Source organism: Butyrivibrio sp. AE3004 (assembly GCF_000703165.1).
GTDB lineage: Bacteria > Bacillota > Clostridia > Lachnospirales > Lachnospiraceae > Butyrivibrio.
In genome coordinates this window covers 56,096-113,148 of sequence record NZ_JNLQ01000002.1, presented here as the reverse complement: position 1 = coordinate 113,148, position 57,053 = coordinate 56,096, and the positions used below count along the sequence as shown (strand labels likewise).

Below are 57,053 nucleotides of genomic sequence, written 5' to 3'. Positions count from 1 at the left end.
TCCTTTTTCCCTGTCCTGAACTTGGAAGCTGCATACTGCGATGCCTTGGAATTGTTCTTGAGTTTATCAGCGTTTTTTGTGGCGGACTTCTTTTGCTTTGTTCTGTCTTCATTCATTGGCCTGCTCCTTTGCCTCCTGGATTTCCTGAGGTTTCGTGGTCATGATGGAATAGAGTTCAAGATCCTTAGGGAATCTGTCTACGAAAGGCAGGATGACATTTCCATAAAACAAAAGCCCTTCACCTTCTCCGCTATGGGTCACATAAGAGAGCTGATGAGGGCTTATGTTGAGCTGTTTTGCAAGAATCTGTCTGTCGCCAACCGCCTGATTTAGCATGTACACGAAGTCAGAGTTTTCAAAGATATTCTCTACTTCTTTGGACGACAACAGATCTTTTACGTTCTGAGTTATACCTGTGGGAATACCTCCCCACTTACGGAATCTCTTCCAGATTTCAACTGTGTACGCAGCTGTCTGCTCCTCTTTAAGGAGCAGATGCATTTCATCCAAGTAGTATCTGGTGGATTTCCCATCTTCTCTGTTGGAAGAAACTCTTCCCCAGACCTGATCCTGAATTACAAGCATTCCAATCTTTTTGAGTTGTTTACCAAGATCCTTGATGTCATAGCACACGATTCTGTTTGTGATATTCACATTGGTCCTGTGGTTAAAAACATTAAGTGAACCTGATACATAGATTTCAAGAGCAGTAGCAACGTGCTTGGCCTCTGCCTCGTCCTGCTTTAATAGCTCGTTATACAGGTCCTCTAAAATTGGCATATTCTCCGGCGTGGGATTCTCAAAGTATCTCTGATAGATCTGATGGATGCATCTGTCGATTACCGTCTTTTCTACTGGAAGAAGTCCCTCTTTTCCACCAACAATAAGTTCACACAGCGAAAGGATAAAGTCGGCCTTTAGCATGACCGGATTATCATCATCTGAGTAATTATTGTTGATATCCATGGGATTTATATACTGATCTGAGGTTGGACTTATCTTTATTACCTGTCCTCCGAAATGCTCAACCAGTGGACTGTACTCTCGCTCAGGATCCGAAATGATTATGTCGTCATCCGTCACCAAAAAGGCGTTTGCGATTTCTCTTTTAGCTGCAAAAGACTTACCTGAACCTGGAGTACCAAGGATCAGTCCGTTTGGATTCTTAAGCAGCTTTCTGTCCACCATGATAAGGTTATTGGAAAGTGCATTTAGGCCGTAGTACAAAGACTCTTTTCCAGTCTGAAAGAGCTCCTGTGTAGTAAATGGCACAAAGATCGCAGTCGAGGAAGTTGTCATTCCTCTCTTGATATCTATGAGACTATTTGCCAGTGGCAGCATACTCATCAGTCCCTGTTCCTGCTGAAAATCAAGACGTACCAGGTTACAGTTATGCTTCTGCGCAATACTGTTTGCCTGGAAGAAATTATTCTCAAGTTCCTGCTTGGTAGCTCCGGTATTCATGATGAGAAATGTCATAATGAACATTCTCTCATTCTGTGACTGCAGTTCCTTCAGAAGTGCCTTTGCATCTTTGCCGTAAGTGGCCAGATCTGAAGGAATTATGTCCATATCATATCCGGAACGAACGGCCTTTTTCTGTTCTTCAATCTTGGACCTGTCCAGCTCTGTGATAGTGTGCTTGATGGTCTTGATTGCTTCATTCTGATTTACAGACTGCAAATGCATCGTGATTATCTGGCTTGATTCCATAGACAGGAAGTCTGCCAGCATCCTGTCACTAATGTCTGATGCTGTGATCTGCAAAAAACTCATGCAGCCATAGGTATCTCCCATCTTGAAGAGTCTTCCGTTCTTGAAATAGAAGCTGCTTGGAGCAATTGCATCTTTTACAGAAGCACCGGCTTTAATGCTGTCTTCCCAGTTAAAAAAGAACTTGGCATCGTCTCCCATATGGAACTGAGCGTGCATAAGTTCAAGGCGCTCCACTCCATTTAAGGTTATTGCTGCTACTCCAAGTCTTTTGAAATTGTTGAGAAGATCCATTTCGATGTGGATAAGTCTTGGCTTTGCCTCCTTCATACCGGATGCAAAGATTCCGAAAGTGAGATACTTGGTCTTGGTAAGACCGTTATTACCTGCCTGCATCTGGTGAAACAGCATAAAGCTGTACTCATCACGAACTCTGTCATAGCCATCATTCCTGTGTCTGATAGCTATCTTTTTCTCAAACTTCTCAGCATCTGTAGTCTGATTCAGGAATGTGAGCTGAAAGTGGACTGAGCTGTCAAAGAAATTGAGAAAACTGCACCACTCTTCAAATATCTCAGTCTGATCTTCCTGCTGAGCCAGCTGATAATTTATGTCCTGAAACTGAATTGTCTTGGTGTAGTAGTTCTTTCCCACTCTGCATATCCCATCAGGGAACATTCTGTCAAAGGGGATGCTTTTCTGTGCACTGTCCGGCACTTCGCTCTTTTTCTTTCCCTTCTGAAATAGTTTTATCATTCATCTCCCTTTCCTGCCCTGCTAATATTTCAAGCAGTGCATAATAGTTTTCTGATTTATACGGGCGTATCTTTGGTCTTTTAAAAGTCGCCTCAATAAAATGTTCTATGTACACCTCAAGTGGCTGCTCATTCTTTTCATACATAGCAAGAAAAAACAGTGGCATCATGGAGATCATCATCCCCAGAGTTGCCACTGTTACATTTCCAAACCGTTTTATGAGAAAGAAGGTAGGAACACCTATCATTGCTCCAAGTGAAAAGCATATGATCTGCCTTTTGGTCAGGTTAAAGAATACCTTGGATTTCACTTTGGAAAAATCACGAGGTGCACTGATATAATTCGCCATGTAGCCTCCTTACGTTGCGTGAAGAATAGCCTTTGCTATGGTTCCTGACTTAAGCAGCGTAAATCCTAGAAGGACTGTGAAACCAAATACTTTCCACATAGATCCCATAATGTCAGTACTAAATACCACTGACTGGATCATAACCGCATATATTCCAACGCACACCATGATAAGGAATCCCTGAAGTCCCAGGGCCCAGAGTGCTTTGAAATAGTTCTGCCCCATCTGAGACTGCTCGGCATTTCCAAAGGTGGCAAAAGGTATTGGCGCCATGGAAATGTACAAATAAATCTCGATCATTCTTCCATTTACCACGATAAAGATAAACACCGCTGCCAGCTTGATAAGGAACTGCAATGCAAAGGTCTGCATGAAAATACTAAAGAGCTCTCCTGTTTCCATGCCTTCCAGGATGGCCTGGAACGAAGCAAGGGCAGAAGCATCAACCGCAGTACTGGCTGCAATTATTCCTCCGCTTTGCGTTATTACCCATTTGGCTACATCAAATATCGCCATGGTTATGGTAAAAGTATTGGTTATAAGTGTTACTGCTACAAAAGTCTTGAATACCCATTTGAAAAATATAAAGGTCTCGAAGTTAGCCAGGTTATTGTGGCTTATTACAAGCTGGATAAGCTCATAACATGCAATAAACGTCAGGATTATTCCTGCAATCGGCATGATCAGATTCTCTGACAGGTTTCTTATCAGGTTGTAAACTGATGGCAGAAACTCTGCGGGAGTCTGACCTACTGTGGTTGCTATCTCTCCAACCTCTGTATTTAGCGAGTCAAAGGTATTGGTCAGATGTTCCATTATTCCTTCGATGAGCATGTTTCTAAACCATTCTTCAATTTGTTCTAATACGGCTTCCATTCATGCCCTCCGTTGTTTCTAAATAAGGCCCGGGACCGCTTTTAATACAAGCCCCGGGTCAGTTTCTTCATGTTTGAGGCTGAGTGTCACTCCCCAGCCTCGTCTCGTTCCTTCCCAGGATCAAAAAAGACCTGAAAGAAGTGGAACAAGTGTGGTGCCGATGAGGGCGATTCCGCCGCCCGCCATGAGCTGCTTCATGCCCTGTGACTTAGCACCAGGGTTATCACCGCCGTAACCTTCCATGAGGTTTACGCCTCCCCAGATGCCAAGACCTGCGCCAAGTGCGATTACGAGTGACTGAAGTACTGTTACTGAACTCTGAAAAAATGCCATAATTTGATTTGAAACTGACACTCATGTCAGTTTCTTCCTCCCTTCCAATAATTGTTTTTGGTTAGCGACACTACTCGTATTCCGCAGTGCCGGTTGTTGTTAGTTACTCCTGAACCCGTCGACTGATTCAGGATATGTGGCCACATCTATATAAAGAACGCCATTTGCAGATCTTTTATTGATCTGCCTGTGCGCTCTCCATATCTGTTGCTTCGATGACTTCATATGTGTCATCAGGTTTCAATATTAAGTTGTCTCCGCGCTTTATATACTTCTCAATGTCGAAGTAGTTCTTTGCGCTAAAATCTGCAGTCAGGTGATATTTAGGGTGCTTTGTAACATCATATTTCTTTGACATGAATGGTCTTACACCTCTCACCTGGACTATACATTTGCCGCCATCCATTACGGCAAGTTCATCCATACTCATAAGGTCATGGCCTGTTTTCTGATAGTTTGTTGCTACAGAAGGCTGCATGCCCTTTGTATCCTGGATGGTAAAAAAATCAATGGTTTCCTTTCCAAGAACTGCGCTCAGGTCCTTCAAGGTTTCTGTCTCATTTCCACCAAGAAAGATCTGCGAATCCATGTTACCGATGATGGTCTCACAATGATCTTTGTACAGAGCTTTAAGCTGCGATTTAGCCTGAAGAATCAGACATGCTGATATTTCCCTGCTTCGTATAGTTGCTACAAGCTTCTCCAAATTTGGAATTGTTCCACAGTTGGCGCACTCATCAATGAGGCACCTGACATGAACAGGAAGTCTTCCACCATACTCATCATCAGCTTTCTCACACAAAAGGTTAAAAAGCTGAGTGTAGATCATGCTGATAAGGAATGAAAATGTACCATCTGTATCTGACATGATCAGGAAAAGAGCAGTCTTTTCATCACCAAGAGTATCAAGCTCAAAATCATCATAGGCTGTAAGTTCTCTAAGCTCTGCAATATCAAAAGGCGCTAGCCTTGCCCCGGCTGATACAAGAATTGACTTGGCTGTCTTGCCTGCTGCAAGTTTGAATTTCTTGTACTGCCTTACAGCAAAGTGATCAGGCTTTTCTTTTTCCAGATCTTCAAAGATAAGGTCGATAGCGTTCTTAAAGTTTTCATCATCTTCCCTTACTTCCATGGAATTGATCATCTCAAGAAGCATCTTGAAGTTCTGCTCATGCTCAGGCGCTTCATAGTGAATATATCCTATGAGAGCTGCGTAAAGCATGGATTCCGCTTTGTCCCAAAATGGGTCATTGCTCTTTCCTTCGCCCTTTGTGTTCAACATGAGCACGTTCACTATCTTCAGAATGTCTTTTTCTGAATGTATGTAGTGAAAGGGGTTGTAGTGCTGGCTCTTGGCAAAGTTTATGGTGTTGAACACCTTTATCTTGTAGCCATTTTTAAGTAGAGCCATGCCTGTCTCGGGAAGAAGCTGTCCCTTAGGATCAGTAACCACATAGCTGGAATGCATCTGCAAAAGATTAGGCTTCACAAAAAAGCGCGTCTTACCTGAACCGGACCCACCTATAACCAGGACATTTTTGTTCCTGGCATATTTAGGATTAGCAGGTCTGCTGTTCATAGTAAGCATCTCTGTCTCTGACAGGATAACGTTATTCTCAAACACCGGGTCAATGTACGGCTCTATATCTTTCTTATTGCCCCACCGGGCTGAACCGAATTCCACTCGATGTTTGTAGTTCTTTCTATTTTCTTTCCTATCCCAGATGAAAAGAACCAGCAGCATGATTGCAAGTCCAATGATTCCGATCATGGCTCTTGGATTGTGGAGAATGGTTTCATAAGTAATCATCTCGTTCTCTCCTTTACTTTGTTCAGCACTTTCTTTGGACCCTCTGCTATCTTCTGCTTGTAATGATCAATCTTTTCCTTTAGAGACGGTTTCTGCTCCTTCATGAGCTTCTTTTCCGTGTAATACCTGATAACATCAGTAATTGCATCCTGATCTCTGGCCTTAAAGAAAATGGAGTAGGTCTGCGGATCACTGTTCTTGTGATTAACAACCGCAAAATCTACTCCATACCTTTTGGCAACCTTTTGAAAATCCCTAAGTTCTGTCTTGGAAATGTCCACACAGGTAGCGCCTTCATCCTTGCGAATGAGTTTTTTAACAGACATTTTGCCGTGGCAGTCCTGGGGATCTTTGAAAATACGATCCTTTGCAGGCTTTATCGTCGCATTGTACAGCTTCATGATATATACCATGGACTTCTCTGAAAGATGAATGACTTCTTTAGATCCTCGGTAACAGAATCTTATTGCTTCCTGTGTTAATTGTTCATTAACCAAGTATTAGCCTCCTTTCATGAGATTCTATAAGCCAGGAACTCAAAAGGTCCAACCTGGTAGCGGCCTGTCTGCTTCTTAAATGCATTTCTGGCTGCATCAATCTCATCTGCAGGAATAGCCTTAAGGCCTTTTTCTGTGGACTTCATAATAAGGCAGTCGTAAAAGAGATACTTATGACCCGCAAGAACCACTGTATTAGCCTCATCAAATATCATGATGAAGTCAGTACCAGGAATCATTATGGTCTCAATATTTCCCTCATAAGACTCAACCATTGCAATTGCCAGATCTTCCCCAAGTCCCCAGACATAGCGATTTTTGTCTATAAAAACAGCCATGTCCAGATTACAGCTCATGTCCTTTTCACCAACACAAAAGCTCTGGCCACGACATTCAATTACCTTGTGCATACGCTCACCTCCTTTCCTCCTGATTTCATAGGACAGCCAAAACTTACCAAAGGCATATCTTCGGGTGCTTCTCCTTCCATTCTTTTATTCCGGTCTGTCCCAGAAGGTTCTTGTAACATGGAAAACATATCCTGTGCTCTCTGCCATAAGGGCAGCCATGGCACGGATAGTCGCTACCCAGGCAGGCTTCCAGGAACTTTTGTCGGTAAACACATTCTCTTTTTATGCCATTACAGATGTCTTTGTACGCACATCCACGGCAGTTCTTTGGCTTGTCCTTAGAAAAAATCATGTCACTTCACTTTTCCTTCCTTTGCCTTTGGCTCCAACGCAGCTGCTTCCTTCTTAGGAGCATTGGCAATCTGCTCTTTCTTTGCCTTGATCTCGGCGGAGAGAGATTTCTTTTCACCTGCCTCAATACCCTTGGATTCCTTCGAGTTCTGACGTTCTACGAATTTCTCTCCAAGCTCAAATACCTTGTCCTTGGCATCGTAGTGATAAACGTTGTCAGTAAGCTTGTCAGCAGGATCTACGGTAGTAGCATTAACCTCTCTGACCATGCTCTCAAGGTGCTGAAGATCCATAAGCCCATTGTCAGGTACAATCAAAATTTCATGGATGCTGCTGGGTAAAATGAAGAACGACTCACCACCAACCCTCTCAGAAGCCTTTTCCATGAAATCCTGATAAGCAATTACTCCTGCTCCGTGGACATTTCCCTCTACAGAAGCAACAAAGATCTGTTCCTGCTCAGGTGGAATATTAAGACCAAGCATTTCAAGATCCTCGACTCCCATCTGCTTGGCAAGGACCTGTGCCATTCCCTCGATCACAATAGGCTTGACCTCCGGAGCATGAATCAACGCGTCAGCATGAAGCTGCTCAGCTGTGATTCCGTACTGGTCCAGCATCTGGTTTGTTACCAGGATTGAACCTCTTTCCGTAGTAGTTGTGTTCACCTCAAATCGGTAAACAACAGCCATATCCTCCATAATCCTGTGAGGCACAGTCTCAAGAAGTGCAGCATTTCTCTCAGCAGAAACAACTTCCATCGTCAGTGTTTCCTTCATCTTGCTGTAATCCTTAAAAGAGTCGATATCAAAATCAGGTCTGCTGTTAAGTGCACTCTCTGCAAGCTCAGCAGCCTTGGAAGTAATGACATCAATATCGATTCCCTTTTCGTACTGCTGGTAAAGTGCTGTGGCATTGAGGTTAACACCGATGATGCTGTCCTCAGGCTTAACAGTAAGTGCCTCATAGGAGGAGTTCATCTTCTCCATCGTTCTGGCCTCAATCTCAACCTCCATTCCATACTTGGAATACATGATCTCCTTCACGCTGGAAGCAAGTTCCTCTTTGAATTGTTCAAAATCCATACATTTCCCTTTCTTTTTTGGACAAAATAAAAGCGCCACCCCGGCAGGAATACCGGAAGCAGCGCTTCACAACAGTTATTCTTTTGCAAAAGAAAAACCAAAGAATGAATCGATTTTGTTCTCTCGTTCATTCCTTGGCTCATTATAATAATATCATGCCCAAAACCGCATGGAAACTACCATTTGGGTGTCATTTGGGTGCCACTTGGGTGACATTTGGGTGACATTTGGGGACGCTTTTTCAATTGGTAAATTATGCGCCAACCACATTAGTCATTTCTTCATTTGCATTTCTATCTTCAAAAAGCTTCCTGATCCGTTCTTCCTGCTCTTTTTCAGACTGCTTTTCTTCTTTCTCAAGAAGTGCTTCGTGAATAGTCTCAAGCTCTTTATCAATGCTGTCCATGAGCTTATCCCATTCCTTTATGCTCATCTCCTGGCTGCCTATCCGAATCTTGATCTCAGTTTCATTATTGATATGTAACCCCCCAGGGGGCTTGAAAGTCCCGGTCCTAACATGATAACCTTGGCTCTGAAGTGAGGTTTAAAAACTATGGAGAAAATAAATATAGCCGGACACGAACTTACCTCCGGCAAGACGATAAAAGATCATATACATGTCGGTGGAACTGAGATACACATTCCCCACATCATCATCTGCGGAGAAAAGCCGGGCAAAACCGTTCTTGTCACAGCCGGCATTCACAACGCAGAATATGTCGGCATTCAGGCAGCTATTGAGCTCTCTAATGAGATTTCTCCCAAAGACCTTTCAGGAAATCTTATCATCATCCCATTAGCCAACAGGTCAGGTTTTGAAAACAGAACCATGTCCCTTGTTTATGAGGATGGCAAGAATCTCAACAGAGTCTTCCCGGGAGACAAGGATGGTTCAGCCGCGGATCGCCTGGCAAGCCTCTTGTTTGATGTTTTTATCAAAAACGCTGATGCTTACATTGACCTGCATAGCGGAGACGGATACGAGACTCTTATCCCCTACGCATACTACGTGGGAGCTTCTCCTGCCAGCGATATTGCAAAAAAGATGGTAGACTGCGTCAACGCCTCCTACTGCGTAAAGAGTACCTGCACCACCGAAGGTGCCTACAACACAGCCTCCATGGCCGGAATCCCCAGTGTTCTAATAGAGCGTGGTCAGTTAAGCCTGCTTCCAAAGGATGAGGTACAGGCAGACAAAGAGGATGTGCTGAACATTTTGAAATTCCTTGGTCTTATTGAAGGAGAATACAAGACATATCCCAAGACAGAACTCAGAGAATTCAGTGATGACGCACCATTCACCGGCTGCTGGTATCCTGAGAAAAAGGTGGGAGAGAGATTTTCAAAAGGTGATAAATTTGGTGAGATAAGGGATTACTTTGGAAGACCCCTTCACACAGCCATTGCCGATACTGACGGAGTTCTGATCCACCAGTGCTCATCTCTTAGCATAATCAAGAATGGTCCCATGGTGACCTACGGAGTAATACAAAAACAGGATGCATGTTGAATGCATCCTGTTTTCGTATTACCTTTTAACGTATGTGAATGTTGAAGCTATCTCTTTGCTGTCATAGATTCCGGGAATTCCTTCTGCCAGCGGAGTTCTTGTAACGGCCATATACACACCCTTTTTCTCTACTGAGAAGAATATCCTGCCTTCCTCATCTGTGTTCAGAATTCTCTCAAAATACTCTTTTCCATCATAGAACACAACAACCACCGTGGATCCCTTAAGCGGGAATTTGTCGTGAATAAGCTTTAAATGAAGCACGTCGGTGTATGCTTCCCAGGGATCGGGAACGAAGCTTACTCTGGACTCATGGATAAATTCGGGAGTCCCCTTCTTATCTCCAACAGTTATGTTTGTCACATATATCTGAGGATAGTTCTTGGCGTCAAGAATATCAGGATATGTCCTTCTGTCGCCCTCATAATACACGTCTTTTTCATCTCTTACATAATTGTTGTCATAGATACACATAAGGGTGTAAATGCCCTCAGAAACTGGCGTAAAGCGAAGCTCATAGTAGTCTCCCTGCTCATCGCTCGGGCCCTTTACCGGTGTTATTGCTATTCTGTTTCCTTTTTCATCTGTGGCAAAGGCTCTTATCTCATCAAGGCGAAAGAATCCGTCAGGTCTCATGTGATGTCCCCATCTCATTATTCCGCAGACTTCTTCCCCCGGCTCATATACACTCTTGTCAGTGATTATCCAGGCTTCGTGGCCATATACCAACATATCTGTAGTATCAATTCCTCTTCTCATCTCAAACTCCATTCATATTATTAGACTATTGCTTTCTGAGCCTTTACCAGAAACATCCTATCAGGCATATAAAACTGGTCTTTCTCGCCATAGAGTCTGTCTCCCGCCCCAAGATCAGTAACTATATTTTCAAACCCGATTTTTTCTAGCGCAGCTTTATCCCACTCCGGTCTGTCCAAAGTGCTGATAGATAACATGTGGTAAATATCATGGCACTCCTCTACCATGGCGTCGGTCACATTTTTGTGGGCAAGGTTCTGCATCTGATCATAGTGATGAAATCCCTTTGCATACTCCGCATCATACACAAGCAGCATTCCTCCCGGCTTTAACACTCTGTGCCACTCCATGTAGGCTTCCACCGGATGCGGAAGTGTCCAGACAAGATTTCTATTTATCACCAGGTCAAAAGAGCTATCGGCAAAATCCAGTTTCTCGGCGTCCATAACCATAAGGCGCGCCTTTGCTCCATGGCGCGAAAGCAGCTCTTTTCCCTTCTCTATCATCTCAGGCGTAAGATCCACGCCCGTCACCTCAAACCCGAAATCCGACAACACCATTTCAAAAAAGCCGGCTCCGCATCCAACGTCCAGAACAGACAGCTTATCATCAGCTGAAAAGTGTCTTAAAAACTCCGCCTGCCACAGCTGTTTTTTCCTGCTGTGTATCTCCTCGTGTTTGTGCTCACTAAAGCTCTCCGCTCTCTTGGACCAGTAGGTCACAACTTTATCTTTGATATCTTCAGCTTCCTCCTCAAAAGGAATCTGCATAAGTTTAGTCATATTACTACGTATACCTCAATTATTTTTCTAAAAGTTTGTTACTCAATAAGATTATCAAGCAGTTCTTTCGTGTACTCATGTTGTGGATTTCCAAGAACTTTACCGGTCTCGCCCTCTTCCACACACTCGCCGTTTTTCATTACCATTATCCTGTCGCACAGCATGCTCACCAGAGCAATGTCATGGGAGACAAATATGATCGACACCCCTTCTTTTTCCCTCAGCTGCTGCAAAAGAGCTACTACCTGGGCCTGAGTTGTAACATCCAGCGCACTTGTTGCCTCGTCGCACAAAAGAATCCCGGCATCAGAACACAGCGCCCTTGCAATTGACATTCGCTGGCACTGTCCTCCGGACATGCTTCCTGCCTTTTTCTCCAAAAGACTCTCATCAAGCCCAACGGCCTCAAGGATTCGTGACAGTTTTTCATGGCCACAGCCCTTTGCAGCTTCCACAACGGCTTTTTTCATCTTCATTCTTGGGTCAAAAGACATCTGGGCATCCTGAAATATCATCTGCAGAAAAGTTCCGGCAAAGGCCGGCGACTTACCTGTATACTCTGTTCCCTTATAATAAAGATTTCCACTGTCAGGCTTTTCCAGGCAGCTGACATGACGAAGAAGGGTGCTCTTTCCACTTCCGCTCTCGCCGACGATTCCAAGGATCTCTCCATTTTTCAAGAAGAAACTCACATCCTTTAAAGCCTGCAATTTTTTGCCTTTATCAACGTAACTTTTATTTAGATTTTTTCCTTCTAAAATTATATCTGAATCCGGCATATCAGCTCACCTTCAGTCTTGGTACGGCCTTCAAGAGATTTTTTGTGTACTCGTTTTGTGGATTCTCCAGGATCTCTTTTGCAGGGCCATACTCAAGCATCCTGCCACTTTTCATGATTCCAATGTAATCAGCCATTTTAGATGCAATACCCAAATGGTGGGTAACCATCAAAATAGTAGTACCCTTTAGTTTGTTGATCTCAAGAAGCTGCTCCACAACCATCCCTGCAGTTTTAACATCCAGGGCGCTTGTAACTTCATCGCATAATAAAATCCCCGGCTCCAAGAGCATTGTTGTGGCAATGGCCATACGCTGGTTCATGCCTCCTGACAGCTCATAAGGCCTTGATGCAAGCGCTCTTTTAGCATCATTAAGTCCCAGGATTTGGAGTGTCTTCTCAACTTCATCTATTTTAAAGTCGATGTTATTACTTTTTAGCGCCTCCATTATCTGTGCCTTGTAAGTCCTTATGGGATTAAAAGATCCGCCGGGATTCTGAGGCACAATGCCAAGTAAAATGTCTTTTGGAGTCTCTATACTTCCGCATGTTTTAGTCACGCCTCCAAAGCCATGAATAGCCTTAAGAAGCGTAGATTTACCACTTCCGCTCTCACCGACGATACAGACTCTTTTACCTGCTTCCACTTCAAAAGAGATATCATTTATAACACTCTCATCACCATAGCCGGCAGAGAGATTGTTTATCCTAAGTATTGTATCCATGCTTAATCCTCATCTCTATATTCCATGACGCAGTCCCCAAGATAGTTAAATACTATGATGGTGACTATGGTAGCAATTGCCGGATACAGCACAGCCCAGGGAGCTATCTGTATATATGCCCTGGACTCATTGATCATTGACCCCCACTCAGCAGTGGGTGGCACAACTCCAAGCCCCAAAAAAGACAGGCCCGAGATACCTATCATGGTGGTTCCTATCTGTGTAAGGGCATTTGTAAGAAGTGGTGCTATTATATTAGGAAGTATGTGGGCCATCATTATAGCCGGCCCACTCTTTCCTGCCAGTTTTGCAGCTTGCACGTAGGGGCAATTCTTTATGGCAAAAGTATGACTCCGTGCAAGTCTGGCAAACCCGGTCCACATAGTTATTCCCAGCGCAATCATGGCACTTGAAAGGCCTCCTCCAAGAATGCCCGCAACCGCGATGGCTACTACCATCTGAGGAAATGCCAGCATAATATCGGCAATCCTCATCATAATTTCATCCAATATTCCGCCATAATATCCGCTAAGGATTCCAATAATGCTTCCCAAGATAAAAGAAATCGCAACCAGTATAAATGTAGCTGCTATAGTTGTCCTTGCTCCGTATAAAACCCTTGAAAACACGCATCTTCCCAGGTTGTCTGTTCCAAACAGAAATTCCCCGGACGGAGCTGACCTTATTGCTGATGCGCTTGTAGCATATGGGTCATTAGGTGCGATAACACTTGCAAAAAGAGCTATAAGCACCAAAAGAAGTACAACACCTGCAGATATTATTACTTTTATTCTGTTAATCTTTTTCCGTTTATGGTTCATTAAAAAGACCTCGGATCCAAAAGCCTGTAGGTAATATCAACTATCAGATTTATAACAACATAGATTGTTCCCATAATGAGCACAAAGCCCATGATCACAGGGTAGTCCCTGGCTGTTATGGAATCCATCACAAGTTTGCCGATACCCGGCCATCTGAAAATATTCTCAATAACAACGCTGCCTCCCATCAGGGTTCCTATCTGAAGGCCGATTATTGTAAGTATGTGTCCAAGGCTGTTTCTAAGGACATTGTTGATAAGAATAAATCTGCCCTTTACCTTTCTGGACTTCATTCCCACAACATACTCTTCTCCAAGCTGATCCAGGAGTTCGCTCCTAATCTGTCTTGTAAACCTTCCTGCCATGGGTATTGCCAGAGAAAGTGCAGGCAGCATAAGTCCTTTGATGCTTCCATCTGCAATTACAGGAAAGACCTTGATATGTATGCAAAACAGATACATCAAAAGTACTGAAATAAGGAAATTCGGAAGGGAATTACCTATAAATGAAAAGAGCCTGACTATATGGTCTACCAATTTCCCCTTTTTGACCGCTGACCATATTCCCAGTGGAAAAGAGATTATAAGCGCCAAAAGCAGACTGGTTAAAGCCAGTCCACATGTGTTCTTAAGCCCTTTTATCAGTTTTGGCGCAACAGGAAGATCATCCTTAAAGGAAACTCCAAAATCTCCTCTAAGAACATTCGAAAGCCACTCCGCGTACCTAACGATAAAGGGGCGGAGGAGGCCAAGCCTCTCCCGCTCCGCTTGCAGTATTTCTTTTGTGACCACCACACCCTGGGAGGTGAGTCTCTTTTCCGCAGGGTCACCGGGAGCCAGATACATTATGCCAAACACAAGAAAGCTCAGCACTAAAAGTATCAGGGCAAGTCCCAGGATCCTTTTAAGTATTTGTTTAGCCATTAATGTCAGTCTCTGCGTCTACTCCATAGAAATCGAAAGGAACATACTCTGCAAATCCGCTTACGCCCTTACGAAGAACTGTAGTGTTATTGAAAAGTCCAACATATCCAAATGCATTGTCATCTATAGCAATCTGAACGATCTTGTTGGCAAGCTCTGCTCTCTTTGCAGTATCTGTCTCAGTTCTGAGCTGCTCAATCATGCTCTGGCATTCAGCACTCTCAAATCCACCTACATTGTAGTAAGCTCCGTCTGCAAGAGTTGAGTCGATGAAATAAAGAGGATCACCTGACTTATCAGCGATCATGCAGTAAAGAGCAAGATCAAAGTCTGCGTTAGCAATGTAAGTAGCATCAGGATCTTCCTCAACTCTAAGTGTTGAATCAATACCAACAGCCTTAAGCTGCTCCTGGATCAGGATTGCAAGAGTATCAAGAGATCTTGCTGCATAGTATGCAATGCTGATGCTGAGCTTATTACCATCCTTCTCGTAAATGCCGTCAGCTCCAAGTGTGTAACCATCGGCCTCCAAAAGCTCTTTTGCCTTGGCTGTATCTACTGCAGGAACACTCACCTTGCCATAAGCAGCTGATGTTGAGAATGGTCCAACTGCTGCAGATACTGTACCTGAAAGGTACTCTGCAATCTTGTCCTTATCAACAGTGAGATTGATTGCTTCTCTCACAGAATCATCAAGTGTATTCTCATTGAGAATGTAGAACTGAAGACGTGCACCTGGAATTGAAACTACATCGTACAGATCAGGGCTCTGGTTATAAACCTCAAGAGCTGCTGATGAAACGCTGTTGTAGCAGTCGATCTCGCCGCTCTGCATAGCAAGGAGCTTGGGATCATCCTCCTGCATGTAGTAGAATACAGCGCCGTCGAGCTTAACATCGCCGCCCCAGTAGTTTTCGTTCTTTGCTACTGTTACGTCTCCCTCAGGGATAAACTCTGTAATAACAAATGGTCCTGTGCATACAGGTGCGTTGTCAAAATCTGTTGTTGCATCAAGATCGATCATTCCGCACTCAGGACTTGCAAGGTCGTTCTTAAGAGTAGGATAAACTTCCTTTGTATCGATAACGATTGTCTTGTCATCTGTAGCAGTCATTTCAAAATCGCCGAGATAAGCAAATCTGCTGTTCTCTGCAGCAAGACGCTGAAGGTTTCTAATTACCATATCAGCTGTAAGAGGGTTTCCGTTTGAGAACTGAACTCCATCATTAAGTGTAACAGTCCATGTGCTGCCATCTGCAACTGCGTCCTTAGCAAGGCATGGAACAGCACTCATGGTCTCGTCGAGCTTAAACAGTGCCTCTGAAACTCCATAAATTGATGTGTACCATCCATAGTATTCCTTGTGTACATCAAGACTTGGATAAGCAAAAGATGCTGCAGTGTGAAGAATCTTTTCACCTGTAGCTGTAGCCTGACTTGCGTCAGCTGTCTGATCATCAGATGTTGTCGCCTGTGTATCAGCAGATGCCTCAGATTCTGTTGTCTGAGTTTCTGTTGTCTGAGTTCCTGCACCGGAACCACAGGCTGCCATTGATAATGTCATGGTTGCAGCAAGAAGTGCTGCTAGAAATTTTTTCTTCATAATATAGTATCCTCCACTGTGCTTAAATTACCTCACACAATGGAAAGGATAGCATTGTGAAATCCACTCCACAAGCCCCCTGGGGGGTTATTACTACGTTGGTTATAGTTTTTTTCAATGCCTTAAATTATGCGCCAACCACATTAGTCATTTCTTCATTTGCGTTTCTATCTTCAAAAAGCTTTCTGATCCGTTCTTCCTGCTCTTTTTCAGACTGCTTCTCTTCTTTCTCCAGAAGTGCTTCGTGAATAGTCTCAAGTTCTTTATCAATGCTGTCCATGAGCTTATCCCATTCCTTTATGCTCATCTCCTGGCTACCTATCTGTATCTTGATCTCAGTTTCGTTATTGATGAGCTTGTAGAACAGTTCTTTCCTGAATGCATTTATCTGCTCTGTCAGTGAAGCATTATCTACCTCCGGCTCTTTCTCAGCATCAGGAGTTTCTGATTCTGCAGCAGCTTCCTCTGCAGTCTCAGCTTTCTGTTCTTCAATCTCCATGCGTTTTCTGGTGCAATGATTATACTCATGGATAGCACGCATTATGGCGTTGAGATCCTCAGGTGTGAACATACTCGCTGCCTTGGAGAGAGTATCAATGTTGTACACGTTAACATGAAGGCTTCCACCACTAGGAAGGGCAATCTTAAGGACCTTATCCTTTTCATACATATTTCCGAGCGTTATGGCATTTTGCTTGTAATCACAGACAAAAGTAACTCCTTTGTACTGTATGACTCCATCCTTCGCCAGAAAGCTATATGGACATTTTTTCTCAGTTTCAGCCTGTAGCTTCTGTCCAAAGCTTTCAGTCTCACTTATGACGGGAGTTGTCTCTTTTCCAGCTGCAGATCTTAATGGTCTTGTTAAATAATCATTCGCTATCGCTGCTATACCCATGTTTGCCTCCAGATAACAAAAAACGTGCCCTTTCAAGGATGTTCATTCCATTGAAAAGACACGCATTTCCGTTGCTATCTTTTATATCGGCAATATTCTTTAAATGTTTATGGGTATGATTAGATTAACTTCCGGTATAATGCTCATTCCAGCAAACTGGAATTGTTAGCACTCTGTCGTATTGCACCGGAGGCATAAAGCATAAAATGCAATCGCCAGAAACTGTGATACCACAGACACAGTGACAAGATACACAGGATTCAAATCATACAGGGCACCGAGAAGCCAACTGCCCAGAAACCATGCAATACCAAATCCTGTCTCAAATATTCCGAAACCGGTGCTTCGCATGGAACGCGGGACGATTCCACTGACAGCTGCTTTCATAATACTTTCCTGCGCACCCATTCCAATCCCCCACAGAATTATCCCAGCTCCGATCAACCAGGCATTTCCAGTCATAAAAACAAAATATGAGAAGAATGTGCTGCATAGTGTGGAAATGATCAGAGCCTTCAGCCCGACCTTATCATAAAGCCAGCCAAAGAATAGTGCAGCAAAGGCATCCACAGCCATTGCCCCAGCATATAGCAGGCTGAGCATGGATTCATTAAATGCTCCGGTATTAGCCGAATGAAGTGTGATCAGGGTGAAGTCTGCAAAGCCAAAAGCAAAAAAGCAGATGGCCGCCATGAACAGAACAAATGACTTCCTGAATTCAAAGCTTGCCGGTTTATCTTCCTGCTTTTCAAAGATCTCCGGATCAGGGTATCTTATCTTTGCTGTCAAAACAAGAGCTATGGTGATCATTGCAGGAACAAGCAGTATCGCAAAAGAGATTCTATATGTTGTAAAAAGGTCGTCTGTACCTTTTACAAGAGCTGTTACAAAAAGCAGTACCGGTCCGAGAAACGCGCCAAGCTGATCCAGAAACTCCTGATAGGCAAAGCCTTTTCCAGTTCCGATCTCGCTTGCCGCAAAGCTTACCAATGTGTTTTTGGCAGGCTTTTTTATCGCTTTTCCGATACGCTCCAGGATCACAAGACCGCAGGCCCAAATCCAGCCATGTTCAGGTACGAGTGCCAGTGCAGGAATCGCCAGAGCCTGTATTACATAGCCTGTGATAACAAATGTCCAGTATTTCTTCGTTTTATCTGCTATAAATCCGGATATGAGCCTTAGTGAATACCCGCACAATTCTCCTATACCGGACACAAATCCGATGGTTGCAGCGGATGCCCCTGCGAGGTTCAGATATTCGCCCAATATGCTTCTGGCGCCTTCATGAGTCATGTCCGAAAACAGACTTACGATTCCCATCAGGGTTATAAATATTATGGCGCCAGACAAAGCCCTTTTTTTATCCATGTTCTACTCCACTAATCCCGATTTGCTTATTTCATTATCCTGAAATTCAAAGTTCCATAATTTCTAAATCGTCCGAAACCAAAAGCTTTCCATTATCCAAAGAAAGGGCATCTTTCTTTGATGCACTGCTGGTTCTGCGATGAGAACTCACAGTGTTGCTTCTCATATTCGATCTGCACTCCGTAGTGCTGTCTTACGTACTCTATTCCATGCTTGAACGCAATCATAGCATCTCTTTTACAACATCTTGGACCATTTATCTGGCCAAGTTCTCCTATGGCGCTTGATGTAAATGCCATGTGATCTCCCCATGAGCCATCCTCAGAAAGTGGTCCTGTACCATCAATAATAGAAAGAGCTGCTCCTATAGATGTTATCGCTCCGCATATTCCCCACAGTCCGCACATCGCTCCAGGCATCCGAAGTCCTTCTTTCAAAAGCTTCTCCAAGGCATAGTCTATATCTATTTTGCCACCAGCATTATGATAAGCCATTAAAAGACATGCCCCATCTAATATATGATGCTCTGGCCCATGTATGCTTATATACGCTTTCTTTGCCATTGACTTAAACATCTTGATAGGATTTACGCCTTTTTCATTACGTATATCTTCAATAATCCTGTTTGCTTTTTCTTCAATAGTCATAAGTAGCTTCTCCTTTAAACTAATTATGAAGCTCTGTACTCCATAAGAGTTGTGTTCTGCCATTTTCCGAATCGATCTTTAGCTATTCTTTCTCTATAGCCAATTTCCCTGAAACCACATTTTTTGTGTAAGGCTATACTTGCTTTATTAATTGAAAATATTGCAGAATATATGCTCCAATATCCATCTTTCTCAGCTTCTCGGATAATCGTATTTACCAAAGCTGTTCCTATCCCATGACCTCTATAGTTTCTATCAACATATACACTCATTTCAACGCAGCCTTTATATGCGCACCTACTCGAAGAAGGACTTAACGCTATCCAGCCTACAACCTTCCCTTCTTCCTCAAAAACAAACCTACAATTCTTTACGTGACCTTCATTCCACTCAGTAAAACTAGGACACTCTGTATTAAAAGTTGATGTTCCCTCTTCTAATCCCTGCTTGTAAATCTCTGATACTGTCCCCCAGTCTTCATCTCTCATTTCTCTAATCACAGCATTCCACCTCCGATTTTTTTATCGCATCATTATAGATATTTAATGCCTCTAAAACCTGACTCTGTTTTTCCTTTGGAATCATCGAAAAAACTCTCTCAAACTTCAAATTCATATCTTTTTCTATTGTATTGAATCTTGCCATTCCTTCATCAGTCAGATTAAGCACTACACATCTACGGTCCCTTTTTGAAGGTTCTCGCAAAACATATCCTTTTTGGACAAGTTCTTCTACAGATCTGCTTACAGCACTTTTATCCATCTTAAGAAGTTCAGCAAGTTCCTTTACACATATTCCAGGTTTTCTGCCTATCTCAACAACCAGAAAGCATTGAGATGTATTAACGTTACATTGACAGCAATCAGAACTGTTTAGCTTCTCAAGATTACGTTCTAATTCTCTGGTACTTTCTCGAAATAGTTTTACCTTATCCATCGAATGCCCTCCTATGAATTTAAATGATAAAATCATTAGTTGTATTTGTCAACTAATTTATGATATAAAAAAGCCACATAGCTGTTTTAAACAACTACATGGCAAAGGAATCGTTTAACTCGATTTTGCTTCCACCGGCTCTAATTCCATACTCTTTGCTTTTCCTCGCAAATCCCGATTGGGAGCTTAATTATTTATCTTATCCAAAATCTGATATTAAGCAAAATAGTTATAACTGTTCCAACACAGGTAATTATAAGCCGAGTGTTCATTGGTGTCACATCACTAAGTTCATAGCATAGAAAAGCGACAACCAAGCATCCTATAATACTTCCCAGAATCTTGGCAATAGTAAAACAATGTTCAAGAATAAGCGTAACAATAACAGTTACCACATATATAATCAGGCACGTTTTTGAATCCAATCCCATGTTACGAGTAAGGAATAATGGAATAAAGCCAGCACTGGCTGCATTGAGGATATCAATCCTCATAATGAGAATACCAACAGCTGAAAGGACCAAGGCTATCGGAATAGCAGCAATACCTCCCAGAGCGCCGGCAGCACTGCTTGAAACACTATCTGATACGCTATCGTGTCTATTAAAGAAAAACTTATCTTCATCCCACATTATTTGTCACCCTTTTTAATCTGATTCAATTTGTTGACATACACTGCAGCCCTGCAATAGAACTTGAGCTGCTCTTCGCCATCTTTTATTGTTGTGGCTCTCTCGACTCCTTTTGCTGTACCCTTCTTGACTGCCTCATTAAACATCTTGCCAAGACGGGCTCTTATCTGAGCCGGTGATTCCTTGATCTTGTACTCTACAAGTACCTCATTCACATCTGCAAAAGTAGGAAGATCTGCCAGAGTGAACTCTTTATCCATCTTCTTGGCTTCCTTGATCATCTCGCCAACGGCCACTGTATAGTCGTAGGTAGTTCTTTTACCAAAGCGCTCTTCCAGCATCTCGCAGATATAATAATTGACTGTGATGTTCTGCTTCTTGGCTTCCTTCTCGATACGATCATACATATCCTGTGTAAGTGATAGATTTACTCTTGGCATATCTTCATCCTCCTATGAGTGTTGAACAGTTATGTTATATTTTGATTATATGAGTGTCGAACACATATGTCAAATGCTTTTACATGGCTCTGTATGCCTGATCATGGCTGACCTCTGACTGGTAATAGCTACCCATAGTCGTAGGTGCGTTGAAAAGAGCTGATAAAAGATAGTTCTTTATGTTCCGCACCTTGGTGGTATTATCCTTCATGCATCCCATAACATACTCAAGATGCATATGGTTAAGCTTCAGGAACTTGGACTTAACAAGGTTTGTAGGATACTCATTCTTGGAGATCCAAATGCTTGGATTCTGGCAAAGCACTGTCTCAAGCACCAAGTCATAAATGCCTTCAATAATGTCTGTGTCATGAGGATATCTTTCCAGCATGGTATCAATGCACAGATTTTCCCTGACTATTTCTGCATAGGCATTATACTCATCATTCAAATCGGTTTTCATCGAAGAGATATGATTAGTATTTATAACTCTTTTAGTATTATTAATATTATTATAATTAGGGTCGGATTCTCCGTGGTCTAGAACCGGATTTTCACTTGGTCTAGAACCCGAATTTTCCGTGGTCTTGACCCCGATATTTCCGGGGTCTGAAATTACCATATTTGTTCCAGAACTTTGTTTTTCCAAGGTCTGAACTTCTTCATTTTCTCTTGACGCAAAGTTCTTGAGATAGATCTTGGTAGGCTTCCCCTGGCCCTGTTTTTTGCGCTCTATGAGTCCATATTCCTCAAGACTCTTAAAAAGACATCTGATCTTATCTTCCCCACAGCCCAGCATTTCTGCGGCTTCCTGCTGTGCAAAGTATATATAAGCCCTCTGAAGCTCATCAAACCACTTATTTTTGAGGGATAATGACATTCTATCAAGCATAAGACCGTAAAGAGTCTTAGCAAGAGCGTCAAGCCCGCTAAAATAGGCGTTTGTGAACAAAAGCTTTGGTATTCTGTAAAAGGCAAGCATTTCTGATTCCTGACCGCTGAAATAGTCAAAAATGATTCTTTCGCTCACTCTTTTTTCCTCCCTTCGATGATTTTATGTGACGTTCCATGGATTTAAGTGGTGCAATTTCTGCACTACCCAATCAGTTGAAATCTGCATCTACGATTGAAATTTTTAACGTAGATCTTGCTTGGCTTACCTTTTGCCTGTAACTTATATATAAGACCAAATTCTTCAAGTTCATTCATACAATCAATTATTGTGTGCTTGGAGAAATTGATATCTTCCTGAATCTTGCTTAACGGATAAATGATGTAGACTCTGTTATCATCATCAAACCAATTATGTTTCTTAGCTTCGCCCATGCGGTCCAAAAGAACTGCATAAAGCATTTTGGCCGAAGCCGACAGGGAAGAAAAGCTCTTCCCTGTAAGCAGCTCTCTTGGTATCTCTACAGAAGCAAATTGCTGTGCCTGGGTGTTGTAAAAATAGTCCATCATATTATTGTTCCTCACTTTCCTGCGATGCCTTCCATTGCTCCAAGAGACTTACGATAACTCTTTCAATCTCAGACTGTGAATAATAAGCAGGGAAGTACTTGTTGAGCTTACGTTCTGTGATAAGGATCTTCTTCCTGGTCTGTGGCGTGGATCTCTTTTGGATAAGGATGTCTATCATCTGTTCCTGTGTAAGAGAGTCATCATCACGATATTGACGAAGATCCATAAGCTGTTCCTGCTTGATCATGCCGTTTTCGTGAATATACTCCCATATCCACTGTTGATAGGTTGGGTTAAAATAGGAGATTTCTACAGCTACTGCAATAGCTAATCTTCCTTCATCAACCATTGTTAATAACTTGGGAATTAGATATGTGAGTCGCATATATCTATGTATTTGTGCTCTTTTCATTCCCACTGATTCGCCAACTTCTGTTGCCGAATGCAACTTTGTCTCTTCAAGAGACAAAGTTAAATCAGAACGCTTACCTTGATGATTCAAGGCATCCATCTTCATTTTTAAGGCAAAGGCTCTTTCACTCGGAAGTATCTCTTCCCTCTGCATATTGGCATTAACCATGGCGATTGTCGCATCATCATTGGTCATTTCCTTGATGATTGCCGGTATCTTTCGAAGCCCAGCTCGTTTAGCCGCGTGAAGTCTTCTATGCCCTGAAATCATCTCGTAAGTTCCTTCATCATCCGGTCTTACTAGAACAGGTGTAAGCACTCCACTTTCCTTGATGCTTTCTACAAGCTCTTCCATCTTTTCATCATCAACTACCCTGAAAGGATGATTCTCAAAAGGATAGATAGTCATTACATCGAGATCCACAGTCCCCTCGGTGCTTGGAACACCGAGGAGCTCATCTATACTAGATAGCTTTACTTTCTGACCAACTCTTTGTGCCATTGTTCATAACCTCCCTGATAAATGATGTGTAAGCAAATGCTGCTTTTCCTTTTGGATCATATTGATACAAGCTGCTTCCTGAAGCACTTATTTCTGCAGCTCTTACCGAAAGAGGAATCTCTGTTTCAAAAACATTTATGCTGGATGAATAAGCTTCGTAAATCTGAGCCGCTATATCTTTTGCATAATTGGTTCTGTTATCCACCATAGTGATGAGAATCCCCTCTATTTCGAGCTTTGGATTGAGCTGACGTTTTACTCTTCCAATTGTCTTTATAAGCTGCTGAAGGCCCTTTACAGGAAGATATGCTGCCTGGCACGGAATAATTACCGAATCCGCACAGGCAAGTGCGTTAATCGTCATCATTCCAAGGGATGGCATACAGTCAATAATCACAAAATCATAAGTATTTCTTGCGTTATCCACATATTCTCTGAGAATTGTTTCCCTGCTGATAACTCCGGTCATGCTTATTTCCAAGCTTGAGAGCTCAATATTTCCCGGCATCAGATCAACACCTTCTGCATGGTGGATAATTCCTTTTGATACATCCACGGGCTCATCATTGATAATATTTACAAGTGCTGTAGCAAGAGAATAATCAAGTCTGTCCGGTTCATCACATCCAAGACTTATTGACATGCTCCCTTGAGGATCCGCATCTATCATGAGTACCTTGTAACCTTCCCTGGCAAGCCCAATACCAAGATTCACGCTCGTTACTGTCTTCCCTACCCCGCCTTTTTGGTTTGCTACTGCTATAACTTTAGACATCTCTTTTCCTCCTCATTCATCAAATGACTCAATAAACGCATCAATCTTTTCTGTGTTGCAGAGAACCACTCCCTTTACCTTTCTTGTGGCCTTGGCTTCCTTTGCAAGGCTTTCAAATGTATGAAGCCCCATTGAATAGAGCTCTGCTCCCTCCGCGTACCTGACATATTTCTTTTTGCCTTCCTTAACGATTTCTGCTAAATCTTCGATTTTCTTTCTTCTAGCCATGAATACTTCCTCACTTTCGTTTCCTTCTTCACAAAATTGTTCAATGTACTGTTCGATCAAATCCAGATCAACAAGGGCAGTTTTCCGAAGCTTTATATTGGCTTTAGCTTCTTTTGCCAGAGTCACAAATGACCAATATGCCATGCTGTAAAGTCTGGCTCCGTCCTGGTAGGTGCAATATCGATGTTCTTTTCCGACAAGATACTTATCTAAGTCAACTGGTGGGGATTTTCCACGATTCATCTGTAACCTCCGTTTCTGGTGTTACGAGATGCAATTAAGAAGATCAGAATTTAGGGTACAAAAAAACCACATCTTCTCTTCCTTCGAGAAATGTGGTCAAATGTGTGATGTGTCAGAACCGATTATTCCTTTGACAATTACCCTGGGATAGAAACTTTTAAAGTTCCTATCCCAAAATGCGATTTTTAAGCAAGTAGAAATTGTCTTTTGACACACCACTGATGTCCTATTAATTTTGGATAAAAACTACATACACGTCCAAATAGCTCCGTACTTGTCCAATGAATTCGTTGTAAAAATGTTGCATTTTTGGACAACATAGTACGTCTATGGATTTCAGTGATTCCTAATGAGTCCGTGTGTTACTTCTGTGATTTCAAGGTCGGGATCTCATTTAAAATTCCTCCACCACCTGGAATGTCTTGGAAATACCTGATTTCCGGCTCTCCAAAACCATGACCGGTTCAGCCTATACTTGACATGTTTGACCGTCTATTTGTTGTCAAAGTGTTGTCAGATCTATTTTATTGTTGTCAAAAATGATCAGAGACAGTGTCGCTCTTTAAAAAGCATCATTCCATCTGTCTACTAACTTGTTGAAGGACACCTCGTTTCTTCTGTCGGATGAGTCAGCATAGACATCAAATGTTGTCACCACGCTCTTGTGACCCATGATCGACTGGATTACTTTGGGGTTGTCCTCAACTTCACAGAGTCTTGTAGCAAAAGTATGTCTGCAGATATGACATGTGAAATGAGGGATGATTATCGGTTCTCTCTTTTCTTTCTTTGCCTTAAGAATTTCCTCTGCGTTGTGATCCGTGTAAATTCTCTTGATCGCCCGATTGATATCTGCTGCAGTAAGGCAGCCTCCGTCTCTGTTCTGGAAGATGAAACCACTCATTCCATCTATCACAGTAGCGTTGAGACCATTGCCATCCAGCTGTAACTCTTTTTCGACCTCGAAAGCATCCTTGACAGAGCTCATCATCGGAATAGTTCTGATACCCGCCTTGGTCTTGGGAGTCGATACTCTCAGTCTGCACTCACCTGTCTTCCTGTCAGTATAATATGAAAGACTGTGATTAACGCTGATTCTTCTCTTCTCAAGATCAATGTCTTCCCATCTTAGGCCGATGCATTCGCCGATTCTCATTCCGGTACCAAAAAGCACCGTGAAGATTGGCCACCAATGATAGTATATAGGACTGTTTGCAACGTACTCCTTAAATGCTCTCTGCTCTTCAACTGTCAGAGCTTTTTTGGGTACAATCTCCACTCCTTCTCTTTTTGCAATCTTACCCATGATCTTATCGGAAGGATTCCTTCTTATTATATCATCCATCACCGCAAGATCGAAAATCGGATGAATGATACCATGCACTGATTCCAGTGTGTTATACGAAAGATTTCTCTCCTTCATAAGGAAATAATAAAACTGGAGAATGTCTGAGTGTTTCAGGTCAACAACTCTCTTGGATCCGAGGTTATCCTTGATATAGCGATCATACGTATACCAGTAATTGGCCTGTGTTGAACCCTTGAGATCACTTCTCGTTGACATGTACCTGTTAAAAGTAAAATCGATAGTAGCTCTTCCAGCAGCATAGATGTCTAACCCGTCTAGCTGGTCTCTCTTTAGTTCATCCTCCTTGCGCCTCAGTTCCATCAGATCTTTGGAATATATGTATTTCCTATTACCATAAGGATCTGTGTAGGTGTACTGATATCGCAGGTCAGATTTGCGTTGCAGCTCTCCTTTTCTCAGAGGCCGACCTCTAAAGTCTCTCTTTGTGTCAGATTTAGCCATGTTACCTCCAATTAATAAGGCTGGCTTAATCCGCATAGATTCTCCCTGGCACAATTCTATTATGACTCTATGAAAAGCGCACCGCAAGAACTAAATCGTATTAACCAACCCTTATTCTACCTATATGATTATCTTCTGAATGTCAGTAAATATTCCTCCAGCACCGGTCCGTCAATTCGGATCATAGTTGTGCTGTACTCAAGGTATGCACCACATTCTTTCGCAAGTCTCCTTATGGTCTTACGCTCCATACCGAAGTACTCCTCTGCCTCCGGATACTTGAAAAAGCGCTTGCAGGCGTTCCTTGTCTCCTCTACTTTACTTCTCTGATTCATCATAAAAGCTTCTCCCTTCTTTAGAAATATTTCTTCTTTATAGAAAATAGGGTTGGCTTTATCCATAAGACTCTCTGGCACGAGTCTATCATGACTCCGATTCGAGATTCATGCAACAGCTTTTTCCAGTACTGCGAAGTCTATTCCATTTCTCATTTCCCTTCCCGCACATGATCGTACTGTTTTTCTAGCTTCTTTTATTCTGGTCTTTACAGAATCATGTGTGAGTTTTTCAACCTCCGCCAGTGTCTCCACTGAAGCTTCCTTTGAAATATACTTTCGAAAAATCCTTCTGTTCTGCGGATCTAAGCAGTTTACCACATTGCTGACTCTGAAATAATCATTTCTCATTTTCTGCAATGTGATGATCTGCGTCCTGTGCTTCTCGAAATCATCTGTCCATCTGAGTATTCTGTAATACTCACCATTATGGATTGCCTTTTCAATTTCTTCCCTGTTTGCTGCATCACTTAGTGTGGGATTACTGATGTTTGAAGTCTGAACTCTTACACCGAGATTTCCCAGCTCCTCGCGTCTGTTGTAATCAATTTCTTCCTTAATAGTGACGCTCAAGTTTTTCTCGCAGCAGTCAACGATTGCTTCAAAGTTTGAGAAATTCCGCAATATCATGTCTACCCGTTTTTCGATGGAAGCTTCATGATAGTCTTCCACAATGTTTTCAAGATCTAGCATCTTGCCCCTCCTACAAATAACTTCTGTTTCCCCAGTTTTTGGCTACATATATAATTTTAGCTAAAAACTACTGGCGGAAGGTTCACTGATATGCGGAATATCTCTTCTTTTTGCCGTATTTCTCTGCACTATGCAGTATTCTTACAGCTCGTACTATCTCGCCCTGTCAGTATCCAGTCCGTTGAAATATCAAACTCACCGGAATATTTGACCACCAGATCCAGCGGAACAAGCCTTGTCCCGGTTTCATATGCCGAGATTATCCTGCCACTGGACAGATTGAACAGTTTTGCCACCGCCTCTTGCGTTAGGCCTTCACTCATCCTGAGCACCCTGAGTCTCTCCCCGACTTTCCTATCAGGCATTTCCTTCATAAGCCATGTCTCCTCCTTTCTCAACAAAACACGGACATATTAGCACATAAATACCGGGATTTAGTCTCACTGAAATCTCAAATAAATCTCAATTAAGTCTCACGAAAATCTCACAAAAATCTCACGATAGTCTCATGAAAGTCTCACGATAGTCTCATGAAAGTCTCACATAAATTGGCATAGTTAAAGCCCGGTCCATTACGAACCGGGCTTTTCTGCTCTATACAAATACAAACTCTTCACTTATAGGCATATCTATAATATCTTCTTCAGGCCTGTCAACAATTCCTGCCTCGATATCTTCCTCTTCTCTCCTCTTGGCATATATCCACATGAGAATTCCAAATAGTACAATTCCGTCAGGGCGTCTCCTAAAATATGTTGCCCTGGATATTCCCATTCCTACGTAGATAGCCTTGCCGTCCTTCACATTGTTTTCGCCTCTTAGAAATAGATCCTTCAATATCCGTCTTATCTGTTTCCCCTGGTTACGGGCATCAAAATCTACATCATAGTCTGTTCCAGAGACACTACCATCAACAAGAAGCTCTATAAGGTCCAGTATCATAGTTGCTTTTTCCATAAACCATCTTGATGTGACCACATCCCAAACAAAGTCCTCATATTCTTCATCAGTATATGGTTTTTTCCCTTTGATGATTTCGATGTACCTTCTTCTGATGTTCTGCTTTTCCTGCTGAATAGAGCCAAAAGTCTTTTTCCTGAACTTGTTTCCTCTCAGCGGATCACTCTGTCCCTTCGCGTACCTCTCTAGAAGTTTACAAGAATGCTCATGAACTTTATTATATGACATGTTCTCCCTTCTGCAAAGTTCAATTGCCAGTGCATGCGCTGATATACGTTTCCTCCTCATTTTTTCATATCCCTCCATTGAAAAAACAACAGTTACATCCCCTCTAAAAAATCTATCAAAAAACCGGGGACAGCAGTTGTTTCCTGCTATCTCCGGTCTTATGATGTCTTAAAAACTAGTTGCTGCTAACTCCAAAATCTCCAAAAAACAAGCTTCTTAACTATATCTGCTCTGAATCATCTGCGCTGTCTTCTTTATTTTTCCTTCTTGCCAGTCGTTGCTTCTCTTTCTCATACGATGTACAGGCGTCGATAATATACTTCACAGCACTCTTCCCATACTCATCAAGTCTTCTATACTTTCTGACATAAAAATCTTCCGTAGGGTTGTCTGTTTCTATAAGAATGGTTGTCGCTTCAAAAACCTTTGAAATGTCAAGATCAGCTGCATCGATCATACGGATTACTGTCCTGAAATCGGGATCTTTCTTCCCGTTAAGAAAATCCTTGGCAGTGTTGTAACTCACTTCTGCTTTTTCGGCAAGTTCTGCCGCAGGAATATCCTCTTTTTTGATCGTATTCCTAATCCTGTTAACAAGTTCCTTAACATCGTTGTCATTCATAATGAATCCTCTCTTACACTAATGTATTTTAACAACGGCGTCAGGAATTGAGAATTACCATTCTAATGAGATTTAAGTATCATTACAGTGATACACGTTTGTTGAACATCACGTGGATATAGCAGAATATACACAAAAAACGGAAACACAATATATGTCATTGGTTCCCGTTGCAATTTCACAATCTCACTTTGATTCACATTCTTCTAATTACGCTGCCCCAATAAAACCATTCACCTTCCTCTCGAAATTTACCGTACCACCTCCTGTTCCAAATGAAGTAATCAATCCCCATTTCCGTAAGCGCCGGTGTCAACAAGTGAAGGCGGATAATGCTCTTACCCATAATAAGCTTATCAAACAACGTGGGTTATAACTTGTACTTGTCTAATAGATGCACAATAAAAAATACTGCAACACATTGTGTCACAGTATTTTCATCCAACTTTTTAATTACAACAACGGTAATTCACCCAGGCTAACTCTCAAGCGTTCTTTAACAGGCCTTAAATTTGAGACAGGTACCTCATCAGTACAATAGCATTTATTATCCCTTTGTTTGGCTTTTTCCAACTCAAATTGAAGGTAATCATTTAAGCGACCATCTACAAAATTCTGTGATGAGAATTCTTCAATAAGCTCTGTATAACATTTGGCGCGTCTCATAATGTCTGCTTTTAACAGTCTTAAGCTATCCTTATTTGTAATCGATAACGTATCTGAATAATCATCATCGCCTTCAATCATTGCAGTTATCAGCGGTAAGGCAAAATATCTTCTACTCCGCGTGCCTCGTATGTATGAACTTGGGGCTTATAATAAGGCTCAAGTTCTGCCAGTGAAACTATTTCTATTTTTTTTAACTAAAAAAAGGAGCAACCATCGACGATTGCTCCCGCTACTCTTCCCATTTAGTTCACATCCCATCCATTCATCTTTTTAAACATGTTAGTGAACTCGCCCGGCAGCTTGGATCTCATGCTGCCTTCCAAAACCATCATCCTTTTCTGCTGTCTTAATGGCACAGGCCCGTTCTCTGGAGTAGCAACAACAATATCCACAACCTCAACGTTATAATATCGCTCGCCTTTCCTAAATGGAGCAAGGAACTGATCTCCGATATTTATATTGTTGCCCTCATAGAAATACCAGTAAGGTTCCTCGTCCGGATCAATTATGGATTTTACCGCAACAAATATCTTCTCTTCAGGTCTTACTGTTATGGCAAATCTTGCCTCTCCATCAAATGCAAGAATAGTGTCTGTACCCAGCACATTTCTGAGCCAATCGGACATATCATGCAATGCCTTATCTGTTGTTGGCATCAAACCTCTATACCTGTATGTATCATCTTTTTCATTAGTGAGTTCCAGATCCCAGTATGATTCATTAGGGCCTGGCCAGTCTACTTCAGCCTGCGACAGTTCATATCCTATGCAGGCAAGGAAATAGTTTGCAGCCTCAGGTGAAATCTTTTCCTGGAACTGACGAAGCTTCTCCTGCTTATTATTTTCATCCCGGTATCCCGAAAACCAGATCCTGCCATCTCTTGTTAATGTGAAATGTTGCTCTGTTTCCTCTATTGCTCTTGTTGGCTTGCCTTCTATCCTGTTATGGGAAACAAGCTTCATCTTTGTAGCAAATCCCTCAAAACGGCATGTGCCTAGATTCATACAGTACGTCCTCCGCTTTTAATCCTTTGGATAACATTGGTTCCTATCACATCAGTAACGCTTTAAAACCATACTCTGGATTCTATTATTCTTCCCTCTGCTCCGCCATATATATTCCCCAGTCCTTAAACTCTTCAGGGATATCAAATACTGACTTGCCCTCTTCTTCGTACCGGCTGCAGATTCCGGGATTATCTTTGGAAATCACATCCCATCCCGTGACAAGGTTATCAACCCGCTCTATCTTGTGTTCTTCCAAAAATCCATCAAAACTGCTTATGTCCCTGCTGTATATCTGCAGAACATTATATTTACCAAACATGATCTCATCTGAGCTCTTATGACCTCCAAAGCCAAATGAGGAGAGTCCGTCATTGTAAAGAAGGCTACCTATCCCCTCAAGAATGGCTACCGCTTCTTCTCTGGAGCAGCCATCAATGTAATAAACATCTCTGTGCAGCGACTCTACAACGCCTGGCTTTACTTCCTGTTCATCATCTGCTTTGGCAGGGAGTTCCAGTATAAAGAAAAGAGGTTCATCATGCATCGCTATAAAATGGATCAGTACATCCTCTATTTTCCCAATGCTCACATTTGCAGTTATGGAATTACCTGAGATCTCATAGCCTTCATGTAAAATCGTATCTAATGAAATCCTGCAGCCTTCTTTTAGTCTTAGTATCTCCGCCATAATCCTACCTTCCACAACATTGCTTCCAAGCTATAGAACACTATCTTCTACTATTCCTTTAGTAATTTCCTAAGAACATCCTCATCCATCTTTGGTAATGCTTTTCTGATATGTTTTATTATCCTGTCCAAAGATTCCTCCGGACTCCTCTTATAAGCTGATCTGCAAGGCTTGTCGCCCCAGTAGTTTTCAGCTATATCATATCGGCAGTTGCCCCAGCCGTATTCATCGCCATTCTTACGCTTACTGTATTCATAATTTACCGGCACAACATATGTCTGCATCTGAAGCCTGGTGATCACTGTCTCAAATCCCTTGTTTCCACCCTTTTTATAATTCAAGCTGTCCTTAATCTCCCGAGTCAGTATTGCTCCTTGTCCAGAAATAAGATCCACAACATCTTTATCCTTATATGGTGCAAGCCCGTCATCAAATCTGGCATCAAAGTCATAACCATCCCTGCGGTAATTACAGAAGTCCGGCCATAGTTTCAAACTGATAAATCCAGCTTTTTTCTCAAAGAACTTGCCATAAACAAGCTCTTTGTTCTGAAGAACCTGTCCTTTCCAGTCCCAGGCATCCCAATGGATTTTCCCACTCCAGCGTCCCTGATACCATGCATCATATGAAATATTCTCTTCCAGCGAGAAGCCTTCAATCCTTCCTGAAAAGAATGGCAGAAAACCTATCTCATTGACAAGTTCCACCAGATCCTCTCTACTTCTGATCTCATCTATCATAGCGGTCACCTACTGCTCTATCAGATACTATTCTATTACTAAAGTCCCTGGCCTATTCATATATAACCAAAGCGTATTCATTCAACTATTTCGTAGTCCTCGCTGTCATCTGCTTCCCCTGTTGTGCAGGTAAAGCACATATAACTTCCTGTAATGCCGCTGCCTGCTGCCCAAATAGGATTTCCGCATATAGGACATTTTGCTCCGGCTTTCTTTGCATCAAGCGCCTCCTTCAAAGACTCTGTTACGGTCTTAAGGTCCTCTCCGGGATTGTTCTTAACTACTGACTTTGCAAATTTTTCTATGCTTATCTCAACCATTTTACTATTCTTCCTTGTCATCAGGGTATTCAAAAACGTAATCTCTGGGATCCAACTCTTCCTCTGTCCCAAAGATTGTTAGCTGTTTTGCCCCTTCTATCATTTCATTATAGGCTACTCTTTCAGCCTCCGTTAGTTCCCTTGCCACAGATAATCTCCAAACTTATATAATTCGAACATTCACTCTTTTTCACCAAGATACTTCATGAGCGTTTCAAGCCCCTCTATCGGAACACAGAACGTGCCGTCCCTGTGGATGCAGCCCTCATGAACTTCATTTATGTCAAACCATCTGACTTCATCAACCTCTTCCTTCTGAAGAGTGAGGCTATCTATATCTACCGGCTTTTCATATACATAGACAAAAGCCACTTCATTATCCTTGAAGAGCTTTCCATGGAACTCCATCTCATATTTAATGTGGAATTTTCCTGCAAAGGTAAGGTCGCCCTCATTTGCTCTTATTCCCAATTCCTCATGAAGTTCTCTTTGTGCTGATTCGAGCGGATCATCACCTGCCTGGATGTGACCTGCAGAAGAGGTATCATACATCCCAGGGAAGGACTCTTTTTCTGCGCTTCTCTTCTGAAGAAGAACCCGATAGTCATCATCCTCTTTTTTTACTATCCATATATGAGCTGTTCTGTGAGGGATGCCCTTTTCATGGGCTTCGCTCCTGCTTACTGTTTTCCCTGTGGGTATTCCATTATCGTCTGTTATATCAAAAAATTCCATTTTACTACGTGTTTCCTATTCTGTCATTGACCGTCAATTGACTAATTACTGCTTTTAATATAGGAAAGGAATACATTGATTATTCTTCAGCATCCGCTAAACTTAATAATCAAATATTTCTTTTCTAAGTTCAAGATATCTGTCAGCGGAAATCTCTTCATCACCAAAATGGCAGACTGCTGAATCCGCATCGAACTCGACATAATCCCAATACTCTGCGGTCAATGACGTGGATTCTACTATGTTTCCGCTCCCATCATACTGATCCATTAAAAATGTTTCCCTGCCACCATGTGAATTATCTACATGACAGATATAAGTCTTACCATTATATTCCGCGTGGCACAGCCAACCTGCGGTACCTTCTCCTTCTGCAAGCTGGAAGACTTCTCCATCCCTTGCATCCAGGTACTTCCCACCATATGGGCCATTTATTATGAGCTCCTTGACACCATCATTATCAAGGTCCACCCTTTCTCCAACCTCATAACATTCGAAATCATCAGGGGCATGTGGCAGCTCAGGGATCCAGAAAGAACAATCCGTACTGTCTTCATAATAAGCTTTTACAATGATTTCACCCGCAATTGCTTTTTCAAACAGTTCGTCAGCTTCCTCTTGTGTTGCAGTTACGGATTTCTTATCAGTATCAGAAATATTTACAGTCCCTTCATAAGTTTTTCCGTATGCATACTCACTCCACTCACTAAATTCCCTGCTGTCACCTTCTCCACGGTAAGATCTTATCTTTATTCTGAAATCAAAATCATCCTGAGCACTTGCGACATATGTTGTCTGTGAAGTATAAGATGTCAGATCATAATCTGGCTCGCGGAATGCTTCCTCTGTACAGAATTTGTTCTCTTCAAGCACCTCATATCCATCAGCTCCTTCAACAGCATCCCATGTAAAGACAACGTTTACTGCATCTTCACCCTGTTCAGTAACACCATCTTTTACCACCGGAGTCTTAAGTTCTACTATAGTCACGGTATCTTCATCAGCCTGCTCCACAGTGGTAACAGTGTCTTCATCTATCTGCTCCACAATTGATTCCGTATCATCTGCATTGTATGATCTGCTCCCACAGCCTGCCACCAGGACAACTGCTAAGCATGCAGTCATGCACATTATCTGCTTTCTCATACCATTTTCTCCATCCTTTATTATTTCACTTTTCCTTCACAATCGTTTTAGGTTTCCTTAAGGCTAAAACATTATCATAAACATATCAAGAGGAACACAAACCCACTTGATACCCCTCATAAGAACACTTTTTTCATAACATGACTATCGGAATCCCCATTCCGATAGTCCCCCTCCAAAAAACAACGCCGCAGTATTCATTGAATGCTACGGCTTTATATATCTGATTGCCTTTTATCATCTGCTGATAATTCTTTCTTTATCTCAATTCAAATTCTGTCGGAATCTTTCATATTGTGCCGCTAACTTTTCAGCTTCTTTACGGGCAGCTTCCTTCTTTTCAAAAAAGTATTCATCAAATATTCTTAATGCATCTTCGTAACTGGGATTAAATGTAAAAATTTTTCCATGATAAATCCTGTCAAAATCATTTTCAAACGTACTGTGCTCTTTTCTTTTCCCATTATAAAAGTCACATTTGTAGATAAATACGCGCCCCCTGATGTCTGATGCTTTCCCCCTGGTTTTGTATTCAGATATTTCGTGTTTGGTAAATAACAATCACAAAGAACATTTTTTCCTTGGTCGTCTTATTACTTTCCATTATCTCCTTCATACCTGACCTCATCGGGGCTTCCCAAAATCACATATGAACATTATAAACCATTGCCCTGCTATTCCTACAAAAATAGAGCTGGGATTTTTATATTTCCCAGCTCAGAAAGAACTCATTGCTTTTCATCAATTACACTGTATCAAGCAGGTCTACTCGCAACAGTCTGCCTTCTCCAGGCAATTGCTCCGCACCTTGTACACCGGTAATTCCTGTAATACCTGGTAAACTTACTCATACGTTTCCTGTAGATTGTTGCGCCACAGCCCCCGCAGGTAAATACATACTTAACGGACATTCTCTTAGGCTTATAGTTCTCGACACCTTTTTCATTACCACTTGTTGTTCGCTTAATGTTATAACCATACTCCTCATTCATCTCCTGAGCATAAGCCTTCCATTTTCCAGTGTGCTTCATACAATCCTTACATGTATGCAAAAGCTCATGAATAATAGTCTCCTTACATGCCTTTTCAGATATACGATTATCTGCAAGAAGGCGGTCAGCTATCTGTATAGAATATGTTCCATCCTTATTCTTTTTGCACTGCCCCCACCTGCTCCTTGCCTGGGTATTTATCGTCCATTCTTTTATCTGTCCTGTCTCGATGCCCAAATCTGCAATCTCATCCAAGCATTCCTTCTTAAGTCTTTCAAAATCCTTCATTGTTACAAAATCCCCAACATTATTTTATTCGCCAGTATTTAAATATTCTGCATTTTTCCATATTCTTTGGCATACTCAATCTCTGAGCGGATACTTTCCGCAGAGTTGTTATTACCCTGAGTTCTCTAAGTAAACCTTACTCTCCTCTTAGCAATCTCTGCTTAGGGTTTGCGGCTAATATCAGCATTGCATCTACATCTGAAGTCAGCTCTATTATTCTCTTTACCCCCTCTTCAACAACAGGCGGTCTATGGTCAAGTCTATGTGCATCACTTCCTACAAAATCCACCATTCCATATTTTACAAGTTCAGTAGTAAGTTTTCTCTTTGCTGACGATGCACCATTTGTAAGACTGTATGCGTTTACCTGAATCTGAACACCTTTATCTCTTAGAAATGCAATACTTTTAATATCAGAAAACTCATATCTTTCAACATGTGATAAAACCGGAACATATCCTGCATCAATTATCTTATCCAGACATATCATAACATCATTTATACTTATACCATATGTAGGCAGCTCCGTAAGAACATATTGTGACAGAGTGGGATAAACACCATCTTTTATTTTCTTTATGCATTCAGTAATATTCCCAGGATGGCAAAAAACTTCACATCCAAGCCCCATAAGTTGAATATTAATCCTTGCTCCTTCAATCGCTCTTTTAAGTTCCTCGTATTTCTTCTGCACAAATTCTGCGTTATGGTCAAATGCCAAACTATGAGGAGTCGCATAAACACAGTCCACACCTTGTCTATACTCCATTCTCAGCATTTCAATAGCTTCTTCTGTAGTCCTAGCTCCATCATCAACTCCTGGAATTATATGAATATGTGTATCCCAAACAGCGTATCCTCCGATCATAGATAAATCCTCCTATCCCAATGGTTATAGAACACCCCATTCTTATATGCTTTCTTATACTTCTCCATATTCATGTTTCCTTGCATTAAGCAGCATTACATCTTTAACATATTGTTCTCGCCTGCCTTGTGGGAGCACATTAAACTGATATATAAATAATTTTTCCATTATTTCTCTGCTACTTTTAGCACCGCAGTTTCTTATCTTATTGAGATCGATACCATCGGCTATTGCCTCGGCTAATTCTCCGATATTTGTATAACCGGCTCTTTTCAATGAGTTATATGACCGGACTCCAAGCTCCAGAGCCTCTATTGGCGCTTCACTCATACTATTACTCAGATACAGGTTGAAATAAAATTTTCCTCCTTTTTTCTCGTGAACTCTATAGCCTGCCATTGTTTCCATTATCTGCGCTAGTGTTCGACACTGATCCTGGTTCATATTTAATTCCTCCATAAACGTCCTTGATGACCTCCTGGACCTGGCGAACATGTAGCTCTTTAATATCATCTCCGCAGTCCTTGTCAATCATCTTGGCCAAATACTTGAGATTTTTAGAAGAATCTGATACTGCCACCATATGAATATGATTTTCTTTATGAGTAGTAACAATCTGACGCACATAAGCTGTCCGCGTTGCTACATATTCCAAGACTCTTTCAAAGGCTCCCTCTGCAGTGATGATATCAAATAACATGGTTATCTCATCATCTCTCTTGATATAGGTATTATAGCCGCGAATAATTCCTGCCTTCTCGAGCTTATCAACCCTTTTCTTTGCAGCCACCCGGGAAATACCCAGCTGATTACCAATCTCCTGGAAACTCATGCGGGCATTACCCTTGATCATATCCAAGATTTTCTTATCAGTTTCATCCATAATCTCTGCTCCTATCAGTGTCGACTCTGATTAAGCTGATTATATTAAGCAGAAAAAATAAACGCAATAGAAAAGGTTACGAAACGCAACCAGTCGGTTGCATTCCGTAACCCTTATATACCCTTATCCTTAATTTAAATTAGTGTGCTACTCGGTTCTCTAATTTCCCATTATTCACATAATGCTGATAGTATTTTGCAAGATCATCACCAAATGCCGCATCAAGGTCTGCATTTTTGGCTCTATAAATGCTTACATTAAATTCTGCATTTCCAGCACGTCCCTCCTTGATTCCATACTTAAGAAAATGCTGTAAAGTTGCTGCAGAATCACCACCGGTTGACTGTGCAACATCAGGATTATTGCTTAAATAATAATTTTCATCATACACAGCAATAATCTGAGCTTTGTCAGTCACTTTTGTAATATCTGAAATATTAGGACTCACATAATTAGAAACAGTACTCGTTGAAGCCTGCCCAACCGTAGTATTACTACTACCACTTACATATGCGCTTCCTGTTCCATCATGATAATATTGGTATACTTTCTCATAATTTGCTATACCTCTATCATGAACAGCCTCGTAGTCTGCTCTTCTTTCAGAGTAGCTCTTACCACGATTACGTTGATAGCTTTCTTCCTTCTCTTTTTGATACTGCTGGTAGGCCTTTTCTTTTGCCTGCTTATATTCACTATAAGAATGTTTATATGCATGGCTATCAAAGCTAACAAAGCACAACATACAAACCGCAACAACCATTACTCTAGTAACAATTCGCTTCATATTCACACCTCTGCTACAAAAATATGTGAATAAATTATATCTCCTTCAAAACACGAGGTGCAACTATATACTTACTTAAATCCCCGACATTTGAACTATTCTATCAGAAATATCATAAAGGAATAATATAACAAATCATTCATTACCAGAAACAAGTCTAAAACACAGTCTCCATTTTCAGTGCAACCCTGCTGCTTTTCCTATCAAATCTGCCAATACAAAGCCTATAATAGAAGCATAATGTATTTCATTATGTTCTAAAATTCCTATTAAGCATATAGCGATCACTGCCGTTTCTCCGGTCATGATGGCCCAGTTATCCTTTTTACCTTTTCGAACCCGAAACGCAAAATACTGAATCACAAGTGTCGCAATAAAGAATCCTATTCCATAAATCCAATAGTCTTTCATAGGTATCCTTCTACCATTCTGGTAATTAAAACTCTTCAACTGTTAACATAACCGTTCGCATTTTCTCATTAGAAACAGTAAATATTTTAGCTTTTGTTCCTTTTTGCATGATATAACCAGCTACAGATTCTTGAATATCATTCGCTACTCTTACCATATCATCTACATAATCCAGCATAAAATATGCGCGATTGGATCCAGAAGCCAGTTTGTTTTTGATAAAAACATCCATATCGTCATTGTTTTTAATTATCGCCCCATTTTTATAAAACATGTTTTCTTCTAGGCTATCACAAATGGGCATACCTTTGTAATTTGAATGATCTCTATTTATCAGCTCATCATTTAGACAATAATAATCCTGACATATAAACCCACTTTCAGTGCTATTTGTATCATTTGTAACATCAATATGGTAACTATGTTCGCCTATCTTTACTATATTCCACGCATGGTCTTCATTATTATACATATCATTATCAGCGTTCCCGGTGACCACTATGCATCTAATTCCTATAGCATTTAAAAGATATTTAAAAGATTTTGCTATACCATCACACACTGCCTTTTTTCTTAAAATAACACCCAATATTGTATGCGAAAAATGTATATCTTCCACAGCTGCTCGTTCTTCAGCAACATCATGATCATATACAACATTCGAAGCTAGCAAATCATGGACTGCATGTATTTGCTCAGACACATCTTTACCTGTAAAATCAATTTTTTGTAAAATGGTTTTGGCATATTTCTCAAGTAATCCATCTAGTTTTTTGCACTGTTCCTCTGAATATACCTGTCTTATTTGCGCCCGTATCATTCCATTAGAATCTTTTGATACCATAATATTTCCATAGTCGATATAGTACAAATGTGGATTATCTAATATAATTGCTTTATAGATATTGAAAACATCTTCCATCGAGAGATTCGGAGAACAAAAAATGGCCTCTTTCTCACGTTGCGTTATCGCCTTATATATGACCTTATACGCTTCCTGTTCAATGCCATTCAGTTTATGATAATAATAATGATCATTAATCATATACCCTCCAACACATAAGAAGACCCTATATGAATTCAAATTTGCAGACTGCATTAAATATAATAAAAAGATACAATAATCCATCCGTCAGCCTTCTTCAGGTTGAGATGAAAATATCTCAGTCTGAGGCTGAATCTATTATTGCCCAATTACGCTCTGATGGTTTACTACCCACCACGTCAAATCTGCCGCTCTCTTCCTCATCAACGATGACCGCTAAATCCTCTTTTTCTACTAAATTCGATATAGACTCTATTGAAGGTCATAGCTTTGAATACTATTGTGCTGACTTACTTAGATACAATGGTTTCAGTAATATACAGGTTACTTCTGGTAGCGGAGACTTTGGTGTTGACATATTATGTCAAAAAAGTAGCCTCTCCTACGCAATTCAATGTAAAAAATATTCTGGAAATGTTGGGAATCACGCTGTTCAAGAAGTTGTGTCCGGGAAGATTTTCTATAAATGTAATAAGGCAATTGTCATGACAAACAGTTACTTTACCAAAGCAGCTTATGAAACAGCACGAATGACCGATGTCAATCTTTGGGATAGAGGTAGATTGCGTGAAATGCATATTATTGCCCTTGAAAATGGTTTTGTACCCGGCAAATACTAAAGCACCTCAAAACAAATGCTAAATGTCCGCATCATCACCATTATCCGTTGCACTTACATCGCCTTCATCATCAGTTTCGTTATCATCTTCATCCTCTATTCCACCTACAGCTACTAGTGTTATGTCATCTCCGCACCCTTCTTCGCTAGTCTGTGATAACCATTCTTCCAAATTAGTCTGTACAGCCTTCTGACCATATTTGCATATGGTATTAAAATAATCGACGCAAGATATTTGATACTGCTCATCATCCTTAAAACTGTTTGCAAATCCATCCGTGGTCAGAATATACATAAATGGTATATTTGAATCAAATTCAACTTCCTGTAAATATGACTTTGCATGTCTCCATGGCTCATCTTCAGACATTGAATATGTCTCAACTCCCAGAAATTTATCAGGTCTAATAACCACCTGATATCCTCTCTTGTCCACAAAAGCCATATCACCATCCCCAATCTGAAGACCATAAACAAAATCAGAAGCAATAATCATTCCAATAAAAGTTGTTCCGTATAATTCCGGATTAACTTCCTTGATTTGACTCAAATCAGTATATGCTTTACGAATCTGATCATAAGAATTCTTTATTTTCCGCTTCCATATGGTATGAAAGAGCTGCACAAACTTTGTCGTCTCACTTTTTTTCAAATGCTGCATCATACTATCATGATTTCCATCAGCATTAGAATAATATTTCCTTACCAACTCATAGAATGCTTCTACAGCAAAACGCGCTCCTCTATCGCTAAAGCGACATTTCTCACTTCCGTGTCCGTCTGCAATACAAGCAACAATAGTATGGTCAGGAAGAGTCTTTACAAGATTCGCGTCCTGACATTTTGGATTCTTACTACGCTTATGAGATGCTCCCATAGCAGAAGCATTTACTTTAACAACCCTCATAGGCACACCTCACAATTACCACACATCATCCCCAAAATCATCCGGTACTGCCAAATCTATTGTTACTGGTCCAGTTTGCACGCTTGAAGGTGCCCCAGATGGTGTAGAAGTTTCAACATTCGCCCTTCTGCTTGCAGGTGTGGAAACCTGTTTTGCTACTGTAGATGCCCATTTAATCATAGCAACCAACGCCTGCGGATTATTTGCATCTAAAACGAGTTCCTTATTTCCAGTAAATTCCTCTAATACCGATCTGTCAGCATCTCTTCCAATGGCAATGGCAATCCTAACCGCCTTCTTTCCCCATGGCATATTCAAAAGTTGATCCAGCTGACTTCGGTAGGAGTCAGTAGGTTGTCCATCAGAAAGTAAAACAATAACTGGTGGTAATGCCCTATCAGACATAGGAGGAATACTTAACTGACCACATAATAATTCAAATGCTTTTCCCAAATCAGTAACACCACTAGCAGTCATATCTCGCCATTGGTATGTCTCTATTTCTTCAGGTTGCGTTGTGAGCCAAGTTGCCCCAGTAGAAAACTGCATCGCTTGCACATATAACTGTGCATTTGTATTGTCTTTAGCAGCTTCTCTCATATCAGGAATAGTAGACTGAATGGCATAATTAACCTGCTGCATTTTGTTTTCTACGCTCATAGAACCAGAGCAATCCACTACCCAAAAGAAATTCAAAGGGCGTTTAGCCATTTCACCACCGGGTCGACGTATCATTTCACTCATTTTTTACACCTCCTTGAACGTTTATAACCCTCAATTTCATTAAAATTGTTTATTATTTCTTTTAAATGGTTCCTTCTATCTGACCAAAGTTGATTTTTGTTCCAGAAACCAACGCTGCACTTTGCCCTGGCGCTACGATAACCTGAGAACCATCATTTCTTATATAAGTCCACGGCGCATCACTTTCGTTCTTCAGTCCCCATTGACTCGGATTCTTGGGGTTTTGAGATATGCTGGCTACCGTTTTGGAAATATTGTAATTGTTTTTAATATGATGCTCATTTATCTTTGTGGTAAGATTCAAAAGTATTCTATGTTTTCCGATTCTAATCTGCGGAGGTGCAGTAATCGTATTTCCACATCCCCAACATATATGCGGCTGCCCATGTACATCTTTTTCCTCATCGAAGAAAACTTCCGCTCCACACACCGGGCATATCATTATGCTATCCAGCAATCTTATACTTGTATCGCGCCATTCTTTCTCAACAATTCTAGCGTTAGGATCAGTCAAGCCATCTGTAAATGCAGTGATGAATTTGTCCTTAAGAAATTGTGGATAAAGGTTCCAATAAATATTTGCATTATCATGAATTCCCGGAACAGGCCTATTCTCATCATTATTAGGATCAAAAATAAAAACTGGATGTTTTCCAAATAATCCTTTTAATGCATTTTCATCCAATGCGTGAATACTCGCCTCATTCTTCCCTTCCAAAGGATGACTTATAAACAGCATACAAAAAATAAGTACTGCAAGTGAATATAAATCTGTATTCCTATTAGGAGATGCCTCGCCTCTTACAATTTCAGGTGCCATATATCTCATAGTTCCATACACTCCACTATCATCTAGTCCATCACCTGAAACATTATCATTGTCACAAACCAATACATCCCCAGTATCCGGTTTAAAGAAAATATTTTGTTCCGATATATCTTTATAACTATAGCCCTTTTTGTGAAGCTCTTCATACTCTTTTGCCATATTATAAATTGCAAGAATAAGCTTCTCAAAAGTCGGATCAGGTTCGATTCTTCTATTTAATAAATCTGGGATATTTCTATATTCTTTAGGCCTTAATTCCATGATATAGCCAAACGTACCATCATTACTGACAATGAAATCTTCTGGCCAAAGAAAATTTTTACTTGGGCTTCCATCTTGAACCAAATTCATTATGGTATTCTTTTGCTCAGCAGTACTTGTAGCTTTAAAATACCACTTCAAAGCCTTTTTCCCCGTAGGAGAATCCACAACGTAAACCTCACCTTGTCCGCCAGCGCCTAAACAATCGCCTACAACATAAACTATGTTGTTATTACTATAGCTCTGTAGTTGCTGCCCTTTTTTTAATAATCCTTCCACTTAGATACCTCCTACTACTGAAGCATTTGAATTACGCGATATACTACATTACCGTCAGGGACAAACAACCTATAGATTGTTGCTCCATATTGAAGTTCTATTCCGTTAGCATAAGGATTGAACGCAGACAAATATTGAAACTGCTTATCAAACCCCATGCCTTTTGAATTAAATACAATCCGCTTATTAGTTATATATAAAATCCCCTTATACTCGTTGACTTCTACAGCCTCGTCTATAGATGAAACCGTTCTTCCCATATTCCATCTATTTCCTTTTAAAAGCCCCGGAACGCTATGTCCTACGTGTCTCGAATTTATAGTCTTTTTAGTTTTAGTAACCTCCAACATTGCTTTATCCGCATAATGACATATCTCGCCTCTTTTCAAAAACAATTTGTCAGGATTAATATGTGGAAGCCTTCCATTCATTATTTCATTCTTCGCAATGTCCGGTAAAATCGACTGCACATTCGGCGTTGCAGGTTTGGGTGTGCCAAAAAGCCAATCAAAAAAGCCCATCTCTATTACCTCTCTATCATTTTCCTATAATGATTTGCTTTTTCTTCATCACGCTCAACTTCATACCCTGTTGTATATAAATAAACTAATTTACTGATTGCATCCTTATCGCCTCCGTCTGCGCTTGTTTGTAAAAATCTTATAGCAGACTCAATGTCCTTTTCAACTTCGTCTCCATATAGCAAATGCATAGCATACTCATACATGGCAGGCGGGTAATTTTGGAATGCCGCTTTTTTTAAGTATCCAATTGCCTCTATCTTTGATTTATCATCCTTATACAAAGTACTATAAAGTCTACACTGCGCTTGTATATGGTCCTTATCGGAAGCTCTTTTTAGATAGCTGATACAATCATCTAGTTCGACCTCATTGCAATCCTCACTTATAACCCCGAGTCGATATTCAGCTTCGACATTCCCTTTATCCGCAGATAGTTTGTATAGTGATACTGCTTTTTTTAAATTCTTCTCGTAATACTCCCCTTCTAAGTACATTGTTGCTATCTTATAAAGTGCATCTGGATTACCCTTTGATGCCAATTCTTCTAATTTTTCTGCAGCTCGCTTAATATCTCCACTGTTTAACTCTAATTCAATGATTTTCTCCGATATAGTTGAATCATCAGATAGCTCAGATGCATGCTTTAATACTGTTGATTTATACTCATCACTTGATAACTGATTCAAAACATTCATCCAATACTTCGGATCATTGAAATCTGTTCCATTAGACTCAACCACACTTAAGGAAAAAAGAATTGCATCAACAAAAGCATCATCGTTAGAATTAGATTGCACAAAATCAGATATGTCTTTGTTTTGCAAAGAACCAGAAAAGTATTGCGATACTGTATCAGCAAAACCTTTATCATACAGTGCAAGATACTGATTTCGAAATCCCTCATTCATTGGAAAATAATCGTTTAAAAAAGCAAATACCCTCTTAGGTTCAGAAACGATAGTCTTTCCTTCCTCTTTTCTTAGTACATAGATAAGTTCACCCTCTGATGAAAAGACTCTTTGCCCTCTATTTTTATCAAAATCGTTTCCACACACCGGACATTTTTTCATTGGAGGATGCATATTACTAGATTTCCATTCAGCACCACACCTTATACATTTCATCGCACACCCTCTATACCACTATCTTTTGTGTCATATGGTTAGATATAAGATATCTGTTTATTTCTCTCTCCCAACCCGAATTATGTGCACGCCTGAGCACACATAAATCCTGGTTATTAAATAGCAGCGATCTCACTTCAGAATTATTGTTATATACAAACCATTTTCTTACTTGACTGTCAAATACCTCTTTCTTATAGATGTATATCGGCCCCATAGCTTTCCCAAGGAATTCTACTGCATAGTATTTTTCCATTTCCATCACAACAGAATTACTTCTATAATATTTTCTGACTGACAAGTATTCATATTGTTTCCAAAATCTACTTCTCTCATCATAGCCAAATACTTCATTAATAATCTTTATGTTTATCCAGTTTATATACTTTTTGACTATCGAATAATCTACACCCTCGAAGAAGTTTTTAAACTTATCCGTATTTACTTCACCCGTCTGTGTAACAAGAAATGACGCTAACTCTGGGTAATTCTCTAATTCACGATGTTCAAATTTTGATATAAAATTAATTAAGAACTTCTTTAATACCTCCTGATCCTTTTCAGCATATCTTCTTACTGTAGAAAGAAGTTCTCCTTTAGTTATTGCAAGATAATCCTCTTTCTCACAAAAGGTATAAAACAAGAATTTAATAGCTCGAAACAATTTACTATCTGTCCTTATGCCCCAGTACTGAAGTTTTTCTCCAAGCTCCGTTCCGACAGGGAATGGTGTTGATTTCAACTTCTTTATCAAAAGAAGTATAATATGATTCCCTTCCAGTGCCTTAGAGAATTCATCCTCTTTATAATGACATCCTCGAATCATCATTATAAATTTCTCATCCATATTGAGCAGCTCAGTAATAAAAGCATTACAATCGCGATTATAAAAAGAATCCTGCCATTGATTAAACAATATCTTGCATAATCTATCATTTGACCGATAGTTAAAAATCAAAAATAGATTTTTCATATTAACATTGTAATAATTAAATGGTAGATATCCAGCAACCCTAGCAGCATCTAAATCCGATAATGCAATGGCATTTACCTTTACTTGATACAATTCCAATTTAGCAAGCCTAGTTATTAGTTCAAAGAGACTTTGATCCTGAGAAATTTGGGGAATCTCTTGCTCTAATGGATGCTGTATTTTAATATCTTCCACCGCCTGAAGCAGTCTTTTAGGGGTATAAGTATATTCCATAAATGTCCTTATTAATTTGAAGATAATAGCTCCATCATCTCTGTTACCATCTCTTCATCTGTAAGTCTAAATTTAAACTCAACTCTTCGTGATGCTGCTAAATCCACATTACCATCAGCCCCATAAACTGGATCACTAAAAGATCTTCCATTGGCTGTCAAGATTGGCCTTAATTCTTCTATTTCACGGGCATTAAGAACAGTGCTCTCATCCATCAAGCAAAACCTTGCAACTGATAAAGCACGATCCTGAGACAGTTCTAGATTATGCATATAACTACCATTTGTATCCGTATGCCCCTCAATTATTATTTCGGAAACATATGACTTGAATTCCGGCTTTAGCAATACCCCAATGTAACGCGGTAAAAAGTTTTCCAAAAATGCCTGTCCTGACTCTTTTATATCCCATTTATTTACATCAAATAAGATACTAGAATCCAATGTTATTGCACCAGTATTCGGATCGATTGATACTTTAAGATCAGATCCATCAAATTCTTCCTTTAACGCTTCTACAAGGTTGGATCTCACTCCAATAATTTTATCCAGCTGTTCTTGTTGCTTTTCCATGATCTTTTTTTGTTCATCGAGCTTAATCTGCTGCTCATCCAGCTTTTCCTGCTGCTCTGCCAAAAGTTCATGTTGTTGCTCCAACTCCGATTCCTTTTCTTCATACAGTCGTTTTGCCTGTAACATAGTAAAAGAAATAATCAGAACAAAAGTAAGCAAAAGTGCTGCCATCATGTCTGAATATGATAACCAGTATGTTGTTTCTTCATCTATTGTTTCATGCCTTTTTCTAGACATCATCTTCCTCACTTCTTGTCATCAAATTTATCAACAAGTCTTGGCAGATTCCTCTGCATAATATCTAATGAATGAATAAGCGCTTCAAGATTTGTCCTCATCTCTGTAAATGATTTCTCCATTCCATCATATGCAGCCACCACCACTTGTGGTACTTTATCTGTAGTAGCCTCGACTTCTGAAATCGTTCCACTTAAATGCTTTGCAATTTCAGCCAGGTTACTATCGAAGGTATCAAATGTCCTATCTAATGAAGTTGAAAGCTTCGTATCAAACTCAGCAGAAGCCTTTGAGAGTTCCTGCGCAGCTTGATTCATATCCATAGTCCTGCTATTAGAGAGATTAATAACTTCTTGTATCTGCTTTTTAGCCACTTCCGCCAAACTATTACTATATTCTTCGGCCTTTTGTAATAACAACTGCATATTCTCTCTAGTACCCTCAGACAAATCTTTTTCAAGCTTATCAAGATTTTCTATCTGAAGAGCCATATCTTTTGCCAAGCTACCTGCAGCTTCTGACATCTGTTTTTCATGTTCTGTTAATACTTGTATATATTCATTCAGCTTAGCATTCATCTCATTCTGAGACTCAAGCTGAATATTAACACTCATAAAGTTATCATTTATTACTTTTTGAAGTTTCTCTACTTTCTCTATGTATCCAGACAAGCTCTCAATTGTCTTCTCAGACATTTCATTAATCGTCATAAGATTACTTGTCATATCTCCAACTTTAATGAGAATATCTTGCATATAATCATTGTTCTCGTTTTGCAGCTGGCATGTCTTCTCTATTGTTTCACCCAAATGAGCAAAATTTTCACCTAATGACTGATTCATTTGTTCTACAAACTTGTCAACAATTTGAGAGACTCCCTCCATCTGGGTTTCATTAACTTCCCTTGAGAAAGTCTTTAGTGTTTCATTCATTGTTGTAAATGCAGGTTCCAGCACCACCATAATCTGCTGACCTATGTCGTTAGGAATCTGTTTTAAAATGTTATACAAGCTACTATTATTCTCATAATATGAATCACTGATTACATAGTAATCGAATGCATCCAAAAACTGTCCTAATCTACTATAAGCATCTTCAATTATCTGTTTATAAAGGAAATTGAAGACTAATGAAAAAACCATACCATATATGGAGGTATGAAATGCCACTTTAATTCCATCCATAAGTGGAGCTATACTTTCCGAAATTTCCGCAGCGCTACCAGTATTAAACTCCTGAAGTCCCAATGACAGTCCCAGGAAAGTACCCAATATTCCCAATCCAGTCATAGTTCCTGGCACTAAATTGAACAGATTCTTCTTAATCGTTACATCTATCAATTCACGATTAATGAAGTCCTCTATGTTACACCTAAAACTCCCACCTGTTTTACTCTCAAGACGCTTAGCCTCAATGCTATATGCTTTATATGCAGACCTAAGCTCCGTTGCCTTAAAGAACGACTCTGGCGGTATTTGCTTGTAATCATCCCATAAATATGCATTTTTCTGATCAAAATCACTTTTGATCTTTTTTGCTGCTTTATGAAGATCCTTTGTAATTCTGTATATTTTTGAAAAATAGATAAATGCCGCTATGAAAATCAAGCCCGCAATGATAAACAGACCATAATTGATCTGTCTGCTGGTTTTTGAAACTCCATCTATATTAGTCAAGATTTGGCACACAACAAACATGCCTATATATAATACAATTAATCCAAATCCCCAATTATAGTTTCTTTTCATGATTTATTTTACCCTTTTTATTATGTATGGAATCTTCTTTTGTCTTATATCTTCCACAATACTATTTACTTCAAATGGACTAACATATAATCTCTTACATTTCTTACAGCAGTCCACAATAACACCAAACTTTTTGCCTTTCCCGTATGTTGCCACAACTTGTATTTTCTCCAACAATTCTCCATGTATGGGGCAATAGTACTCTGGCCATATATATAATTCGAATTCTTCTATGTTTACTCGTTTTCCAAAATCTTGCGATTGGTAAAGATTAGTGTCATCTATGATACTTTGTATATCAATATCTGGATACTCGTAATCTTCACTCTTTTTTTCAACGTCCCTACTGTCCCGTTCAAAATCACTTGAGGTATCAGACACTTCCTGAACATCTTGCTTTTCTTGATTTTCATCAGTCTGTATATCCTCTACGTTGCTCTTTTCTAATGATTCCCTCTCTTTTCTAATCTCATCCAACTCAACTCTTTTCGCATATGACCGCAAAACAGATAGTAAATCTCCCATGTCAAATATTCTGCCTTGCTCACTATAAGCAGCCTCTAACTCCTCTATTTCTTCCATCTTAGATTTTATTTCAGAAATAGTATTTTCGTCGTCCACCCATGAAAAGGCAATTTCTCTGATTGAATCACTAGTGTCACGCAAGAACCTCAAAAATGATACTGAAGGCATCCCTTCTATCATTTCTCGCATTTCTTTTATCGAATATAATCTTGATCCATTCATTATTACTTCCAGTCCACAATAACCAATTCATTAATAGCTCTAGTATATGAAACATATTCCATATTACTAGACATTCCGTTTCTAATTACATAGACCTTATCAAATTCAAACCCTCTTACTTCATCAACATACATAACAGATATTCGTTCTTCTCCAATCTCATCTATTGATGTATTGTTTATAGGCAGAGTTTCAGCAAACCTTTTTTTGTTATATTCCCTTGCCAAGAGGATTGCCCATCTATCCTTCGCTCCTTTATCTGTTGTTGTTATTTCGAATTCAAATTCTGTTCTAGACAGCGTTCTTACCGGCGCAGAGTCAATACCAATTTCTTTCATCGACAAAGAGAACTCGTTATTACAATAATGCGTAATCTGATTTGAATTCCTATAGTTTTCATCTAAATAGAACTGTTTGTATTCGAACAGCTTCTTTAGGCTTCTCCAATCATTTAGACCATGACCATGATTTAAAACCTGATTTGTATCACCATAAATATTAAAAACACTCTTTCCTTTACCAAGCGATGCAAGCATCTGATATTCCATAAAAGAGATATCTTGTCCTTCGTCAATACATATATATTTATGTATTGACGGCATCTTTTGATATAACCTCATCACATACTGCAGTCGCAGATAGAGATCATATCTATGAAATCCTTTTGGACGCTTGATACCTAATTCTTTTGCTTTCTCGTTTAACAAATTCCCGACTATTCGGTTATATGTCTTTAAGTTTCGATATTCTTTTGCTTCCTCAAGTATTCCTGAAACCTCGGCTTCTTTATCTGAAGATATTTGCTGAAGTTCTGCTTTTTTTAATTCTTCTTCCGCCTCTTGAATAGTTTTGGGCTTTTCTTCGAGCTCATTTTCTAATTCAAGTATATTACGTTCAGTCCTCTCACATATTCTTAGTTCCCGATTTGCATCGACACTAAATCGTGCAGCCCGCAGCAAATAATATTTGCATGCATCCTCTGACATATTGTCCACATCTGTAGAAAGCAATTCTCTTATCACTGCTCTATTATCCGAATCTTGCTCATCTTTAAGAATTCGTCTGACCTTTTTCACCGCCTCTTTTAATTCACCCAAGTAATCTTCTTTGGCCTTCTTTATCTCATGGTCCGCCAAATCAAAATATCGCTGTTTTAAATTATTAACTCGTTCTCTTAACCTGGTCAGGGCATCCTTAGATTTTGCTATACGTTCTTTTATAATTGTAGTAGTATCAGCAAGATAGTTCTGAAAATCATACAGTTCATATGAATTTGATATTTCCTTTTCGCCAAAAGACTCGAGAACTGTATTTAATCTTTCGCAAAATTCATCCTGATCTTGCCTAAGCAATATCAGCTCCAGGTCAATATTTTTAAGCATCTCTTCAGAATAAATATAACTCAAGAACGCTTCACTAATATCATTTTCAGTTCTAATACTCTTATTTATTACAAATTCCTTACTTATTTCTCCAATCAGCTCTAAATAATAACCTTCAATAGTATTCTGCGATAATGAAGAAATTGCCAGTCCTTCAGTAAGTCCACGCATGAACTCCCTATATTGTTTGCTTGGCCCTATTATCACTGCATCGCTTGAATCATATGCTCTATCCCAATTATGTAACTTCGATAAGCGATGCATCATAACCATCGTTTTACCAGAACCAGCACATCCCTGAACAATTACATTCTCCCCACTGGGTACATCAACTATATTATTCTGGTTTTCTTGAATCGTAAGAACAATATCTTTTATTTGCCTTTCAGCTCTTCTCTGCTTAAATATATTGATTAGGAAGGGATCTACTAATCCTTCTCTAAACTCTCCTTCCAGTCCTGCATCTGTACCTATAATGTTTTTAAAATCATGCAAAACAGACCTACTTATATTGAATTCCCTCCTCAAAGAAATATCATTATTTATAGATCTGTCCTTCGCATTATACGTTGCAAGCCTTTTACCCATTTCGCTATAAAAAGATAGTATTTCATTTCCACTTCCCAAATCCTTGACCTCTACTGGTCCAAGATAAAATACAAGTGGATTACCATTATTTTTTAGATCAACCCTATATCTGTAAGGGGAACGAGATAACTCATCTAATTCTTCTATTTTTTTATAATCAGACGCACTTACTCTTTTGTCATAATTAAGCTGCGCCATTTCCGTTCCATCATCTCCGCCTTTTATCACTTCGTATTTATTTACAAAATGTGGTCCTGACTCTATTTCAGAAATTTTATCCTTGATTGCAAATACTACTTTCCCTAGTTTCTTCTTCTCCTTATTAAATTCCTCCCCCGAAGATATCGATTTATTTAGTACAATATCTGAACCTCTTAGTTCCTCAGGTATATCAGCTTCTACATATTTATACCCATTCAGGACTTTGATATTATCTCCCGCATCATCTTCTATATTTATATTGACAAACGAATATTTTATATGGGAGTTTCCAAGAAGAATATCCAACTTCTTGTTCTCATCTTCACCAGTAAATGCCCACTTACAGTCTTCTATCTTTCCTAAAAATCCATAATAAAAAATCTTGATGACCTGAACCGTATTGAACAATTCTTCCAGTTCCTTCTGACCATCAGGAAACGTCAAATCAGCATTATTACCATCACTTACCAAAACGGCCAACTGAAGTCCAGAACGAATCGTGCTACTATCGCCATCTTTTAAATAAATGTTCTCCGTTCTTTCAAATTTATACTGTTCTGATAACTGGTAATTTATGGAGTCATATCTTTTAGCAACTTTTGCATCATTTGCTACAAGCATAACCCTGCCATCATTTTTATATTGTGAAAACACTACTTCAGAATAGTTCATTTTTTCCACAATCTTTCATTCTAAGCGTACAAATAATAGTCACAATCTGCCTATATTGTACCATTATTTCGCTTTTTAGTTTTTTCAATATCATACATATTAAATTAAAATATTATTAAAATTTCATATACAGGTATTCAATTCCAATATTGTAGACAGAAAAATAAAAAGAGCTGATTAGTAGCAGCTCTTTTTGAACATGTATTTCCTTCTTTTATACTTGCAATGACTATTGTACGACTAAGTAATATCTATAATCCCCTATAAAAATATTACAGATTCCAGAGGAATCATTTTATAGTCCCATATAAAGTCATACCATCCCAAAAACTTTATTCATTCTCAAAAATCTCTGAAAGCACTGGTTCCATTTTCTTTATCAAATCAACCACCAATGCGTTACCCATCATAAATTTTCTTTTATTTACTGGCATTTCAACTTTTTCTCCGTTAACAAGACATTCTTTAGTCCAATCTGACGGAAACCCCTGTATTCGCTCCATTTCTATCGGAGTTAGCAGCCTTATCTCACCTGTCTGCTTATCTCTAACGATATGTGTTGTCCTGCTAAAAGACCCTTCACTTGTAAGCATCGTCCTGGCAGGCTTATCATATTCATCAATCATAGGAATTGCACCTTCTGAGAACACATACTCATGTCCGTTCGCAGCAGTGCGGCAAAGTTTCTTTGCGCCCTTCAGGTATTGCCATGTCTGGCGTTCCTCTTTGGAAAGCCTTTCTTTTGTTTCATCACTATGAGTAATATCCGGGCTTGTATAATAAAGCTTCTCTTTAGGAATAAAGAATTGCTTATCAACATCACCGGTCTCCATGATATCCCCAAGTGTTCTCTGCTTTCCATCATAATCCGGAACTGTCTTGGCAGTGTAAATGGTTCCATCCAGCATCATTCCAGAATTCTCAAAAGTAAAGCTGAATGATTGCGACAACTCTCCTATCCCATTGGGAAGCTTCCCTACTTTTACGTACTTGGCATCAAGTGGCGCTACAGGAAATGCTGTTGCAAAAAAACCGCCTTTAAGTATCAACTTAGAAACGCTATGCTTATGGAGTTCATCACCATGCATTGATATATAGTTTGCATACCCAAGCATTCTCTTTGCATAATTTGTATCATTTCTATAAGCGAATATAAATGTACGTCTTCTGCGCTGCTGATATCCATATTCAGCCGCATTTATGACTCTCCACTCAACTGTATATCCAAGATCCCTGAAGCAAGCCAGGATGATACCAAAGTCACGCCCACGTTGGCTTGCAGGACTCTTTATCAATCTATCTACATTTTCCAATAATACAAAAGGGGAATTCTTCGCCTCAAGCATATCCCTGATATCCCACCAAAGGATTCCCTTCTTTCCTTCCAGCCCCTTAGATGTGGCAAGAGTTGAAGCTACAGAATAATCCTGGCACGGAAATCCGCCGACCAAAAGGGTATGATCCGGCACTTTTGTTTTATCTACAGCGTTGATATCCTCATTTGTTGTATCATTTCCATCAAGATCAAAACATGTTCCAAATCTATTAACATAGCAATCATGTGCCCACTGAGTCTTTTTATCTGCTGGTTCCCACTGACTAAACCATACAGTCTCCCATTTCTCAGGCTTTTTCGCATCTTCAACAGAAGATATTGAGTTCAGACCACATCTGAATCCTCCAACACCTGCAAATAATTCACAAACCTTTTTCTCCATACCGGACAAACTCCATTCCAAATAATATAGTAAAAATCTTACCACAGAACAGTGCTAGGATCAACACTTCTGATTAATCTCCACTAAAGATGATATCACAGAAGATAAAATTGATCAACTGGATCAATACGCTAAAATCATTCTTTTAATCCATCATTTATCTGTTCGAGGATATAAGTATTATTAAGCCAAAAGCACTGTTTTGGATATTGTCTCCCATCAGGAAGTTCATATGTATCTTTCGCATTCTTACCATGAGGCCTTACATGGCTGACGTGATTCTCTGATGCTTTAGGAAAATTATTCTGATATACTCCATTGACCTTTTCAAACTTAAGCCCTTCCTTTAGGATCCGTACTGTCCTCTCCCATACTGACTTTACTTCGACCTCAAGATCCTCATACGGGATATTCCAGAACTGGGCGCCTTTCAGTCTCAATGTGTCATCGGGATCAAACTTATAAACAACAAATAAGAATCTTGTCTCTCTGAGATAATTGCCAAAGGTAGAATTCTCCCAGTCTTCTTCGATGAGCTCTTTAAATTTGAATGTCGGGAAGGACATGCTCTCTTTGATCTTATTATTACTTCCAATACGGATAGTCTTTATAACAATACTAGCCTTTTCAAATTCTGCAGCATGATTTCCCTTTATGCCCAAAATTCTATATGCTAACAAGGCTTCAAGGCTCTTAGGTTTCTTGGAAGCATCTATATCGAACTTCACACAGAGATCATCCACAGAATATCCCGCAAAAGCATCTATCCTGTCAACAACGTAATCCTCAAAAGAGTCAACCACTTCATCTTTGATTATCGGCTCATAAGTATCTTTTCCGGGAACTATATAATTGTTAAGCACATAAGTCATATAGGAATTTTTGAATGCAAATGCTCTTGGCTTTGCTGGTTCATCGCTGAACGGTTGCTTCCTTCTGTTCATGGAAGTCGCAGCTTTGGGAGCTGCACCAAGATACATCGTATCCCCTTCAGAAAGTTCATGTGCTTTACCTGCCCTTATTTTAGAAACGATTATTTCATAATCATGTCGTATTATCTTAAGATCCTGCTCCGGTGGAGTGAACAGTTTAGCATACCCGATGTTGTAATCAAGGTTGTACTTTGCTTCCTTCATATAGAGATAATACACAAGAAGTATGAGTTTAGACTTGTTCCAGAAGTGGCTATGATCAAAGTCCTCATTAACGACTGTCATATAGTCTATCATTGTAAGAATGAGCCTTTCTTTTGCTGCAAGAGTCCCATTCTTATTGATTTTATAAGGTGTGACCTTCAATTCCACTCCCGCTTCCGGGAAATCCGCTCTGGCATCACTGTTACATGAATAATGGAAAAAGCATTCCTCGATGATCTGACCAAGATTGCCTTTGTTGCGTTTTACCTCGGTCACATCTGATTCTCCATATGTAGGTCCTTCCTCTCTAAGAACATTCTTATCGTCATCCATGATCTGACGGAATGATTTTCCTATCAATTTCTGAGCATAAGCTTCTATAGATTTTGGGTTAGTCCTGTCATATTCAAACTCAATTCTTATATCCATTCGTTTGTTACTCCTTAATGGTCGCATATCCATCCTGGGAAATGAGATAGATCTTTTTCGCGGATTCCTTTAGTACCTCTTTCCTGACGACCAGATTGATAGGTTTTTCTGCAAGCCTGCCTGAATACATAAACTTGACCTCATCGTTTATTTTTTCTTCCTTTTGACCATTATCACCCTCATACAGTTTTCTCAAGCGTTTTGCATATTCTAAAAGCCTGTCCCTGGTATATCCTATGCTTTCTATACGATTTCTAAGCTCTACTTTTTGGATCAACATAGCCTCAACAATAGTAAAATCATCTTTTCTCAGATTACCAATATCTTTTCTGACCCATGCGCTTTGCTTATTCTCACATTTTACATTTGGCCATATCAGCATATAATACTCCGTCATTAGGGCATCGTTTATAAACCATCCTTCAACTGGTTCTGAATGGCCACGCTGTATCGAATCAAGCTCAAATGCAAATGTCGGTATCATCGCATTACTATAATAAAGAGACGATTTCTCATCTATGAATATCTTCCTGCCACCCGTCTCGATACATACATCAATCCCTTTGAGCTGTGACTCTTTATCCTGCATCCGCGTGAAACGTAAAGGCCCACCATCCTTGGCATGCATTCTTGAGTACAGATAATCATCCATGAACTCAGCCAGACTCTTTTCTGCCTCCATATCCTGAAAACGTAAGGATTCAGTCAATTTCATCATCTCCTATTTTGTTGTCAAAGACAGCCTCTTCAATAACTCTGATACACTCATCTGTTTTCTTTAATATGTCTTTACCCCAAAAATGTATCACCGTCCATCCTAGATATAACAATTCCGCGTCTTTCTCTTTATCACGAGTACGATTTCTCTCTATCTTTTTTATCCAATAATCAGGGTTTTTCCCCTGTTCAAGTCTTGGTCTCAACACCTCCCAGTCTTTACCATGAAAAAACTCACCATCACAAAAAATGGCAATCTTGTACTTTGTAATGGCTATATCCGGACATCCTGGTATAGCCCTATAGTTTTTTCTATAGCGATATCCTTTTTCCCAAAGAGCTTTCCGCAAGATGACTTCTATCTTTGTATCCTTTCCATGGATCTTGCTCATATTGTGAGATGATTTTTCAGATGTAATCCCTTTAAATCTTGGTTCTTTCATTTGATAACTCCTGAATCATATGTATCACCATCCCAAAACCATATTCAAATTTACCAATTTCTCAAATCTGTCCATAAATTCTTTCAAGTCGGCCAGCCACCTTGCCTTTTACATCTTCCCGCGACATAGTATCCAGAAGTTGTGTCCCCCCAAGACAATTCAAATACTTATCCGACTCAA

Annotated in this window: 68 protein-coding genes and 1 pseudogene (2 of these 69 running past the window's edge); 2 read left to right on the top strand and 67 right to left on the bottom strand. The window is 40.1% G+C overall.

Features of this window, described 5'->3' with window-relative positions; all coding sequences use genetic code 11:
* The 11 genes and pseudogenes from BV60_RS0102875 to BV60_RS0102825 all read right to left on the bottom strand — a co-directional run.
* Positions 1–116, bottom strand: the 5' portion of a protein-coding gene (locus BV60_RS0102875; protein WP_029319358.1) for a C40 family peptidase. It extends 1,564 nt beyond the left edge of the window; only the first 116 of its 1,680 coding nucleotides appear in the window; its start codon is at positions 114–116; its stop codon lies off the left edge, out of view.
* Entirely contained in the window at positions 109–2,469 is a 2,361-nt protein-coding gene (locus BV60_RS0102870; RefSeq protein WP_029319356.1) for a VirB4-like conjugal transfer ATPase, CD1110 family, read from the bottom strand. The genes BV60_RS0102875 and BV60_RS0102870 overlap by 8 nt, the downstream gene beginning before the upstream one ends.
* On the bottom strand, positions 2,396–2,818 hold the full coding sequence (locus BV60_RS0102865; RefSeq protein WP_029319354.1) for a PrgI family protein: 423 nt from the start codon (positions 2,816–2,818) through the stop codon (positions 2,396–2,398). The genes BV60_RS0102870 and BV60_RS0102865 overlap by 74 nt, the downstream gene beginning before the upstream one ends.
* Positions 2,819–2,827: 9 nt before the next feature.
* A complete protein-coding gene (locus tag BV60_RS0102860) occupies positions 2,828–3,694 on the bottom strand; it encodes a VirB6/TrbL-like conjugal transfer protein, CD1112 family (RefSeq protein ID WP_029319353.1) in 867 nt (288 codons plus the stop codon).
* A gap of 120 nt (positions 3,695–3,814) precedes the next feature.
* Positions 3,815–4,027 (bottom strand): Maff2 family mobile element protein, encoded by a 213-nt coding sequence (locus BV60_RS0102855; protein ID WP_026653618.1) that lies wholly within the window; start codon positions 4,025–4,027, stop codon positions 3,815–3,817.
* 175 nt (positions 4,028–4,202) lie between these two features.
* A pseudogene (locus tag BV60_RS0102850) lies at positions 4,203–5,816 on the bottom strand (VirD4-like conjugal transfer protein, CD1115 family); the annotation flags it as partial.
* A 17-nt stretch (positions 5,817–5,833) separates the two neighbouring features.
* Positions 5,834–6,334, bottom strand: coding sequence for a PcfB family protein (locus tag BV60_RS0102845; protein WP_051656474.1), 501 nt, complete (start codon positions 6,332–6,334; stop codon positions 5,834–5,836).
* A gap of 14 nt (positions 6,335–6,348) precedes the next feature.
* Positions 6,349–6,744 carry a hypothetical protein gene (locus tag BV60_RS0102840; RefSeq protein ID WP_029319348.1) on the bottom strand — a complete coding sequence of 132 codons (396 nt, stop codon included), beginning with the start codon at positions 6,742–6,744 and terminating at the stop codon, positions 6,349–6,351.
* 43 nt (positions 6,745–6,787) lie between these two features.
* Positions 6,788–7,036: a hypothetical protein gene (locus BV60_RS20795; RefSeq protein WP_035777049.1), complete on the bottom strand. Its 249-nt coding sequence runs from the start codon at positions 7,034–7,036 to the stop codon at positions 6,788–6,790.
* Position 7,037: 1 nt separating this feature from the next.
* Positions 7,038–8,120, bottom strand: coding sequence for a DUF5688 family protein (locus BV60_RS0102830; protein WP_029319346.1), 1,083 nt, complete (start codon positions 8,118–8,120; stop codon positions 7,038–7,040).
* Positions 8,121–8,373: 253 nt separating this feature from the next.
* Positions 8,374–8,553: a hypothetical protein gene (locus BV60_RS0102825; protein WP_029319344.1), complete on the bottom strand. Its 180-nt coding sequence runs from the start codon at positions 8,551–8,553 to the stop codon at positions 8,374–8,376.
* Between the two features lie 120 nt (positions 8,554–8,673).
* Between BV60_RS0102825 and BV60_RS0102820 the strand changes: the two genes are divergently transcribed.
* Positions 8,674–9,630, top strand: a complete 957-nt coding sequence (locus BV60_RS0102820) for a succinylglutamate desuccinylase/aspartoacylase family protein (RefSeq protein ID WP_022770375.1) — start codon at positions 8,674–8,676, stop codon at positions 9,628–9,630.
* An 18-nt stretch (positions 9,631–9,648) separates the two neighbouring features.
* Here BV60_RS0102820 and BV60_RS0102815 read toward each other — a convergent pair whose 3' ends face one another.
* The 41 genes from BV60_RS0102815 to BV60_RS0102610 all read right to left on the bottom strand — a co-directional run bounded on the left by BV60_RS0102815 (position 9,649) and on the right by BV60_RS0102610 (position 39,789).
* Complete coding sequence (locus tag BV60_RS0102815; RefSeq protein ID WP_029319342.1) at positions 9,649–10,389, bottom strand: DUF4198 domain-containing protein; 741 nt, start codon at positions 10,387–10,389, stop codon at positions 9,649–9,651.
* A 20-nt stretch (positions 10,390–10,409) separates the two neighbouring features.
* Positions 10,410–11,171 (bottom strand): class I SAM-dependent methyltransferase, encoded by a 762-nt coding sequence (locus BV60_RS0102810; protein WP_051656473.1) that lies wholly within the window; start codon positions 11,169–11,171, stop codon positions 10,410–10,412.
* Positions 11,172–11,209: 38 nt separating this feature from the next.
* Positions 11,210–11,950: an ABC transporter ATP-binding protein gene (locus BV60_RS0102805; protein WP_013282131.1), complete on the bottom strand. Its 741-nt coding sequence runs from the start codon at positions 11,948–11,950 to the stop codon at positions 11,210–11,212.
* 1 nt (position 11,951) lies between these two features.
* Positions 11,952–12,674, bottom strand: a complete 723-nt coding sequence (locus BV60_RS0102800; RefSeq protein WP_026519960.1) for an ATP-binding cassette domain-containing protein — start codon at positions 12,672–12,674, stop codon at positions 11,952–11,954.
* 2 nt (positions 12,675–12,676) lie between these two features.
* Entirely contained in the window at positions 12,677–13,495 is an 819-nt protein-coding gene (locus BV60_RS0102795; protein WP_029319338.1) for an ABC transporter permease, read from the bottom strand.
* Positions 13,495–14,418, bottom strand: coding sequence for an ABC transporter permease (locus BV60_RS0102790; protein ID WP_022770368.1), 924 nt, complete (start codon positions 14,416–14,418; stop codon positions 13,495–13,497). Before BV60_RS0102790 ends, BV60_RS0102795 begins: the two co-directional genes overlap by 1 nt.
* Complete coding sequence (locus tag BV60_RS0102785; RefSeq protein WP_029319336.1) at positions 14,411–16,021, bottom strand: ABC transporter substrate-binding protein; 1,611 nt, start codon at positions 16,019–16,021, stop codon at positions 14,411–14,413. Before BV60_RS0102785 ends, BV60_RS0102790 begins: the two co-directional genes overlap by 8 nt.
* A gap of 127 nt (positions 16,022–16,148) precedes the next feature.
* Positions 16,149–16,919 carry a hypothetical protein gene (locus BV60_RS0102780; RefSeq protein WP_029319335.1) on the bottom strand — a complete coding sequence of 257 codons (771 nt, stop codon included), beginning with the start codon at positions 16,917–16,919 and terminating at the stop codon, positions 16,149–16,151.
* 165 nt (positions 16,920–17,084) lie between these two features.
* Positions 17,085–18,287, bottom strand: coding sequence for an MFS transporter (locus BV60_RS0102775; protein WP_029319333.1), 1,203 nt, complete (start codon positions 18,285–18,287; stop codon positions 17,085–17,087).
* 92 nt (positions 18,288–18,379) lie between these two features.
* A complete protein-coding gene (locus BV60_RS0102770) occupies positions 18,380–18,934 on the bottom strand; it encodes a DUF5714 domain-containing protein (RefSeq protein WP_029319332.1) in 555 nt (184 codons plus the stop codon).
* Positions 18,935–18,957: 23 nt separating this feature from the next.
* Positions 18,958–19,434 carry a GNAT family N-acetyltransferase gene (locus BV60_RS0102765; RefSeq protein ID WP_242826455.1) on the bottom strand — a complete coding sequence of 159 codons (477 nt, stop codon included), beginning with the start codon at positions 19,432–19,434 and terminating at the stop codon, positions 18,958–18,960.
* A complete protein-coding gene (locus tag BV60_RS0102760; RefSeq protein WP_026528282.1) occupies positions 19,427–19,870 on the bottom strand; it encodes a MarR family winged helix-turn-helix transcriptional regulator in 444 nt (147 codons plus the stop codon). The genes BV60_RS0102765 and BV60_RS0102760 overlap by 8 nt, the downstream gene beginning before the upstream one ends.
* A 194-nt stretch (positions 19,871–20,064) precedes the next feature.
* On the bottom strand, positions 20,065–20,502 hold the full coding sequence (locus tag BV60_RS0102755; protein ID WP_029319328.1) for a hypothetical protein: 438 nt from the start codon (positions 20,500–20,502) through the stop codon (positions 20,065–20,067).
* Positions 20,502–20,942: a hypothetical protein gene (locus tag BV60_RS0102750; RefSeq protein WP_026499363.1), complete on the bottom strand. Its 441-nt coding sequence runs from the start codon at positions 20,940–20,942 to the stop codon at positions 20,502–20,504. Before BV60_RS0102750 ends, BV60_RS0102755 begins: the two co-directional genes overlap by 1 nt.
* Positions 20,943–21,021: 79 nt before the next feature.
* Positions 21,022–21,972 carry a DUF6017 domain-containing protein gene (locus BV60_RS0102745; protein ID WP_029319327.1) on the bottom strand — a complete coding sequence of 317 codons (951 nt, stop codon included), beginning with the start codon at positions 21,970–21,972 and terminating at the stop codon, positions 21,022–21,024.
* A 65-nt stretch (positions 21,973–22,037) separates the two neighbouring features.
* Complete coding sequence (locus BV60_RS0102740; RefSeq protein ID WP_026653086.1) at positions 22,038–22,403, bottom strand: replication initiator protein A; 366 nt, start codon at positions 22,401–22,403, stop codon at positions 22,038–22,040.
* Position 22,404: 1 nt separating this feature from the next.
* Complete coding sequence (locus BV60_RS0102735; RefSeq protein WP_026517647.1) at positions 22,405–23,316, bottom strand: ParB/RepB/Spo0J family partition protein; 912 nt, start codon at positions 23,314–23,316, stop codon at positions 22,405–22,407.
* Positions 23,279–24,091 (bottom strand): ParA family protein, encoded by an 813-nt coding sequence (locus BV60_RS0102730; RefSeq protein WP_026517646.1) that lies wholly within the window; start codon positions 24,089–24,091, stop codon positions 23,279–23,281. Before BV60_RS0102730 ends, BV60_RS0102735 begins: the two co-directional genes overlap by 38 nt.
* Before the next feature lie 12 nt (positions 24,092–24,103).
* Entirely contained in the window at positions 24,104–24,562 is a 459-nt protein-coding gene (locus BV60_RS24455) for a DUF6462 family protein (RefSeq protein WP_330370187.1), read from the bottom strand.
* Between the two features lie 562 nt (positions 24,563–25,124).
* Positions 25,125–26,372 carry a site-specific integrase gene (locus tag BV60_RS0102715; protein WP_029319193.1) on the bottom strand — a complete coding sequence of 416 codons (1,248 nt, stop codon included), beginning with the start codon at positions 26,370–26,372 and terminating at the stop codon, positions 25,125–25,127.
* Between the two features lie 128 nt (positions 26,373–26,500).
* Complete coding sequence (locus BV60_RS0102710; protein WP_029319192.1) at positions 26,501–26,773, bottom strand: DUF6462 family protein; 273 nt, start codon at positions 26,771–26,773, stop codon at positions 26,501–26,503.
* 42 nt (positions 26,774–26,815) lie between these two features.
* A complete protein-coding gene (locus BV60_RS0102705) occupies positions 26,816–27,400 on the bottom strand; it encodes a hypothetical protein (RefSeq protein ID WP_029319191.1) in 585 nt (194 codons plus the stop codon).
* Positions 27,401–27,528: 128 nt separating this feature from the next.
* Positions 27,529–27,765, bottom strand: coding sequence for a helix-turn-helix domain-containing protein (locus tag BV60_RS0102700; RefSeq protein WP_255358140.1), 237 nt, complete (start codon positions 27,763–27,765; stop codon positions 27,529–27,531).
* Positions 27,766–27,994: 229 nt separating this feature from the next.
* Positions 27,995–28,648, bottom strand: a complete 654-nt coding sequence (locus BV60_RS0102695) for a hypothetical protein (RefSeq protein ID WP_156035918.1) — start codon at positions 28,646–28,648, stop codon at positions 27,995–27,997.
* 160 nt (positions 28,649–28,808) lie between these two features.
* The gene (locus tag BV60_RS0102690) at positions 28,809–29,210 is read right to left on the bottom strand and encodes a helix-turn-helix domain-containing protein (protein ID WP_029319188.1); all 402 of its coding nucleotides are present in this window, start codon (positions 29,208–29,210) and stop codon (positions 28,809–28,811) included.
* 453 nt (positions 29,211–29,663) lie between these two features.
* The gene (locus BV60_RS0102685) at positions 29,664–29,957 is read right to left on the bottom strand and encodes a hypothetical protein (RefSeq protein ID WP_029319325.1); all 294 of its coding nucleotides are present in this window, start codon (positions 29,955–29,957) and stop codon (positions 29,664–29,666) included.
* Positions 29,958–30,121: 164 nt separating this feature from the next.
* Positions 30,122–30,883: a hypothetical protein gene (locus tag BV60_RS0102680; RefSeq protein WP_029319323.1), complete on the bottom strand. Its 762-nt coding sequence runs from the start codon at positions 30,881–30,883 to the stop codon at positions 30,122–30,124.
* Positions 30,884–30,968: 85 nt separating this feature from the next.
* Entirely contained in the window at positions 30,969–31,574 is a 606-nt protein-coding gene (locus BV60_RS0102675) for a hypothetical protein (protein ID WP_197029511.1), read from the bottom strand.
* Positions 31,575–31,624: 50 nt separating this feature from the next.
* Positions 31,625–32,314 carry an AlkZ-related protein gene (locus tag BV60_RS0102670; RefSeq protein ID WP_029319319.1) on the bottom strand — a complete coding sequence of 230 codons (690 nt, stop codon included), beginning with the start codon at positions 32,312–32,314 and terminating at the stop codon, positions 31,625–31,627.
* Between the two features lie 77 nt (positions 32,315–32,391).
* On the bottom strand, positions 32,392–32,634 hold the full coding sequence (locus BV60_RS0102665) for a hypothetical protein (protein WP_029319317.1): 243 nt from the start codon (positions 32,632–32,634) through the stop codon (positions 32,392–32,394).
* A 4-nt stretch (positions 32,635–32,638) separates the two neighbouring features.
* Positions 32,639–32,782: a hypothetical protein gene (locus BV60_RS22985; protein ID WP_156035925.1), complete on the bottom strand. Its 144-nt coding sequence runs from the start codon at positions 32,780–32,782 to the stop codon at positions 32,639–32,641.
* A gap of 32 nt (positions 32,783–32,814) precedes the next feature.
* Positions 32,815–33,369 carry an NUDIX hydrolase gene (locus BV60_RS0102655; protein ID WP_029319315.1) on the bottom strand — a complete coding sequence of 185 codons (555 nt, stop codon included), beginning with the start codon at positions 33,367–33,369 and terminating at the stop codon, positions 32,815–32,817.
* A gap of 102 nt (positions 33,370–33,471) precedes the next feature.
* Positions 33,472–34,515, bottom strand: coding sequence for a hypothetical protein (locus BV60_RS0102650; protein WP_029319312.1), 1,044 nt, complete (start codon positions 34,513–34,515; stop codon positions 33,472–33,474).
* A gap of 264 nt (positions 34,516–34,779) precedes the next feature.
* Positions 34,780–35,076 carry a hypothetical protein gene (locus tag BV60_RS0102645; RefSeq protein ID WP_029319311.1) on the bottom strand — a complete coding sequence of 99 codons (297 nt, stop codon included), beginning with the start codon at positions 35,074–35,076 and terminating at the stop codon, positions 34,780–34,782.
* 194 nt (positions 35,077–35,270) lie between these two features.
* Entirely contained in the window at positions 35,271–35,795 is a 525-nt protein-coding gene (locus BV60_RS21590; protein WP_051656472.1) for a SprT-like domain-containing protein, read from the bottom strand.
* A 136-nt stretch (positions 35,796–35,931) separates the two neighbouring features.
* The gene (locus BV60_RS0102635) at positions 35,932–36,663 is read right to left on the bottom strand and encodes a tyrosine-protein phosphatase (RefSeq protein WP_029319309.1); all 732 of its coding nucleotides are present in this window, start codon (positions 36,661–36,663) and stop codon (positions 35,932–35,934) included.
* Between the two features lie 54 nt (positions 36,664–36,717).
* Positions 36,718–37,062 carry a DNA-directed RNA polymerase subunit alpha C-terminal domain-containing protein gene (locus tag BV60_RS22555; RefSeq protein ID WP_197029510.1) on the bottom strand — a complete coding sequence of 115 codons (345 nt, stop codon included), beginning with the start codon at positions 37,060–37,062 and terminating at the stop codon, positions 36,718–36,720.
* Complete coding sequence (locus tag BV60_RS21585; protein WP_051656471.1) at positions 37,049–37,546, bottom strand: Lrp/AsnC family transcriptional regulator; 498 nt, start codon at positions 37,544–37,546, stop codon at positions 37,049–37,051. Before BV60_RS21585 ends, BV60_RS22555 begins: the two co-directional genes overlap by 14 nt.
* A 139-nt stretch (positions 37,547–37,685) precedes the next feature.
* Positions 37,686–38,333, bottom strand: coding sequence for a hypothetical protein (locus BV60_RS21580; protein WP_051656470.1), 648 nt, complete (start codon positions 38,331–38,333; stop codon positions 37,686–37,688).
* A gap of 177 nt (positions 38,334–38,510) precedes the next feature.
* Entirely contained in the window at positions 38,511–38,744 is a 234-nt protein-coding gene (locus BV60_RS0102615; RefSeq protein WP_029319304.1) for a hypothetical protein, read from the bottom strand.
* 25 nt (positions 38,745–38,769) lie between these two features.
* Positions 38,770–39,789, bottom strand: coding sequence for a transglutaminase domain-containing protein (locus BV60_RS0102610; protein ID WP_029319303.1), 1,020 nt, complete (start codon positions 39,787–39,789; stop codon positions 38,770–38,772).
* A gap of 29 nt (positions 39,790–39,818) precedes the next feature.
* Here BV60_RS0102610 and BV60_RS21575 point away from each other — a divergent pair, with 29 nt between their 5' ends.
* A complete protein-coding gene (locus BV60_RS21575) occupies positions 39,819–40,409 on the top strand; it encodes a restriction endonuclease (RefSeq protein ID WP_051656469.1) in 591 nt (196 codons plus the stop codon).
* Positions 40,410–40,427: 18 nt separating this feature from the next.
* Here BV60_RS21575 and BV60_RS0102600 read toward each other — a convergent pair whose 3' ends face one another.
* The 15 genes from BV60_RS0102600 to BV60_RS0102530 all read right to left on the bottom strand — a co-directional run.
* Complete coding sequence (locus BV60_RS0102600) at positions 40,428–41,315, bottom strand: PP2C family serine/threonine-protein phosphatase (protein WP_029319299.1); 888 nt, start codon at positions 41,313–41,315, stop codon at positions 40,428–40,430.
* Between the two features lie 15 nt (positions 41,316–41,330).
* Positions 41,331–42,059 carry a vWA domain-containing protein gene (locus BV60_RS0102595; protein WP_029319297.1) on the bottom strand — a complete coding sequence of 243 codons (729 nt, stop codon included), beginning with the start codon at positions 42,057–42,059 and terminating at the stop codon, positions 41,331–41,333.
* Between the two features lie 61 nt (positions 42,060–42,120).
* Positions 42,121–43,428 (bottom strand): serine/threonine protein kinase, encoded by a 1,308-nt coding sequence (locus BV60_RS0102590; RefSeq protein WP_029319295.1) that lies wholly within the window; start codon positions 43,426–43,428, stop codon positions 42,121–42,123.
* A 14-nt stretch (positions 43,429–43,442) separates the two neighbouring features.
* Entirely contained in the window at positions 43,443–43,949 is a 507-nt protein-coding gene (locus tag BV60_RS0102585; protein WP_029319294.1) for a hypothetical protein, read from the bottom strand.
* Positions 43,950–43,954: 5 nt separating this feature from the next.
* On the bottom strand, positions 43,955–45,076 hold the full coding sequence (locus tag BV60_RS0102580) for a tetratricopeptide repeat protein (protein WP_029319291.1): 1,122 nt from the start codon (positions 45,074–45,076) through the stop codon (positions 43,955–43,957).
* Positions 45,077–45,086: 10 nt separating this feature from the next.
* A complete protein-coding gene (locus tag BV60_RS0102575; RefSeq protein ID WP_029319289.1) occupies positions 45,087–46,283 on the bottom strand; it encodes a hypothetical protein in 1,197 nt (398 codons plus the stop codon).
* A gap of 11 nt (positions 46,284–46,294) precedes the next feature.
* Positions 46,295–47,092, bottom strand: coding sequence for an OmpA family protein (locus BV60_RS0102570; RefSeq protein ID WP_029319287.1), 798 nt, complete (start codon positions 47,090–47,092; stop codon positions 46,295–46,297).
* 8 nt (positions 47,093–47,100) lie between these two features.
* Complete coding sequence (locus BV60_RS21570; protein ID WP_051656468.1) at positions 47,101–48,840, bottom strand: MotA/TolQ/ExbB proton channel family protein; 1,740 nt, start codon at positions 48,838–48,840, stop codon at positions 47,101–47,103.
* A 3-nt stretch (positions 48,841–48,843) separates the two neighbouring features.
* A complete protein-coding gene (locus tag BV60_RS0102560; protein ID WP_029319283.1) occupies positions 48,844–49,587 on the bottom strand; it encodes a hypothetical protein in 744 nt (247 codons plus the stop codon).
* Positions 49,588–49,589: 2 nt separating this feature from the next.
* Positions 49,590–52,430: a UvrD-helicase domain-containing protein gene (locus BV60_RS0102555; RefSeq protein WP_029319282.1), complete on the bottom strand. Its 2,841-nt coding sequence runs from the start codon at positions 52,428–52,430 to the stop codon at positions 49,590–49,592.
* 332 nt (positions 52,431–52,762) lie between these two features.
* Positions 52,763–54,148, bottom strand: coding sequence for a DNA (cytosine-5-)-methyltransferase (dcm, locus tag BV60_RS0102550; protein ID WP_029319280.1), 1,386 nt, complete (start codon positions 54,146–54,148; stop codon positions 52,763–52,765).
* Between the two features lie 137 nt (positions 54,149–54,285).
* The gene (locus BV60_RS0102545; RefSeq protein WP_029319278.1) at positions 54,286–55,713 is read right to left on the bottom strand and encodes a Sau3AI family type II restriction endonuclease; all 1,428 of its coding nucleotides are present in this window, start codon (positions 55,711–55,713) and stop codon (positions 54,286–54,288) included.
* A gap of 7 nt (positions 55,714–55,720) precedes the next feature.
* A complete protein-coding gene (locus BV60_RS0102540) occupies positions 55,721–56,422 on the bottom strand; it encodes a hypothetical protein (RefSeq protein ID WP_051656467.1) in 702 nt (233 codons plus the stop codon).
* Positions 56,415–56,873 carry a very short patch repair endonuclease gene (locus BV60_RS0102535; RefSeq protein ID WP_029319273.1) on the bottom strand — a complete coding sequence of 153 codons (459 nt, stop codon included), beginning with the start codon at positions 56,871–56,873 and terminating at the stop codon, positions 56,415–56,417. Before BV60_RS0102535 ends, BV60_RS0102540 begins: the two co-directional genes overlap by 8 nt.
* 61 nt (positions 56,874–56,934) lie before the next feature.
* A protein-coding gene (locus BV60_RS0102530) for a DUF6339 family protein (protein ID WP_029319271.1) crosses the window boundary here: on the bottom strand, positions 56,935–57,053 show its 3' portion. 625 nt of this gene lie beyond the right edge of the window; only the last 119 of its 744 coding nucleotides appear in the window; its start codon lies beyond the right edge, outside the window; it ends in the stop codon at positions 56,935–56,937.

Bases quoted from the DNA above. Each gene is read 5' to 3' on its own strand.
- BV60_RS0102700 (WP_255358140.1), bottom strand. From the start codon at position 27,765: ATGCCTGATAGGAAAGTCGGGGAGAGACTCAGGGTGCTCAGGATGAGT.
- BV60_RS0102680 (WP_029319323.1), bottom strand. From the start codon at position 30,883: ATGAATCTAGGCACATGCCGTTTTGAGGGATTTGCTACAAAGATGAAG.
- BV60_RS0102870 (WP_029319356.1), bottom strand. From the start codon at position 2,469: ATGATAAAACTATTTCAGAAGGGAAAGAAAAAGAGCGAAGTGCCGGAC.
- BV60_RS21580 (WP_051656470.1), bottom strand. From the start codon at position 38,333: ATGAAGCGAATTGTTACTAGAGTAATGGTTGTTGCGGTTTGTATGTTG.
- BV60_RS0102755 (WP_029319328.1), bottom strand. From the start codon at position 20,502: ATGTGGGATGAAGATAAGTTTTTCTTTAATAGACACGATAGCGTATCA.
- BV60_RS0102635 (WP_029319309.1), bottom strand. From the start codon at position 36,663: ATGATCGGAGGATACGCTGTTTGGGATACACATATTCATATAATTCCA.
- BV60_RS0102570 (WP_029319287.1), bottom strand. From the start codon at position 47,092: ATGTCTAGAAAAAGGCATGAAACAATAGATGAAGAAACAACATACTGG.
- BV60_RS0102705 (WP_029319191.1), bottom strand. From the start codon at position 27,400: ATGCTAGATCTTGAAAACATTGTGGAAGACTATCATGAAGCTTCCATC.
- BV60_RS0102840 (WP_029319348.1), bottom strand. From the start codon at position 6,744: ATGCACAAGGTAATTGAATGTCGTGGCCAGAGCTTTTGTGTTGGTGAA.
- dcm (WP_029319280.1), bottom strand. From the start codon at position 54,148: ATGGAGAAAAAGGTTTGTGAATTATTTGCAGGTGTTGGAGGATTCAGA.
- BV60_RS0102740 (WP_026653086.1), bottom strand. From the start codon at position 22,403: ATGATGGACTATTTTTACAACACCCAGGCACAGCAATTTGCTTCTGTA.
- BV60_RS0102665 (WP_029319317.1), bottom strand. From the start codon at position 32,634: ATGGTTGAGATAAGCATAGAAAAATTTGCAAAGTCAGTAGTTAAGAAC.
- BV60_RS0102750 (WP_026499363.1), bottom strand. From the start codon at position 20,942: ATGCCAAGAGTAAATCTATCACTTACACAGGATATGTATGATCGTATC.
- BV60_RS0102575 (WP_029319289.1), bottom strand. From the start codon at position 46,283: ATGGAATATACTTATACCCCTAAAAGACTGCTTCAGGCGGTGGAAGAT.
- BV60_RS0102830 (WP_029319346.1), bottom strand. From the start codon at position 8,120: ATGGATTTTGAACAATTCAAAGAGGAACTTGCTTCCAGCGTGAAGGAG.
- BV60_RS0102555 (WP_029319282.1), bottom strand. From the start codon at position 52,430: ATGAACTATTCTGAAGTAGTGTTTTCACAATATAAAAATGATGGCAGG.
- BV60_RS0102790 (WP_022770368.1), bottom strand. From the start codon at position 14,418: ATGGCTAAACAAATACTTAAAAGGATCCTGGGACTTGCCCTGATACTT.
- BV60_RS0102825 (WP_029319344.1), bottom strand. From the start codon at position 8,553: ATGAGCATAAAGGAATGGGATAAGCTCATGGACAGCATTGATAAAGAG.
- BV60_RS21570 (WP_051656468.1), bottom strand. From the start codon at position 48,840: ATGAAAAGAAACTATAATTGGGGATTTGGATTAATTGTATTATATATA.
- BV60_RS0102650 (WP_029319312.1), bottom strand. From the start codon at position 34,515: ATGAGAAAGCAGATAATGTGCATGACTGCATGCTTAGCAGTTGTCCTG.
- BV60_RS0102730 (WP_026517646.1), bottom strand. From the start codon at position 24,091: ATGTCTAAAGTTATAGCAGTAGCAAACCAAAAAGGCGGGGTAGGGAAG.
- BV60_RS0102780 (WP_029319335.1), bottom strand. From the start codon at position 16,919: ATGGGTATAGCAGCGATAGCGAATGATTATTTAACAAGACCATTAAGA.
- BV60_RS0102710 (WP_029319192.1), bottom strand. From the start codon at position 26,773: ATGGATAAAGCCAACCCTATTTTCTATAAAGAAGAAATATTTCTAAAG.
- BV60_RS0102595 (WP_029319297.1), bottom strand. From the start codon at position 42,059: ATGAGTGAAATGATACGTCGACCCGGTGGTGAAATGGCTAAACGCCCT.
- BV60_RS0102860 (WP_029319353.1), bottom strand. From the start codon at position 3,694: ATGGAAGCCGTATTAGAACAAATTGAAGAATGGTTTAGAAACATGCTC.
- BV60_RS0102810 (WP_051656473.1), bottom strand. From the start codon at position 11,171: ATGACTAAACTTATGCAGATTCCTTTTGAGGAGGAAGCTGAAGATATC.
- BV60_RS21585 (WP_051656471.1), bottom strand. From the start codon at position 37,546: ATGGATGAAACTGATAAGAAAATCTTGGATATGATCAAGGGTAATGCC.
- BV60_RS0102610 (WP_029319303.1), bottom strand. From the start codon at position 39,789: ATGATTAATGATCATTATTATTATCATAAACTGAATGGCATTGAACAG.
- BV60_RS0102805 (WP_013282131.1), bottom strand. From the start codon at position 11,950: ATGCCGGATTCAGATATAATTTTAGAAGGAAAAAATCTAAATAAAAGT.
- BV60_RS0102690 (WP_029319188.1), bottom strand. From the start codon at position 29,210: ATGAATGACAACGATGTTAAGGAACTTGTTAACAGGATTAGGAATACG.
- BV60_RS0102675 (WP_197029511.1), bottom strand. From the start codon at position 31,574: ATGGCGGAGATACTAAGACTAAAAGAAGGCTGCAGGATTTCATTAGAT.
- BV60_RS0102670 (WP_029319319.1), bottom strand. From the start codon at position 32,314: ATGATAGATGAGATCAGAAGTAGAGAGGATCTGGTGGAACTTGTCAAT.
- BV60_RS0102785 (WP_029319336.1), bottom strand. From the start codon at position 16,021: ATGAAGAAAAAATTTCTAGCAGCACTTCTTGCTGCAACCATGACATTA.
- BV60_RS0102560 (WP_029319283.1), bottom strand. From the start codon at position 49,587: ATGAATGGATCAAGATTATATTCGATAAAAGAAATGCGAGAAATGATA.
- BV60_RS0102760 (WP_026528282.1), bottom strand. From the start codon at position 19,870: ATGGATAAGGTAAAACTATTTCGAGAAAGTACCAGAGAATTAGAACGT.
- BV60_RS0102655 (WP_029319315.1), bottom strand. From the start codon at position 33,369: ATGGAATTTTTTGATATAACAGACGATAATGGAATACCCACAGGGAAA.
- BV60_RS21575 (WP_051656469.1), top strand. From the start codon at position 39,819: ATGAATTCAAATTTGCAGACTGCATTAAATATAATAAAAAGATACAAT.
- BV60_RS0102770 (WP_029319332.1), bottom strand. From the start codon at position 18,934: ATGACTATTGAAGAAAAAGCAAACAGGATTATTGAAGATATACGTAAT.
- BV60_RS0102815 (WP_029319342.1), bottom strand. From the start codon at position 10,389: ATGAGAAGAGGAATTGATACTACAGATATGTTGGTATATGGCCACGAA.
- BV60_RS0102715 (WP_029319193.1), bottom strand. From the start codon at position 26,372: ATGGCTAAATCTGACACAAAGAGAGACTTTAGAGGTCGGCCTCTGAGA.
- BV60_RS0102820 (WP_022770375.1), top strand. From the start codon at position 8,674: ATGGAGAAAATAAATATAGCCGGACACGAACTTACCTCCGGCAAGACG.
- BV60_RS0102615 (WP_029319304.1), bottom strand. From the start codon at position 38,744: ATGAAAGACTATTGGATTTATGGAATAGGATTCTTTATTGCGACACTT.
- BV60_RS22555 (WP_197029510.1), bottom strand. From the start codon at position 37,062: ATGGCAGGCTATAGAGTTCACGAGAAAAAAGGAGGAAAATTTTATTTC.
- BV60_RS0102580 (WP_029319291.1), bottom strand. From the start codon at position 45,076: ATGAAATGTATAAGGTGTGGTGCTGAATGGAAATCTAGTAATATGCAT.
- BV60_RS0102545 (WP_029319278.1), bottom strand. From the start codon at position 55,713: ATGGATATAAGAATTGAGTTTGAATATGACAGGACTAACCCAAAATCT.
- BV60_RS21590 (WP_051656472.1), bottom strand. From the start codon at position 35,795: ATGAAGGATTTTGAAAGACTTAAGAAGGAATGCTTGGATGAGATTGCA.
- BV60_RS0102695 (WP_156035918.1), bottom strand. From the start codon at position 28,648: ATGAGGAGGAAACGTATATCAGCGCATGCACTGGCAATTGAACTTTGC.
- BV60_RS0102795 (WP_029319338.1), bottom strand. From the start codon at position 13,495: ATGAACCATAAACGGAAAAAGATTAACAGAATAAAAGTAATAATATCT.
- BV60_RS0102535 (WP_029319273.1), bottom strand. From the start codon at position 56,873: ATGAAAGAACCAAGATTTAAAGGGATTACATCTGAAAAATCATCTCAC.
- BV60_RS0102585 (WP_029319294.1), bottom strand. From the start codon at position 43,949: ATGGGCTTTTTTGATTGGCTTTTTGGCACACCCAAACCTGCAACGCCG.
- BV60_RS0102800 (WP_026519960.1), bottom strand. From the start codon at position 12,674: ATGGATACAATACTTAGGATAAACAATCTCTCTGCCGGCTATGGTGAT.
- BV60_RS0102685 (WP_029319325.1), bottom strand. From the start codon at position 29,957: ATGATTGAAGGCGATGATGATTATTCAGATACGTTATCGATTACAAAT.
- BV60_RS20795 (WP_035777049.1), bottom strand. From the start codon at position 7,036: ATGATTTTTTCTAAGGACAAGCCAAAGAACTGCCGTGGATGTGCGTAC.
- BV60_RS24455 (WP_330370187.1), bottom strand. From the start codon at position 24,562: ATGAATCGTGGAAAATCCCCACCAGTTGACTTAGATAAGTATCTTGTC.
- BV60_RS0102855 (WP_026653618.1), bottom strand. From the start codon at position 4,027: ATGGCATTTTTTCAGAGTTCAGTAACAGTACTTCAGTCACTCGTAATC.
- BV60_RS0102775 (WP_029319333.1), bottom strand. From the start codon at position 18,287: ATGGATAAAAAAAGGGCTTTGTCTGGCGCCATAATATTTATAACCCTG.
- BV60_RS0102865 (WP_029319354.1), bottom strand. From the start codon at position 2,818: ATGGCGAATTATATCAGTGCACCTCGTGATTTTTCCAAAGTGAAATCC.
- BV60_RS0102600 (WP_029319299.1), bottom strand. From the start codon at position 41,315: ATGAGGGTTGTTAAAGTAAATGCTTCTGCTATGGGAGCATCTCATAAG.
- BV60_RS0102735 (WP_026517647.1), bottom strand. From the start codon at position 23,316: ATGGCACAAAGAGTTGGTCAGAAAGTAAAGCTATCTAGTATAGATGAG.